At 65.9% G+C, this 47059-nt stretch carries 37 protein-coding genes; 18 read left to right on the top strand and 19 right to left on the bottom strand.

Features of this window, described 5'->3' with window-relative positions:
- The 7 genes from QF819_07670 to QF819_07640 form a co-directional block, all read right to left on the bottom strand.
- Window positions 1–350: 2Fe-2S iron-sulfur cluster-binding protein (locus QF819_07670; protein ID MDP6803037.1), on the bottom strand; the 350-nt coding region annotated here is incomplete at its 3' end.
- Window positions 350–2263, bottom strand: coding sequence for a fumarate reductase/succinate dehydrogenase flavoprotein subunit (locus tag QF819_07665; protein ID MDP6803036.1), 1914 nt, complete (start codon window positions 2261–2263; stop codon window positions 350–352). The genes QF819_07665 and QF819_07670, both read right to left, overlap by 1 nt.
- Window position 2264: 1 nt before the next feature.
- Complete coding sequence (locus QF819_07660) at window positions 2265–2957, bottom strand: succinate dehydrogenase cytochrome b subunit (GenBank protein MDP6803035.1); 693 nt, start codon at window positions 2955–2957, stop codon at window positions 2265–2267.
- A gap of 171 nt (window positions 2958–3128) precedes the next feature.
- Window positions 3129–4130 (bottom strand): DUF4340 domain-containing protein, encoded by a 1002-nt coding sequence (locus QF819_07655; GenBank protein ID MDP6803034.1) that lies wholly within the window; start codon window positions 4128–4130, stop codon window positions 3129–3131.
- 1 nt (window position 4131) lies between these two features.
- Window positions 4132–5886: a GldG family protein gene (locus tag QF819_07650; GenBank protein MDP6803033.1), complete on the bottom strand. Its 1755-nt coding sequence runs from the start codon at window positions 5884–5886 to the stop codon at window positions 4132–4134.
- A 9-nt stretch (window positions 5887–5895) separates the two neighbouring features.
- Window positions 5896–6621 (bottom strand): ABC transporter permease, encoded by a 726-nt coding sequence (locus QF819_07645; protein ID MDP6803032.1) that lies wholly within the window; start codon window positions 6619–6621, stop codon window positions 5896–5898.
- The gene (locus QF819_07640) at window positions 6621–7559 is read right to left on the bottom strand and encodes an ATP-binding cassette domain-containing protein (protein MDP6803031.1); all 939 of its coding nucleotides are present in this window, start codon (window positions 7557–7559) and stop codon (window positions 6621–6623) included. The genes QF819_07645 and QF819_07640 overlap by 1 nt, the downstream gene beginning before the upstream one ends.
- A 265-nt stretch (window positions 7560–7824) precedes the next feature.
- Here QF819_07640 and QF819_07635 point away from each other — a divergent pair, with 265 nt between their 5' ends.
- Together QF819_07635 and arsM are read left to right on the top strand one after the other, a co-directional pair.
- Complete coding sequence (locus tag QF819_07635) at window positions 7825–10008, top strand: thioredoxin domain-containing protein (GenBank protein ID MDP6803030.1); 2184 nt, start codon at window positions 7825–7827, stop codon at window positions 10006–10008.
- Between the two features lie 23 nt (window positions 10009–10031).
- Window positions 10032–10808, top strand: a complete 777-nt coding sequence (gene arsM / locus QF819_07630) for an arsenite methyltransferase (protein ID MDP6803029.1) — start codon at window positions 10032–10034, stop codon at window positions 10806–10808.
- An 80-nt stretch (window positions 10809–10888) separates the two neighbouring features.
- On the opposite strand, the gene QF819_07625 is transcribed toward arsM, so the two are convergent.
- Window positions 10889–11818: a hypothetical protein gene (locus QF819_07625; GenBank protein MDP6803028.1), complete on the bottom strand. Its 930-nt coding sequence runs from the start codon at window positions 11816–11818 to the stop codon at window positions 10889–10891.
- Window positions 11819–12277: 459 nt separating this feature from the next.
- Here QF819_07625 and QF819_07620 point away from each other — a divergent pair, with 459 nt between their 5' ends.
- Genes QF819_07620 through QF819_07610 form a run of 3 tightly spaced genes read left to right on the top strand, consistent with a single transcriptional unit; the run spans window position 12278 to window position 16544 of the window.
- On the top strand, window positions 12278–14458 hold the full coding sequence (locus QF819_07620; GenBank protein MDP6803027.1) for a M1 family aminopeptidase: 2181 nt from the start codon (window positions 12278–12280) through the stop codon (window positions 14456–14458).
- A 2-nt stretch (window positions 14459–14460) separates the two neighbouring features.
- Window positions 14461–15684 carry a M20/M25/M40 family metallo-hydrolase gene (locus tag QF819_07615; GenBank protein MDP6803026.1) on the top strand — a complete coding sequence of 408 codons (1224 nt, stop codon included), beginning with the start codon at window positions 14461–14463 and terminating at the stop codon, window positions 15682–15684.
- Window positions 15681–16544, top strand: coding sequence for a GNAT family N-acetyltransferase (locus QF819_07610; GenBank protein MDP6803025.1), 864 nt, complete (start codon window positions 15681–15683; stop codon window positions 16542–16544). The genes QF819_07615 and QF819_07610 overlap by 4 nt, the downstream gene beginning before the upstream one ends.
- 112 nt (window positions 16545–16656) lie before the next feature.
- On the opposite strand, the gene QF819_07605 is transcribed toward QF819_07610, so the two are convergent.
- The 3 genes from QF819_07605 to QF819_07595 are packed head-to-tail and all read right to left on the bottom strand — an operon-like array spanning window position 16657 to window position 20817.
- Entirely contained in the window at window positions 16657–18078 is a 1422-nt protein-coding gene (locus tag QF819_07605; protein ID MDP6803024.1) for an MATE family efflux transporter, read from the bottom strand.
- Entirely contained in the window at window positions 18075–20003 is a 1929-nt protein-coding gene (gene rnr / locus QF819_07600) for a ribonuclease R (GenBank protein MDP6803023.1), read from the bottom strand. Before rnr ends, QF819_07605 begins: the two co-directional genes overlap by 4 nt.
- A gap of 34 nt (window positions 20004–20037) precedes the next feature.
- The gene (locus QF819_07595; GenBank protein ID MDP6803022.1) at window positions 20038–20817 is read right to left on the bottom strand and encodes a hypothetical protein; all 780 of its coding nucleotides are present in this window, start codon (window positions 20815–20817) and stop codon (window positions 20038–20040) included.
- A 139-nt stretch (window positions 20818–20956) separates the two neighbouring features.
- Here QF819_07595 and QF819_07590 point away from each other — a divergent pair, with 139 nt between their 5' ends.
- Window positions 20957–21439, top strand: coding sequence for a hypothetical protein (locus tag QF819_07590; protein ID MDP6803021.1), 483 nt, complete (start codon window positions 20957–20959; stop codon window positions 21437–21439).
- Window positions 21440–21637: 198 nt separating this feature from the next.
- On the top strand, window positions 21638–22768 hold the full coding sequence (locus QF819_07585) for an aminotransferase class IV (protein ID MDP6803020.1): 1131 nt from the start codon (window positions 21638–21640) through the stop codon (window positions 22766–22768).
- Window positions 22769–22789: 21 nt separating this feature from the next.
- Here the strand turns inward: QF819_07585 and QF819_07580 are convergent, their stop codons facing one another.
- A complete protein-coding gene (locus tag QF819_07580; protein ID MDP6803019.1) occupies window positions 22790–23503 on the bottom strand; it encodes a hypothetical protein in 714 nt (237 codons plus the stop codon).
- Window positions 23504–23659: 156 nt separating this feature from the next.
- Here QF819_07580 and QF819_07575 point away from each other — a divergent pair, with 156 nt between their 5' ends.
- Window positions 23660–24202: a hypothetical protein gene (locus QF819_07575; protein MDP6803018.1), complete on the top strand. Its 543-nt coding sequence runs from the start codon at window positions 23660–23662 to the stop codon at window positions 24200–24202.
- 121 nt (window positions 24203–24323) lie between these two features.
- On the opposite strand, the gene QF819_07570 is transcribed toward QF819_07575, so the two are convergent.
- The gene (locus QF819_07570; GenBank protein ID MDP6803017.1) at window positions 24324–25172 is read right to left on the bottom strand and encodes an MBL fold metallo-hydrolase; all 849 of its coding nucleotides are present in this window, start codon (window positions 25170–25172) and stop codon (window positions 24324–24326) included.
- 74 nt (window positions 25173–25246) lie between these two features.
- Here QF819_07570 and QF819_07565 point away from each other — a divergent pair, with 74 nt between their 5' ends.
- Window positions 25247–26167, top strand: a complete 921-nt coding sequence (locus tag QF819_07565) for a hypothetical protein (protein MDP6803016.1) — start codon at window positions 25247–25249, stop codon at window positions 26165–26167.
- Here the strand turns inward: QF819_07565 and QF819_07560 are convergent.
- Window positions 26164–26775, bottom strand: coding sequence for a thiamine phosphate synthase (locus tag QF819_07560; GenBank protein MDP6803015.1), 612 nt, complete (start codon window positions 26773–26775; stop codon window positions 26164–26166). The genes QF819_07565 and QF819_07560 overlap by 4 nt on opposite strands.
- A 115-nt stretch (window positions 26776–26890) precedes the next feature.
- Here QF819_07560 and QF819_07555 point away from each other — a divergent pair, with 115 nt between their 5' ends.
- From QF819_07555 to thiS, 3 genes are read left to right on the top strand one after another with little or no spacing between them, the layout of a single operon-like run.
- Entirely contained in the window at window positions 26891–27670 is a 780-nt protein-coding gene (locus QF819_07555; protein ID MDP6803014.1) for a thiazole synthase, read from the top strand.
- Window positions 27667–28776, top strand: a complete 1110-nt coding sequence (gene thiH / locus QF819_07550; protein ID MDP6803013.1) for a 2-iminoacetate synthase ThiH — start codon at window positions 27667–27669, stop codon at window positions 28774–28776. Before QF819_07555 ends, thiH begins: the two co-directional genes overlap by 4 nt.
- Window positions 28769–28972, top strand: coding sequence for a sulfur carrier protein ThiS (gene thiS / locus QF819_07545; protein ID MDP6803012.1), 204 nt, complete (start codon window positions 28769–28771; stop codon window positions 28970–28972). The genes thiH and thiS overlap by 8 nt, the downstream gene beginning before the upstream one ends.
- 7 nt (window positions 28973–28979) lie before the next feature.
- Here thiS and QF819_07540 read toward each other — a convergent pair whose 3' ends face one another.
- Window positions 28980–30857 (bottom strand): sulfatase-like hydrolase/transferase, encoded by a 1878-nt coding sequence (locus tag QF819_07540; protein MDP6803011.1) that lies wholly within the window; start codon window positions 30855–30857, stop codon window positions 28980–28982.
- 157 nt (window positions 30858–31014) lie between these two features.
- Between QF819_07540 and QF819_07535 the strand changes: the two genes are divergently transcribed.
- Together QF819_07535 and QF819_07530 are read left to right on the top strand one after the other, a co-directional pair.
- Entirely contained in the window at window positions 31015–31998 is a 984-nt protein-coding gene (locus QF819_07535) for an aldo/keto reductase (GenBank protein MDP6803010.1), read from the top strand.
- A 6-nt stretch (window positions 31999–32004) separates the two neighbouring features.
- Complete coding sequence (locus QF819_07530) at window positions 32005–33027, top strand: glycosyltransferase (GenBank protein MDP6803009.1); 1023 nt, start codon at window positions 32005–32007, stop codon at window positions 33025–33027.
- Here QF819_07530 and QF819_07525 read toward each other — a convergent pair.
- Window positions 32977–34863, bottom strand: coding sequence for a tetratricopeptide repeat protein (locus QF819_07525; GenBank protein ID MDP6803008.1), 1887 nt, complete (start codon window positions 34861–34863; stop codon window positions 32977–32979). The genes QF819_07530 and QF819_07525 overlap by 51 nt on opposite strands.
- Window positions 34850–36967: a dehydrogenase E1 component subunit alpha/beta gene (locus QF819_07520; protein MDP6803007.1), complete on the bottom strand. Its 2118-nt coding sequence runs from the start codon at window positions 36965–36967 to the stop codon at window positions 34850–34852. Before QF819_07520 ends, QF819_07525 begins: the two co-directional genes overlap by 14 nt.
- A 232-nt stretch (window positions 36968–37199) precedes the next feature.
- On the opposite strand from QF819_07520, the gene QF819_07515 reads away from it, so the two are divergent.
- Together QF819_07515 and QF819_07510 are read left to right on the top strand one after the other, a co-directional pair.
- Window positions 37200–37871 (top strand): hypothetical protein, encoded by a 672-nt coding sequence (locus QF819_07515; GenBank protein ID MDP6803006.1) that lies wholly within the window; start codon window positions 37200–37202, stop codon window positions 37869–37871.
- A gap of 63 nt (window positions 37872–37934) precedes the next feature.
- Complete coding sequence (locus tag QF819_07510) at window positions 37935–39092, top strand: aminopeptidase (protein MDP6803005.1); 1158 nt, start codon at window positions 37935–37937, stop codon at window positions 39090–39092.
- A gap of 76 nt (window positions 39093–39168) precedes the next feature.
- Here QF819_07510 and QF819_07505 read toward each other — a convergent pair whose 3' ends face one another.
- A complete protein-coding gene (locus QF819_07505) occupies window positions 39169–40968 on the bottom strand; it encodes a FlgD immunoglobulin-like domain containing protein (protein ID MDP6803004.1) in 1800 nt (599 codons plus the stop codon).
- A gap of 250 nt (window positions 40969–41218) precedes the next feature.
- On the opposite strand from QF819_07505, the gene QF819_07500 reads away from it, so the two are divergent.
- Together QF819_07500 and QF819_07495 are read left to right on the top strand one after the other, a co-directional pair.
- Complete coding sequence (locus QF819_07500) at window positions 41219–43093, top strand: M3 family metallopeptidase (protein MDP6803003.1); 1875 nt, start codon at window positions 41219–41221, stop codon at window positions 43091–43093.
- 24 nt (window positions 43094–43117) lie between these two features.
- Complete coding sequence (locus QF819_07495; GenBank protein ID MDP6803002.1) at window positions 43118–44416, top strand: MFS transporter; 1299 nt, start codon at window positions 43118–43120, stop codon at window positions 44414–44416.
- Window positions 44417–44434: 18 nt separating this feature from the next.
- On the opposite strand, the gene QF819_07490 is transcribed toward QF819_07495, so the two are convergent.
- Window positions 44435–47026, bottom strand: coding sequence for a hypothetical protein (locus tag QF819_07490; protein MDP6803001.1), 2592 nt, complete (start codon window positions 47024–47026; stop codon window positions 44435–44437).
- Window positions 47027–47059: the final 33 nt, after the last annotated feature.

The following is a 47059-nucleotide window of genomic DNA, read 5'->3' as shown; positions in this document are numbered from 1 at the left end:
CGGTCGGTGATGAGATCCCGAAGCACCGGGAACCCCCGGGCGCGGAACGGCTCAATCGTGATGGTGTCGCCGTCGGTGAAAGAACGCATGTGGAGCTGGCAGACGGTGGTTCCGCGCTCCGGCCCGTGCGGCACGCCGTTGATCACCAGCGAACACATCCCGCAGATTCCTTCGCGGCAGTCGTGATCGAACGCAATCGGATCTCCCCCGGAGGTGGCCAGTTGTTCGTTGACCACATCGAGCATCTCCAGAAAAGACATGTGGGAACTTGCGTCCGGGACGGTGTACTTCTCAAACGAGCCATTCTCGCTCGCGCTCCGCTGGCGCCAGACCTTGAGAGTGAGTTTCATTACTTGTAGCTCCTCTGGCTCAACTCGACATGCTCGAAGACGAGCGGTTCCCGGTGATGCACCGGCGTCTCTCCGGCACCGCGATGCTCCCAGACGGATGCGTGGCAGAAGTTCTCGTCGTCGCGAGCGGCTTCGCCCTCTTCCGTCTGGCTTTCCTCGCGGAAGTGCCCCCCGCACGACTCCGTGCGTGCGCGGGCGTCCGTGACCATGAGTTCCGCGAACTCCAGGAAGTCCGCGACGCGGCCCGCCGCCTCCAGGTTCATGTTGAGTTCGTTCCCCGTTCCGCATACGAGGAGGTTCTCGCGGAACTCCTCACGGAGCGCGGGGATTGCCGCCTGCGCCTTGGCAAGCCCGGCATCGTTGCGCGCCATGCCGCAGTGCTCCCAGACGATCTGTCCCAGCCGACGGTGGAAGGAGTCCGGCGTTTCCTTCCCGCCGGTACCGAGCAGCGCATCGATGCGGGCGGTGGCCTCTTCGACGGCGCCACGGCACTCCGCATGATCCGTCGTGACCTCCGTCCGTTCCATTCGGGCGAAGTAGTTCCCGATGGTGTACGGAAGAACGAAGTAGCCGTCCGCAAGGCCCTGCATGAGCGCGCTCGCGCCGAGTCGGTTCGCGCCGTGGTCGGAGAAGTTCGCTTCGCCGATGACGAACAGCCCGTCGATGGTGCTCATGAGGTTGTAGTCCACCCACAGGCCGCCCATCGTGTAGTGGGACGCAGGGTAGATGCGCATGGGCGTTTCGTACGGATTCTCACCGGTGATCTTTCGGTACATGTGGAAGAGGTTGCCGTAGCGAGCTCGAATCGTGTCCTCGCCGAGGCGTCCGATGGCGTCCCGGAAGTCCAGATATACGCCGAGCCCGGTCGAGCCGATGCCACGCCCATCGTCGCAGGCTTCCTTTGCACTGCGGGAGGAGATGTCGCGCGGGGCGAGGTTTCCGAAGCTCGGGTACTTTCGCTCCAGGTAGTAGTCGCGCTCTTCCTCCGGGATGTCCCCCGGGGCTCGGGAATCGTCTGCGGAGGCCGGGACCCAGATGCGGCCGTCGTTTCGGAGCGACTCCGACATGAGCGTCAGCTTTGACTGATAATCTCCGGAGACAGGAATGCAGGTCGGGTGGATTTGCGTGTAGCAGGGATTTGCGAAGCCCGCGCCGCGACGATGCGCCCGCCAGGCGGCAGTCACATTGCAGCCCTTCGCGTTGGTGGAGAGGTAGAACACATTCCCGTACCCGCCGGTCCCGAGGACGACTGCGTCCGCCACATGGGACTCGATGCGTCCGCTCACGAGATTTCGGGTGACGATTCCGCGCGCGCGTCCGTCGATCACGATCAGGTCCAGCATTTCGGTTCGCGGATGCATCCGTACGGCCCCCGCGCCAATCTGCCGCGACAGAGCGGAATAGGCCCCGAGCAGTAGTTGCTGGCCGGTCTGCCCTCTGGCGTAGAATGTCCGGGAGACCTGTGCGCCTCCGAATGACCGGTTGTCGAGATGCCCGCCGTACTCCCGCGCAAAGGGCACCCCCTGCGCGACGCACTGGTCGATGATGTGTTCGCTGACCTGCGCAAGCCGGTAAACATTGGCTTCGCGAGAGCGGAAGTCGCCGCCCTTGACGGTGTCGTAGAAGAGCCGGAAGACGCTGTCGCCGTCGTTCTGATAGTTCTTGGAGGCGTTGATTCCGCCCTGTGCGGCAATGCTGTGCGCGCGGCGGGGACTGTCCTGGAAGCAGAAGCAGTCCACTCCGTAGCCGAGTTCCGCCATCGTTGCGGCGGCCGAAGCTCCGGCGAGTCCGCTTCCCACGACGATCACCCGGTACTTTCGTTTGTTCGCGGGATTCACAAGCTTCATTTCAAAGCGGTGGCGGTCCCACTTCTCCGCGAGAGGTCCGGACGGGGTTTGCGAATCGAGTCTCATGTCACTGCCCTCCTGCGGGAAGGCCGAGGAAGCCGCTCAGCACCGCGAGGGGAATGGAGAGATTGCCCGCCGCGATCAGGAAGGCGAGCACGGGACCGACCCGGGCCATCGTGGTGCGATAGCCGGGGTGGGAGAGACCCAGCGTCTGCGCGAGGCTGGCGATGGCGTGATGCAGATGAAAGCCGAGAAGAACCATGGCGACGATGTACGCAATGGCCACCGGAGTGTTCTGGAATCCGAGGATGACCATGGAGTACACATCGCGGTGGCCGTGGCCGTCGTCCACCATGATGGACGGGTCTGTCGTGCCGATCGTGAAGTGCAGGATGTGGTAGATGAGAAACGCCATCACGACAAACCCGCTGTAGATCAGCGTCCGTGAGGCAATCCCCGCTTCCAGCGCCTGCTGCGTGTCGTAACGCACCGGCCTGGCTGCGCGGTTTCGGAGCGTGAGCCGGATGGCAGACGCGACATGCAGCGCGAAGATTGCGAGCAGACCGCCGCGCATCACCCAGAGGATCCCGCCGAGGCTGGCGAGCTTCTTTGCGTAGGCGTTGATGGCATCGGGTCCCAGATAGATCTGAAGATTCCCGAGTAAGTGGATGAGAACGAAAAGCAGGAGTGCCAGTCCGGTCAGGGCCATGATGGTCTTGGCCCCGATGGATGAACTCCAGGTACTCGACCACCGGTTCATTTCGGTCCCCCCGGCCCCGGTTTGCAGGGGGACGGGAAGAGGGGCCGTCCCTTCCCATCCCGACCGCGGATGCTATCCCCAGCGGAGTGGGATTGGCAAGGACGAGAGCGTCAGCAGAGGCGGGAGGCGGCGAAGCCGGCCTCCGCGTCGGCCGTCGTGCGGTGAGCGGCGCTACTCCTTCGGGGTCAGCGACTCGCGGTCAGGGAAGAGGCGGTCGGCCGTGCCCTTGTGCAGCGTGGCGGGATTGCCGTCCGGGCCGACCCGCATATAGCAGGATTGCCCGTCCTCCGTCTCCGCGCCGAAGCGGATCTCCCGCGTGGTCCCGTCCGCCATCGTGAGCGTCGCGATGCGTGACCCTTCGCCCAGTCCATAGCGGTCGATCCCGGCAGGGTCGGCGACATTCTGCGCGTAGAGCGAACACAGGCTTCCGACGATTCCATCCGCGGCGGCCTTGTCGAACCCGCCGTGCGCGTCCGCCTTCCATGTCCAGGAAGATCGGTCCACGACGGAGTCCGGTCCCGCAGGGGCGGGGAGTACCTTGGTCAACACGATCCGGTCGTCTCCCTGAAGAACGACCTGATCGACCTCGTTTCGATCCGCCTTGTGGATGGAGAGGTCGACCCACCGCTTGGCGTCCGGCGCTTCCGGCGAATCTCCCCAGATGCCGAAGGTCGATCTCAGCGAAGCGCGAACCAGGTACACCGCGGGCGAGTCGGCAAGGCGCGTGAAGGACCCTCCGCGTGAGGCCGTCTTCCCCGCGATGACATGGAACCGCTCTGTTCCGCCGAGTCCCATTGCCACCACATGAAGCCCGGACTCCTCGTCGAGGTCGTAGTCGGCCAGGATGTCTTCCGTGGACGAGCGAATCTCGCCGCGGAGGTCGTTCAGGCTGTTCATGAACTGGTCCACCTGCGTCTGCTTCGCGGGCCAGTTCCATCGGGAGGAGACTTCCCATCCGTCTCCCGATCGGCGGACTTCCAGCACGCTGTCGGGCGAAGACCCCAGCCAGGCGCGAATGGAGCCGATCTCCGCCGTGTCGAGGCCGGTAATCAGAGGAACGATTCCGCCGCCCTCAGTGGTGGCGTTCCGGCGCTTTCCCGTGAGCTGGGAAAGAACCACCAGCACGAGGAAGAGGCCGACGAGAACCCAGAGTGTTCGGTTTCTGCCGGTCATTTCAGGATCCTCCGTGAGAGGCCGCATAGCGTGCGGCGTACTCGTCCGACTGGCGACGCCTCATGGTTCTGCGCGTGAGTGCGAAGGCCACGGCAAGTATGGGGATCAGCGCCACATTGATCATACGGAATGCGAGCTTCTTCCCGTCGGAGACTTCCCCGAAAGTGCGTCGATCAAAACGCTTGGCGCGAATGCTGATCAGGTCTTCGCCGAGCGTCAGAGCGTCCACGGAGTTGAGCAGGAAGAGCGCGTGGGCTGACTGCTCAAGAAGCATGTTCTCGAACATCTTGGCGCACCCCGTCACCAGGAGCTTCCCGGGGGCGGGTGGAAGTTCCGCTCCGGCCGGTTCCATCTCCTCCGGGGCTTCGTCTTCCGCTGCGGCGCCCTCTGGCCACTCCGGCACCGGCTTTTCCGCCCAGGGGTCGGGGAAGGTCCCTTCCACCAGTACGGCCAGCGGCGGGGAGGGGACGGGCTCATGTCCGGTGGGGTTTACATCGGCCGGTTCGATCAGCCCCGCGCTCCGATTCAGCAGCCACGACTCGGCGCTTCCGGAGAGAACGGTCGTGGAGGAGAGCTCCATGGCGTTCTGGGCCTCTTCGTCCAGGGTCACCCGCGTGCCCCACAGGTACAGGAGTTCGGGGACACCGGCGGTGAGCGGCAGGTCGTCGCTCAAGCCATCGCCCAGCACGCGAATCTGCATGGGAGCCTGCACCGGTTCCGTCACCTGAAACCGGAGCCCGCCGAGATTGGTTGTTCGCGGAATGGCGAGCGTGGCCATCTGCGCGTCCATCAGAATGCGATCATCCACGCGGACGCCGTATTCCGAAAGGAGGTCGTTTGCGGAGGACGCCTGCGCTCGCGCGGAGATGCTGAATCCCCCGCGGCTCCCGGGCGCGTAATCGTACAGGAGAGCCTGAGCAGAGAGGATCACGCGTCCGCCGTGGCGAAGGAACTGCGCGATCTCATACCGCTGGCGCTCTCCGAGTTCCTGCACGCCGAGCAGGAGGAGCGTCGCGGCCTCCTCGGGGATGGGACTGGCCTCGGTGAGGTCCACCGGGCGGACATCGTATCCGTTTCCGGTCAGGACTTCCCGCGCGGCGGTGAAGTTGTCCGGGGGTTCCGGAGGGGCCTGCCCCATTTGCATGTACATCTGCATGAGTTGCGGGTCCGGCCGCTCCCGGGTGGAGTAGACGGCGATCACGGGATCCATGTCGCGAGTCGTCCTGACGATTGCCGTGAGGATCTCGTACTCCAGATTGGCGAGCGTCTCGGGAAGAACTTGCGGGAGGATCTCCTCCGCTTTGTCCTTGTAGCCGATGGAGAGCGCGCTGTAGACGAGCTTCAGGGCCAGCGCGTCCCGATCCACGCTTTGCACCTGGAAGGGACGGATTCCCTTCGCCGCGAGGTCCTCTTCCAGTTCGGGAGTTTCCTTCGGGTTCACCAGCTGGAACTCCAGATTTCCGCCCGAGGTGATCGCCAGTTCCTGGAGTTTGTCGCGGACATCCTGCTGAAGCGTGGTGAGCCCGGCCGGCATCTCTTCCGCGGGCGTGACAAAGTACTTCACCTGCACCGGCACTTCCAGACGACCGAGGATGTTCTTCGCGCCCTCGGAGACGGTGTAGATCTGGTTTTCGGTCAGGTCGAAACGCCCGAGCGCCAGATTCGACACCGTGCGATTGAGGAACACGGCGATCCCGAGAAGGAGGACCGCGCCCACCACGAGCCCGGTTTCAAAGCCGATTCTCTTGGAAAACACGACAGCCTCCTAGTACTTGCGGCCTTCGAGTGAATGCGTATTGAGCAGCAGGAAGGCCGCTGAGAACGAGACGAAGAACACGATATTATCCACGCCGATCACTCCGCGCTGGATGCCGTCGAAGTGTCGGGCCAGCCCGAACGCTTCCTGCAGGAAGGAGCCTGCCCCGGGAATCCACCCGTCCAGAAGCGCCGCCACAAACGGCGTCCCGGAGAGGAAAAAGAAAAAGCACGCGAGCAGCGTGAGGACGAACGCGGCGATCTGGTCCTTGAAGAGCCCCGACACGAAGATGCCGATGGAGAGATACAGGCCACCCAGCAGGAATGCCCCGAGGTATCCGCAGAAGATGGCTCCGGGATCCGGGGATCCGATCCACGCGAGGGTGAGAGGAATGGTGAGCGTGCAGCCCAGCGCAATGGCGTAGAAGAGAAGGGCCGCGAGGTATTTCCCCAGCACGATGTGAAACGGCTTCATGGGGAGCGTCATGAGCAGTTCGAATGTTCCGAGGCGCTGTTCTTCCGCCCAGAGCCGCATGGTCAGAGCCGGAATGAAGAAAATGAGGAACAGCGGAAGGCTGCTGAAGAAGTCCCGCATGTCCACGACTCCGGCCAGGAAGAACCCGTTGGCGTAGAAGCCGCTCGTCAGGAAGAGGAACACGATGATGAAGATGCTGGCGATGGGGGAGTTGAAGTACGCTCCGAACTCCCTGCGGAAGATGACGGTGATGTCGCGCATCAGGCGTCCACCTCCTTTCCCGTAAGCCGGATGAAGGCGCGCTCCAGCGTGGGCGTTTCCGGCCGCAGTTCCAGAAGATCCCATCCGCGGGCGCGGGCGAGCGCGTTGATCCCGGTGCGGAGGTCCGTATCCAGCGGGCTGGTGACGACCCATGCTCCCTCGGCTTCATCGGGTGCGGGTTCCACGGACTGGACCCCTTCCACTTCGGCAAGTGCTGTTCGCGCCACCTCCCCGGCATCCGGGAAGCGGACGATGCAGCGCGTTTCTTTCATCGCGGAGCGTCTCAGTTCTTCTACTAGCCCATCCGCCACAATCCGGCCTTCGTTGATGATCACGATGCGTTCGGTCACGGCATCGATCTCCGCCAGAATGTGCGAAGAGAAGATGACGGTCTTCGTCTTCGCAAGGGAGGCGATGAGATTCCGGATGTCGATGATCTGCCGCGGATCGAGTCCGGATGTGGGCTCGTCGAGAATCAGGATGTCCGGATCGTGAAGAAGCGCCTGGGCCAGTCCCACGCGCTGCCTGAACCCCTTGGAGAGTTCGTGGACATTCTTGAAGAGGACGCTCTCGATGCTTGCGGCATCGTAGACCCAGTCCAGCCGACCCAGGAGGCGCGCTCCGTCCAGTCCGCGCGCCCGGGCGACGAACTCCAGGTAGTCCACGGTGCGCATGTCGTCATAGAGCGGGGCCGTCTCCGGCAGATAGCCGATCCGGTTTCTGACCGCCAGCGGATCTTCCGCGACATCCACGCCGCCCACCGTCACCCGGCCCTCATCCGCGGCCAGGTAGGTGGTGATAATCTTCATCGCCGTGCTCTTGCCAGCGCCGTTCGGTCCGAGGAAACCCAGAATCTGGTTCTCCGCGACCGAGAAGCTGACGCGGTCCAGCGCAAGCGTGGACCCGTAAGACTTGGAGACATTCTTGACATCAATCATGGGATTGGTTCGGTCCGTGTTGGGTGTTTGCCGACGGGATGGCTCTCGCGAAACGGGAAGGAAGATTACTCGAATCGGCTGTTTTCAGGCAACGGGAAAATCCGGGCCCTTGCGGCGTTTGACCCGCGCGTCGCACGGCACTATGCTCCCCGTTCGAAGCCCGCGCGAGCCGGTGGGCACGCGGTGCCCATGGAGCTGCGGAGCGGGCTCCGTGTCGAGGGATCGCCCAGTTACCGGGGGGGATGGAATCATCGGAGTTTCACGAGTGTTTCCGGCAGTTGTGCTCTGCGTCTTGTGCGTGATCGGATGCCGTGCCGGGGGTGGCCCGGAAGGAGAGGAGGCCGTGCAGACTTCACCGACGGAGATGAACCGACTGGCTCATGAAACGAGCCCGTATCTCCTTCAGCACGCGGACAATCCGGTGGACTGGTATCCCTGGGGAGAAGAGGCCTTCGCGGCCGCCGCCGAGAGCGGGAAGCCGGTGCTTGTGTCCATCGGGTATTCATCATGCCACTGGTGCCATGTGATGGAGCACGAGTGCTTCGAGGATGCGGAGATTGCCGCGCTCATGAATGAGCTTTTCATCTGCATCAAGGTGGACCGCGAGGAGCGGCCGGATGTGGACGAAATCTACATGACCGCCGTCCAGATGATGGGGTTGAGCACGGGGTGGCCCCTGAATGTCTTCCTCACGGCACAGGGGAGGCCCTTCTATGGCGGCACCTACTTCCCGCCGGTTCGTGCGTATCAGCAGCCCGGGTGGCCGGATGTGCTGCGCGACATCGCAAGGACCTACCGCGACGAGGGAGAGAAGATCGCCGGCCAGGCGCAGCAGATTGCCGACGCGCTGGAGCGGATCTCGCGGAGCACGGCCAGCACCGGCCTTCCTGGGGACGAGATCGCCGGGAAGGTCGTGGAAGAGTCGATCTCATCCTTCGACGCGGAGAACGGCGGCTTCGGAGGCGCCCCGAAGTTCCCGCCTCATCAGGGCATTCGGTTCCTTCTCCGCGCATACCATCGGACCGGGAACACGCAGGCTCTGGAGATGGCGGACGCCACACTCCGCAAGATGGCGGCCGGGGGGATCAGGGACCATCTGGGCGGCGGATTCCATCGCTATTCGGTCGACGAGAAGTGGCTCGTCCCGCATTTCGAGAAGATGCTCTACGACAATGCGCAGCTTGCCCGCGAGTACACCGAGGCCTTTCAGGTCACCGGCGACCCGTTCCATGCGGACATTGCGCGGGAGATTCTGGATTATGTGCTTCGCGAAATGACGGAGGAGTCCGGCGGCTTCCGCAGCGCGACGGATGCGGACTCCGAGGGCCGGGAGGGCGTCTTCTTCCTGTGGAAGCGGTCCGAGATCGAGGCGTTGCTCGGGGCGGACGCGGAGTGGTTCTGCCGTGCCTATGGCGTGACGCGGGAGGGGAACTTCCGCGACCCTCACCACCCCGTCGCCGAGGGCGAGGAGGGACTGACCGTCCTGCACGAAGCCGTGTCGGTGGCGGATCTCGCGCGGGACAGCGGGCGCGGCGAAGCGGAGATCGCGGAGACGCTGGCGCGAGGCCGCTCGGTGCTTTTCGAGGCGCGAAAATCCCGCATCTACCCCGGGCTTGACGACAAGGTTCTGGCGGCATGGAACGGCCTCATGATCTCGTCGATGGCTTGCGCGGGGCGTGTCCTGGACGAGCCGCGATATGTGGAAGCGGCCGAGCGCGCCGCACACTTCGTGCTGACCGAAATGCGCACGGAAAGCGGGCGCCTTCTGCGGACGCATCGCGGCGGAGATTCACGAATCCCCGCATTCCTGAAGGACCACGCGTTCTTCGCCGAGGCGTTGCTGGACCTGTACGAGACCACTTTCGACCCGCGCTGGCTCATCGAAGCGAAGCGCACCGCGGACGATATGGAGCGTTTGTTCGGAGATGCCGAGGCCGGGGGATGGTTCCACACCGCCTCGGACGGCGAAACGCTCATTGCGCGGATGAAGAGCCCTTCTGACGGAGCGGTGCCCGGCGGAAACGGCGCGGCGGTGCGTGTGTTCCTGCGGCTGTCCGTACTGCTGGGAGATTCCTCTTACGCGGAGAGGGCGGACGCCGCCTTCCGTCTCTTCCGTGAGTCGATAGAACGGCGGCCGGGCGGGACCATGGGGCTCGTTCTGGGACTGGACATGCGTTTGCACGAAGACGGGGAGATTGCGGTCGTCGGAGACCTGGACGCTCCGGAGACGCGCGCGCTCCTTCGCACGATTCACCACCGGTTCCTTCCCGGGACGGCGCTGGCGCATTGTGCGCCGGGCGGAGAGGGGGAGTCGGAAGGACTCACGCCACTCCTCACGGGGAAGACGCTGGTGGAGGGGAAGCCTGCGGCTTTCGTCTGTCGGAACTACGCATGCCGCGTGCCTGCAACCACAGTGGAAGATCTGGAAGAACAACTCGCGGGGATCTGATTCCCCGGGGAAAGGAGATCACGATGGAGTCCGGCAAGCAGACGAAGCACCAGAAGAAGATCCGCGACGGTTACGGGAGGATCGCCCGTGATCCGGGGAGCTGTCTCCCCGGCGGGTCGTGCTGCGGAGAGTCCACGAACGCCGCAGTGGAGAAGTCCGTGGAGATCGGATACGAGGCGGGGGATCTCTCCGCGATTCCCTCCGACGCCATTCTGGGACTCGGCTGCGGGAATCCGCTTCTGGAGGCCACCCCGGCCCAAGGGGAGATCGTGCTGGATCTGGGGTCGGGCGGCGGGATCGATGCGTTCCTTGCGGCCCGCGCGGTCGGTCCCGAGGGCCGGATCATCGGCGTGGACATGACTTCGGAGATGCTGGAGCGGGCGCGTGCGAACGCCGAACGGATCGGTGCGTCGAATGTGGAGTTTCGCGAGGGAACCATCGAGCAGCTTCCCGTCACGGACGAAGAGGTGGACCTCGTCGTCTCCAACTGCGTGATCAACCTCTCCGAGGACAAGGATGCGGTCTTCAGGGAGGCGTTTCGCGTGTTGAAGCCGGGGGGGCGGATCAGCGTCTCCGACATCATCTGCGATGACGAACTCGACGACGAGTTCCGGGCGAATGTGGGGAACCATGTGGCCTGTCTCGCGGGAGCCGTGACGGAGGGGGCGTACACGGGCGCGATCCGGTCGGCGGGCTTCGTCGAGGTTCGCGTCACGCGTTCCGCCGCATGGAGCGGCCCGGAGACGAAGGGGCACTCCTTCCGAAGCCTCTCCGTCGTGGCGGAGAAGGCATCGGGCTGACTTCCTGTCCGCCCCCCGCTATAAAGACGGCCCGCCCGGAGTGATCCAGGCGGGCCGAGTCCTGTGCGAACGGTCAGGCTCTACCGGTACTGCGCCTTGACCGTGCCCCAGTTGGAACCCTCGATGGCGACCGCGCCGTCAAAGGTGCCGTCCACCTGGAAGGGGCCGTAGTTGCTGGAGCCGTACCCGGAGACGATCAGGTAGTACCGCATCGTCGCGCCGGAATGCGTGTACGAGAAGCTCGAGCCGTCGGGGTAATCGTCCGCGCCGGCCACGCAACTGTTGTGCGGGTCCGCGCAGTCGGTGATGAGGCGGATCGAGTCATCCCAGCCGCAGGTCATGGTGACGCTGATAGTGGAACCGTCCGTCATGTCCACGAAGTAGACGGCGTCCGGTCCACTGGACGAGTACCCGGTGCAGGAGGAGTAGCTCAGCGGGTAATCCGTGGCATACGCCGACGTGTCTCCGGTCAGCGGGAACGAGGTCGGGGTGATGGCGTAGCCATTGGCCTCGGCACCGGCACAGGTGTCGTTCTCCGGCGGCGGAGGAGGAGGAGCCAGGTAGCCGACCTGGACATCGTCCACATGGGTATCGGCACCGTCGGTTCCGACATAGCTGTAGCGGACATGGAGCATGCCGCCCGCATAAGCGGAGACATCGATCACGGCCTGCGTCCACGTCCAGCTGGCCGGGTAGTCCACCGCCATGCTCCAGACCTCGGTGTAGTTCACACCGTCGGAGGAGATGTTGATGGTGGTGTTGGCGTTGCCGGACCAGTAGGCGCTCCCGTTGTGCCAGCTGCTGAGGACGAGGTCGGTCGCGCCGGCCCCGGTGAGATCCACCGAGACATCCATGTGCTCATCCTGCGTGTACGACGCAGTCCAGCCGACATGAGCGTCGGAGCTGCCGGAGTACGGGCCCGCTCCCTGGTACCAGGTATAGGGGCTCGGTGCGCTGGCCGTCAGCGCCCAGCCCGCGGGCGGAAACGCGCCTTCAAAGCCTTCACTCATGTACTCGCCCTCACGGACATTGCTGAAAGAGATATAGCCGTCGGGGGCGCTGCGCGCCTTGTCGACAGGCTTCTCGGCGAACGCCGGGACAGCAAGCAGGGCAATGCAGAAAACGATCAGGAAGGTCCGCATCGGAAATCCTCCAAAGAAAAATGTCAGTTCCTGTGCCGAGTTTCCACCGGCGGTCCCGGGGGGGAGGGCGCTTGAACGCCCGAAGCCCGAAGCCCGACCAGCATCGTCCCGACCTCGGGTCGACAGGCCCCCGGTGAAATGCACAGGTACTGTGATCGGCTCACAGCCATCGCAGCATAACAGGAATCTTCAGCGAATCCACGAGTTTTCATTACTAACTCACAGCAGCTCTTGGAGAGGAGAGGGTCGGCTGGATCCGGTCCGATCCTGCGTGGCTTCAGGTCGGTTTTTGGTGGATTTCAGCTGGAAATCGGGCATGATTGGCACATGATTGCGAGAACTGTGGTCCTTCCGCCGAGAGCGAAGCCTCTCCTTCTGACGGCTGTGGTGCTGCTGATTGCCGGCAGTCGGCCGTCCTCCGCTGCCCCGGCCGCGCCCGTGGAGCGCCATGTGGTGCGTGCCACCCTCGATGTTCCCACCCACTGGATTCACGTGCGGGATGAGGCGCATCTTGCCTCCGTCCCCTCCGGGGAGGCCCCGTGGCGCTTTCTGCTTCACCGGGATCTGGAGATCCTCGCCGTTCGCCACGCGGGAGAGGAATTGGAGTGGGATTCGACGAACGGGTGGAATCCGCGCCACTTCTGGCGGCGTCCGCCGTACTCGGAGCTGTCCGGGTACGAGGTGGCCCGCGAGGTGGAGGTTGCGCCCCCGCCCTCCGGATGGGAGGAGCCCGTCGTTCTGGAGGTGGAGTACGAGGGGGTCATTGCGGACAGCCTCGTCGCGCCGGAACGGGCGTATGGACGAAGCTTCAAGAAAACCTCAGGCCGGATTGTGGACCAGGGGGCCTTTCTGGCGGGGTCGACTTTCTGGGTGCCCTGGTCGGGAGAGGGGTTGTTCACCTTTGAGGTCTCCGTGACCGGCCCGGCCGACTGGCGGACCGTATCCCAGGGGGATCTGATCGAGTACGGGCCGACGGCTGACGGCTACCGCATGCAGTGGTCGTGCCCGCATCCGATGGAGGAGATCTATCTCATCGCGGGACCGTATGAGGTCCGGGAGCGGATGCATCGCGGGATCCGGGTCATGTCCTTCTGCTACGGGAATACCGGAGAAGACATCACCGACCGGTATCTGGACGGCACCGGTGCGTACCTTGATCTCTACGGAGAGATGTTCGGCGACTACCCCTTCTCCAAGTTCGCGCTGGTGGAGAACTACTGGCAGACCGGCTATGGAATGCCGAGCTTCACATTCCTGGGAGACCGTGTCATCCGGCTCCCCTTCATTCTGGACACGAGCTACGGGCACGAGATCCTCCACAACTGGTGGGGGAACGGGGTGTTCGTGGATGTGCGGGGCGGGAACTGGTGCGAGGGTCTCACGACCTACTTCGCGGACTACCTGTACAAGGAGGTCACCGGCGGCTCGGCGGGACGCGACTACCGTCGTGACAAACTGCTCGGCTATCGGGATTTTGCGTCAGGTGGCGGGAGGGACTTCCCGCTCTCCGAGTTCCGCCAACGGGACAGCGCGGCGACGCAGGCCGTCGGCTACGGGAAGACGATGATGGTGTTCCACATGCTCCGCACACGCCTCGGGGAGGATGTCTTCCTTGCGGGGCTGCGTGCCGTGTATCGCGATCACCTCTTTCAGGAAGCGTCGTGGGATGATCTGCGCCTCTCTTTTGAAGCCGTATCCGGAGAGGATCTCGCGGGGTGGTTCGATCAGTGGATCTCGCGACCCGGAGCCATTCGCCTGAGCGTGGAGGGCGTGGCCGTGCAGGCGCGGGGAGATTCCACCGTTGTCTCCGCCACACTCGTGCAGGAGGAGCCCTGCCTGGAGACGCTCGTCCCCGTCCGCGTGGATGCGGCCGGAGGTGAGGTGGCCCGCGCACTCATCCCGATGACGGGGACGCGGACCGCGTTTGAGGTTGCGGTGCACGGGAGTGCCGAAGTGCTGGCGGTGGATCCCGAGTTCGACATTTTCCGGATTCTCCACGGGGAGGAGATTGCTCCCACGCTGAGCGGCGTCCTGGGCGCGGACTCCACGAGGATCGTGATCGGGAAGGATGTCCGGCCCGACATTCGGGAAGCGCTGGTAGCGGTCGCCGGGGAGTGGGCGGCCGACTCCACCATCTCGTGGGTGGAGGAAGGAACGGGAACGGTGGAACCGGACCGGGGAGGCGCCCTCTTCTTCTTCGGCACAGGAGACGCCGCGCGGGACATTCTGAGCGGGATCTCCGAGGGGGGCGGCCCGGAGTCGGCGGGCCTCGGAGGCGGTTCAGGGCTTCCCCCGGGCCGTTCGCTCGTGGCGTCCTGGCGCGGGAAAGACGGGGGTGCTGTGGCCCTGTTCCTTCCCGGGAGCGCGGACGAGGTCGCCGCCATCGCCCGGAAGATCCCGCACTATTCCAAGTACAGCTACCTCGTCTTCGCCGGGACGAAGAACGAAGCGAAGGGCGTATGGAGCGCGGGAGTCTCACCGTTGACCGTCTCGCTGGCCGGGGAGTGAGCATGAGGCGGCTCTTCACGCTGCTGATGGTACTTCTTGCGCCGCAGACGGTCGCTGCCGGAGACGATGCCGTGGCGAGGGCATCGGCCGTCGTGGAGCGCCTCGCGGGAGAGGAGTTGCGCGGTCGCGGGGCCGGTTCCCCACAACTGGACCATGCGCGGGATCTCGTGGTCGGCTGGATGGAGGAAGCGGGGCTCCAGCCGGGCTTCGGCGATGGCTGGCTGCAGGACTTCTCCGGCCCGGACGGCGTGCGGCTGACCAATGTGGTCGGGCGTCTTCCCGGCTCCGGCTCCGGCGACGGATGGCTTCTCGTGGGAGCGCACTATGACGGCCTGGGGGTGGGCGCGGAGGATTCCGCCTTCCCCGGCGAGATCCACCCCGGAGCCGACGACAACGCATCCGGGGTCGCGGCGCTTCTGGAGGCCGCCCGCGCGGTCGCGGCCGAGGGTCCGCTCCAGCGCACGGTCTACTTCGCGGCATTCTCGGGAGAGGAGATCGGGCGGCTCGGCTCCATCCATCTGGCCGACCATCCGCCGGAGCCGCTGACCTCGGCGATCGCAATGCTCAATCTGGATACCGTCGGCGGCGTGGAGGAGGATCGACTGATCGTCTTCGGCACGGGGACCGCCGAGGAGTTCCCGGATATTCTGCGTGGCGTGAACTACCCGTACGGATTCGACCTCTCGCTTTCGAAGGAAGGGGCCGGGGCGAGCGATCACGCATCCTTCTTCGCGAAGGGGATTCCCGTGCTGCATTTCTTCTCCGGGGCGAAGCCGGGGTATCATCGGCCGGGGGATGTGGTGGACTTTGTGGACCCGGAGGGCGTTGTGCGGGTCGGGGGGCTGGTCGGAGAGTTGGTCATTTATCTGGCGGACTCCGGCGAGGAACTCTCATTCGTCCCGGCCGGGGCGGAGCGGCTGGCGAAGAAAGCGCCGCGCCCCGGCGGCAAGAGGAAGGCGCGGCGCGTGTCCGTCGGAACGATCCCGGACTTCGGCCGCGAGTCAGGAGGGATTCTGCTTTCGGGTGTGTTGCCGGGAAGTCCGGCGGAAGAGGCCGGGCTGCGAAAGGGAGATCTTCTGGTGGCCGCGGACGAAACGGCTCTGGACAACATCTACGACTATCAGGGCGTTCTGTCGGAGCTGAATCCGGGTGACCCCGTGATCTTCCGCATCGTGAGAGACGGGGAGACACGGGAAGTCGAGGTCACGGTCCGGGCCAGAAAATGACGAAAGCCTCGCTGCGTCTTCGCCGCCTGGTGGAAACCGATCGCAGCGATCTGGTGCGATTCCTGGAGCGGGATCCCGTCGCCAATGTTCACCTTCTCTCCCGCATCGCCCACGACGGCGTCGTGAACGAAGTCTCCGGCGAGCATGGTGCGCTTTACGGTCACTACGGTCCGGATGGTCTGGACGGCGTCGCGTTCTTCGGCCTGAGGCGGGAAGTCCTGCTGTCCGGGTCGAATCCGGCGTTTCTGGAGGAGGCGGCCGGTCTGGCGCTGGGCGAAGAAGCCGGTTGGGTCATCCTTCTCGGTCCGCGCGTTGCCGTGGACGCGTTCCTCTCCCACTATCGCTGGCGGGGTGCCCCGATGCGCGTCCATCGGGTGCAGGATCTTCTCGTGCTGGGGAAGCCCGGGCCGCCGGTTCCGCGCGTGAGTCTGCGTCGCGCCGTCCTTGCGGATCTGGACTCGATGACGGATCTTTCCGAGCGGATGCTGCTGGAGGACTTTGACCTCCCGGCGGGATCGCTTTCGAGGGACGGCATTCAGGAGTCGGCGCGGTCGCGGATAGAGAACGGCCGAACCTGGCTGGCGGAGGAGGGCGGGAGGATCGTCTTCAAGGCGGATGTGTCCGCACGCTACGCGGGTGGTGCGCAGATCGAGGGCATCTACACCATTCCGGAAGCCCGCGGGCGCGGGATCGGGAGCGGCGGCGTGTCTGAACTCTCCGGGCGGCTCCTTCGCGGATCCGCGTTTGTGGCGTTGCATGTCGGGCGGGACAATCATGCGGCGCGCCGCGCCTACGAGAAGGCGGGGTTTCATCTGGTGGGGGAACTGGGGCTCGTTCTCCTGGGGAAGACGGAAGCCTGACGACGCCGGCGCCAACCCTGGATCCGCGGCCATGCGGAATGAGACGGCACGAGACGGCGCTTCGCGGCGTGCCGGGGGTCGCCCCTCATTCGACCGGCCCCGCAGGGTGTCGCTAGCCCTCGGGAGAATCCGGGCCGAGGGGTGCGGTATGGACCGGCTCGGCGCCCGGATCCGTGCGCTTCCAGCGTCCCAGCAGGAACCAGCCCGTGACCAGAAGCCCCCGCACGACTCCCGTAGCGGAAATGGTCCACCAGATCCCGGCGGCTCCCATGCCTGCTGGAAACGCCAGCCACCACGCCATGGGAATGCGCGCCACAGAGACGATCACGGAGACCAGCATGGGCGGAATGGTGTTCCCCGCCCCGGTGAAGGCGTGGCCGTAGACGATCTCCCAGCCCATGAAAACCTGGGAGACGGCGACAATCCGCAGGAAGAGCGCGCCCAGTTCCACAACGCCCGGGTCCGGCGTGAACAGCCGCACGATGGGCTCCGCGCTCAAGAGGAAGAGCGCCGTCGTGACGCCGGTCGTGAGCGTGATCCAACGGGCTCCGACATGGGCGGTGCGTGCCGCGCGGTCCGGGCGCTGTGCGCCGAGGTTCTGGCCCACCATCGCGGCGACGCCCATTCCGACGGCCGTGGCCGTGAGATAGTTCAGGCTCTCCAGTCGATTCACGATTCCGAGGGCTGCCAGCGTCGGCGCTCCGAACTCTCCTGCGAATCGCGTGAGAAACATGTAGACGCTTGAGAACAGCGTCCCGACGAGCAGGTGCGGGAGGCCGATCGGGAACATCCGGCGTGCTTCCGCCCACGAAATGGCCGAGCGAATCCCCTTTTCGGGCCGGGGAAGGGGAACGCGATCCCGGAGAACAAGGCTCACATAGACCGCCACGACTCCCGCCTCAGCGATGACCGTCGCCGCGGCCGCTCCCGGGACACCCCACTTCGGGAAGGGACCGATGCCCAGAATCAGGAGCGGATCCAGCACGATATTCACGATGGTTCCCCCGAGCAGAACCTTCATGGGGGTGCGGCTGTCTCCGCACGACCGAAAGACCGCCTCGATGACGAACCCGAGGTAGAGAAGCGGAGCGGCCATCGAGAACAGGCGGAAGTACCGGGTGGCCATCTGCGCGATGGAGTCATTGTCGAAGAGGAATCCGAAGAACGGACCCGATGCGAAGAAGGCCAGGAGTGCGACGACGACCCCGAGCGCAATCGCCATGGCGGCGGCAGTCAGCGCGGCGCGGGTGGCGCGGGCGTCGTCTCCGGCACCGATCGCGCGGGAGACGATGGCCGTCGCCCCGGCCATGGGGATGTCGCCGACGGCGAAGAGCGTCCAGCTTGCGAAGAAGCAGGTGGAGACGGCCGCGATCGCTTCCGGCGACAGGCGCCCGACCCATGCGGTGTCCGCAGTTCCGTAGAGCGTGTGGAGTGCACGCGACACGAAGACAGGCCACGCGAGATGCAGGAGTTGCGGCGAAATCGGCCCGCGCGTGAGACGGCGGGGGGCGGGTGCGCGGGAAGCCGTACTCATCGGCGTCTGCGTCGGGAGCGTGCGAGGAGAGGAGGCGCGAACTCGATCCGCCCGGATTCGCGATGGACCGCCTGCACGGTGATGCGAATGGAGTCTCCGATGGCGAACCGGCGGCGCGATCCACGCCCCAGCAGGACGCGGGATTCAGGGACGAAGCGATAGGGCTCGCCCAGGTCCTCGACGCGCACCATGCCCTCGACAAAGTAGTCGATGAGCTCGACGAAGAACCCCTCCTCGATCACTCCCGACACAATGCCCTCAAAGGACTCGCCGATTCGATCCGCCATGAAGTCCGCGCGGATCACATCCAGCACATCGTACTCGCATCGCCTGGATGCGGTTTCGCGGTCCGTGCAGTGTGCGGCGGATGAAGCCAGCTCGCCCGCGTCATCGGGCGGAGGGTCTCCTCCGAGCGCGGCCTTGACCGCCCGGTGAACAAGGAGGTCCGGGTAGCGGCGAATGGGGCTGGTGAAGTGAAGGTAACGCTCTGACGCCAGTCCGTAGTGACCGAGATTCTCCTCGGCGTATTCCGCCTTCATCATCGTGCGGAGAAGAATGTGGTTCACCGCGCGTTCGGCAGGCTGGCCGGCAATGCCGCGAAGGAACCCGGACACGGCCACCCCCGACGGGAGCGCCCCGAACTCGGGGACATGACCGTAGTTCCGTGCGAACTCCAGAAACTGTCGCATCTTCACGGGGTCGGGCGGCGCATGGACGCGATAGACCGCGGGCCGTCTCCGTTCGGCGAGCCAGTCCGCCACGGCTTCGTTGGCGGCGATCATGAACTCTTCGATGAGCCGGTGCGCGTCATTGCGTTCGGCACGCAGCACATCCTCGGGGCGTCCGGTGGAATCGATCACGATGTCCGGTTCCGGCAGGTCGAAGTCGATGCTCCCGCGCGCGAGCCGACGCCCCCGGAGCCGCTGCATCAACTCCTCCATGCGGAGCACATGATCGCGGTGGGGCGAAATGCCCTCCACCTCCTCTCCCTCCAGAGCCTTCGCCACGCCGGTGTAGGTCCACCGGCCGGAGGAGCGGATGACGCTTTCATAGACGCGGGAGGAGAGTCGTTCGCCGTCGGCATCGAAGGAGGCTTCCAGCGTCAGCGTGAGGCGGTCCTCCCCCGGCACGAGGCTGGCGATCCCGTTCGACAGGCGTTCCGGCAGCATGGGGATCACACGATCGGGGAAGTAGGTACTGGTGCCGCGCTCGAACGCCGCGCGATCGAGCGGTGTGTCCCGCCCCACCCAGTGGCCCACATCCGCAATCGACACGCGCAGGAGGAGGCTTCCGTCGGCTCCCGGCTGGACGGAGACGGCGTCGTCGAAGTCGCGGGCGTCTTCGCCGTCGATGGTGAAGATCTCCTCCAGCCGCAGATCCTCCCGTCGGGCGATCTCTTCCGGAGCGATGGTGTCCGGGAGCGCGTTCGCCTGATTCAGCGCCTCGTCCCCGAATCGGCGCGGGAGTCCATGACGACGCACCACCGTCTTGATGAGCGTTCCCAGTTCACCCGGCGCTCCGAGGATCTCCACGATCCTCCCCACGGCGGGAGAGTTCCCTTTCGGGTAGCGGATCATCTCCACTTCAACGATCTCTCCGTCGACGGGCCGGACCGCCCCCGAAACGAGGTCGATGACCTCTCCGAAAAGTGCGGGGTCCGGCTCGACCCATTCGCCCCGCCGACTTCGGCGGTAGGTTCCGGGGAGCGTGGAGCGGGTGCGCTTCACGATGGACTCAACCCGCCCCGCAAGGCGCCCTCCACGCTTGGGGATCGGGATGGCGCGGACGATGTCGCCGTCCATCACGCCGTCCATTTCCCGACGGGAGAGGTAGAGGTCCTCCTCGTCTTCACGGAGGAGAAAGCCGAATCCACGGGCATTGCGTCGCACCGGTCCCTCGACGAACCTGCGCCGGTCCCTCCTCACGGGCGGCCGAGAGGGGCGGGGGTGCGCGTGGAAGTCATCGGGAGTCCGATTCCACCCGGTAGGGTTCGCCGTTCACTTTCGCCAGTTCGAAGACAAAGGGAGTGCCGCCGATGACGGTTTCCCGACGCAGGCACAACTGCCATTCGTCGAGAGTGTGCCAGTAGCGATCCGGGGGTCCTTCGGACTGCACGATCCGGGACACCATGGTTCGAACCGGCTGACCCCGGTGAAGGATGCGCAGGATTCCCTCGCGGAACTTCTGGCGCGGGGCGTGGCCTCCGGACGCAGGCACCAGGAGCGGAAAGTCCCGCATCATCGGCCCGTCCGCAAGCGACTCGGCGAGGAATGCCCCACAGTAGAGCCCCAGATCAGTGCGGAGAACGCTGGAAGGGATCGTGGCAGACGCTTTCTTCCCGTCCACCAGCGATCGCACAACAATGGTCTCTTCCTTGCGGTTCGCAGTGTGCTCGACCGTTCTCTCCCCGCTGGACGCGGAGACGGCAAACGACTCCAGACCAGTCTTGTCGCAAACGAGGTCGATCTTGCTGTGGTGTTCCTGTGCGCCCAGGAGTTCGATCCCGAACTGAGTGACCGCGTGCACCAGGAGCCGCCGTCCCGAGGGTGTGTCGGTCGGTTCGAATGACACCGCGAAGGTGCCTACAGAATCAACAGTGCTTTCGCCAGCCCGGATCACATACTCCAGCCGAACGGGGTCCCGATCCATCAGGATCTGGCCGGGGGCGGTCCCGGCGGTCATGGCCAGAGCAAAAGGGATGATGGCTCCGGCGTGGAGGATGCGGCCCGGGCTGTGCATGAGGCGGTGTCCTTTCGGTATCGGCGGGTTTCGGCTGCTGCGGGCGGGGATTCTACCCTACCGCGCGCCCGGCGACAATCCCGGCCACGGTTGACGGTCCCGGGGCGGGCCCCTACGCTCTGTCGAAAGGGAGGGTCGCGTGGGGAGTCATCCGGAGGCGGAATCAGTGGTTCTCACGCAGCTGCGCCAGCGGCTTCTGGAGCGATACGGGGGAGACCCCCGGTTTGTCGCGCTTCGCCCGACGAGGGAGAGTCCCGCGGGGGGCACCGTGCTGGAGGTGAACCGGAACACCCGTCTGCGAATCGTCCGGGCAGAGGGAGGTTCCGGCGCGGAAGTGCGTTTTGAGACGCGGGACCTGGCGCTGGCACGGAAGATCGATGACCGCATCTCCCGCGAGGGCGGTTCCGTGCGGGAGTTTCTGGAGTCGCGGATGGGCCGGGTCGGCCTGAATACGGCCGCGTCCCCCGAGCGTCTGAATGGTCCCGGGCTGGGGATTGCCTGTCAGGTGGCAATCCCCGCAGACCGGGCGGAGGTGGGTCCCTTCATCCAGAACGCACTCGACCTTGTGGAAGGGCTGTTTTGCGCTTTCGCACCGGGAGAAGCCGAACAGCCGGGAGACTGAAGGGGGTCCGTTCTGCGCCTCTCGGACCGCCGTGAAGGCCTCTCCCGAGCGCGCTTTTCGAATCCCGCGAAAGACGGTAGATTCGAGTCCGTAGGTTCGGTTCCGAGCCTCCGGACTCCACGGGGTCCGGGCGCCTCTGATCGAACGGGTAGCGGGGGGGGCGTCTCCCCGGCATTGAGCAGCAGGGAGGTGAGTTCCGTGAGAAGTCGCGAAGAAATCGAGAGTGCCGCGCGGACATTGCGGGAGGTCGGGCAGCGTGCGCGGGTCTGGCTCAGTATGCCGGTGGTGGAGGGCGTGACGCCCCGCATCCTGATGGACCCCGCCCGTACCGAAGCCACCGAAGATCCCACGGGAATGGAACGCAGAGACGGGATCTTCGCGCTGGATGAGGCCGCGCTGTCTCCGCTGGACCATGTGGCGCTCTATGGTGACGGCGTTTTCGAGGGAATCCTCATTCGAAACCGGTCCATATTCCTCTACCGGGAACACATCGAGCGTCTGGACCGGTCGCTGGCTCATGTCGGAATCGGGCTACCCATGAGCCGGAAGATGCTGACGGAAAGAGTCCTGGCGACCTGCGCCGAAGTGGACTTCCCGGAGGGGATGGCGGGATACATCCGGCTCGTCGTGACCCGCGGACTCGGGGATCTGGGGATCAACCCGAAGAAGTGTCTCTCGCCGACCTTGTTCTGCATCGTCAGCACCATTCGTCTGTATTCCAGCGACGCGTACGAACGCGGAATCCCGCTGGGGCTGGCCCGGCACATGCGCCGACCCGGACCGGAGACGCTGAACCCGAACATCAAGAGCAACAACTATCTGAACAATGTGCTGGCGTTGGCTGAAGGCACCCGCGGGGAAGGACTCGTGGAGGCGCTCATGCTGAACCGCGACGGCTATGTCGCGGAGGCCACGGTGGACAATGTCTTCTCGATCGTGAAGAGCGAAGGGTGGGAGGCGGATCCGGGTCGCGTGGAAATCCGCACTCCGACCGAGGAGTACTGCCTGGTGGGGATCACGCGGGACACCGTGATGGAACTCGCGCGGCAGCGGGGGTATCGCGTGACCGTGCGGAACGATCTCCTGCCGATCGATTTCGTCGGACCCGGGAAGGAGTGCTTCATGACCGGGACCGGCGCGGGGGTCATGCCCATCACGAGCATCGAGGGCGTGGAGGTCGGAGACGGGAAGCCCGGGGTGGTCAGCAAGGGGTTGATCACCGACATCGAGGCCATGATGGAGGACCGCGCCCACGGGTTGCCGCTGGAGACGCCCGTTGGCGAAATCGACGACTACCTTTCCGGTCGGGCGGTCACCGGCGTTCGGTAGAGGCAGGGCCGAGCGTCCGCTTCAGTGCGCAAGCCCGAGGATGATTGTGTGTCCCTGATCGCGTCGGATGACGACTTCGTCGTCCCGTTCCAGCGGGATGGTGTTCGGGTGGTTGTCGGATGCCACCATGGCGGGGCCGCGGGTGATGCGTACTCGGATGACCGAGGACTCAGGCAACACGATGTGGTCCATCTGTTCGGTGGAGTTGTTGAAGGCCAGCCCGAGCCCGATGCGAAAGATCCCCCCGGTGATCGATCGGTAGTAGCCGGAGGATCCGAACGGGGTGGCCACAACCACTCCGTCTCCCACGATCTCGTCTCCGAACTCCCGGTCGTCCACCCAGACCCGGTAGCGCACTCCGGAGGTCGGGTTGGCGTTGTGGACCATGATGTCATTGAGACTCACGCGGGACTGCCCGAGCGCCTCGGCGCGGATCTTGGAACACTTCGTGCGGGCGAGTTCCCCACAGGCCAGTTTCTCCAGAACCAGCGCGGCCCGGCTTGGTTCACACTTCTTGCCCCGTCGACTTTTCCGAAGAGGCAGCTTGGGGATGCCGGGCCAGTCGCGTTCGCTCCCCAGCAGAAGACCATCGCCACCGTAGGTGATGATGGCTTCGGGGTCTTCTGTGACCACGGAGAGCCCGGCTTCCTTCACGGCAGGAAGGATCTCCGCCGAATCCGGCCCGAGAACCAGAACCCGCTGCACGCAGGGGGTCTTGTTCGATGAAGTGGTCATGCCTCTCTCCTCGATGGCAAGTCACCGACTGAGAATCCGTGTGTCACTGCCGGATGTCAACAGGGGAGCGAATCCCCGGGGAAGGTGGTATGGTGTCCGCATCATGTCCGCTTTGGTGAGCGGATCGTTCATCGTCCGAGGCCCGAGGAGTTCCGCATGAAGAGACTGTCCGTTGCCGCGCTTCTGGCCGCGGCTCTGATCCCGACCCTGACCGCCGGGGCACAGACAATCCCGGTAGTGGCCTCCACCACGGAATACGGGATTGGAATGGCGGCGCTGACTCTCCCCGAAGAGGTCCGTGGCCCGCACAGTCTCCGAATGGATGTTCGGGGGGGGTACTTTGTCGCGGAAGGCCTCCAGATGCAGGCGGAGGCCAGCGTACGGTTCTGGCCGCTGGGGAACCGCGCGCCGCGCGGGTACGGAATGGGAGCCAACGCGCTGTGGTTTCCCGATCTCGGACCGGGGAATCGGAACATGTACCTTCTGCTTGGAGGGGGCGTGGTGCGCCAGAACTACCCGGGGCAGGAAGCAACCATGGACGGACTGGCCCGGGTAGGGTTTGGCGTGAAGCTCCGGTCTCCGGTGCTGCGCTATGTCTGGATGACTCACGCGGCGGTGGAGTTCCGGTCGGAGGCTCACTTCGCGGACGAGGTCGAAACGACCTCCGGCTTTACGGTCGGGGTGTCCCGCTTCCACTAGGTGGCGCTGCGGAGAGCCAGTTCTCCTCAGGCCGGGTCTCCTGATACCTGTATTGTGAGCGGGTTCCCGGCTTCGGGCCGCGTATCCGGCCGCGGAGAGCCAGCCGGGTCGGCGTCCTCCGTCAGCCGAGGATTACTTCGTCTCCGTCCTCCGAGATTCGCATCCCCATTCCCTCCACCGCGCGCCGATCCGGCGAATCCGGATCGAGCACGGGATTCGTATGGTTCATGTGCGTGAACCGGATCTCCGTGTCGATTCCGGCCAGTACCGGCAGCGAATCCGCAATGGCCGGGTGGGGCACGGCGTTGGAGTCGTCGCGGTTCAGTTCGGAGCGCCGGAAGAAGGTCCCGTCGAGGATGGCCACATCCGCCGCCCGAACCTGCGCGATGGTGTCCGGCGTGAGCGCGTCCAGATCCGGCGCGTAAAAGAGGGAACGCTCCGGTCCTTCGATGCGGAATCCCACCGTGTCACCGGCCTCGCTCCGGTGCGGGACGGGAATCGCCTGGATCATGAGGTCGTCCAGCGCGGTGTCCCACCCCGGATGGAGCACTTGCGGCGAGAGGTGCCCTTCCCGGAAGAGGCGCGCGAGCGGTTCCTGCGACTCCAGAAAGTGAAGGTTGGCCTCCGTGGCCCAGAGCGGAGTTCCGGTGGCGGCCCAGGCTTCGCGGCCGAAGAGCGGCAACCCGGCGACATGGCCCGCATGGAGGTGCGTCAGAAGAAGGGCGCGCGGCGGCGTGTCAAAGGACTGGCCCGCGCATCGGGCGAGTTCGCGGAGTTGAGCCGGCAGGTCCGGCGTGGCGTCGATCACGGCCACGCCCCCGCGCGTGATCAGCCCCAGGCACGCAACCCGTCGCGCCCTGCGCGGATCTCCCACGGCGGAGAGGCACGCTTCGCAGGCGCATCCCAGGTGCGGAAAGCCGCCGTCCTGCACAGATCCGAGGACGATGGCGCGAGGGGTCCGGTTCGACACGGGCGTTCTCCAAGGTTGGGAGGATCGCCCGGAGTCTGTACGATGATTCGGGTTCCGGCAAGGAGGCGAAGACCATGCGAATCCTGATTGCGGGAGGTTGCGCCGGGATACGCACCGCGGTCCGCGCGGAGGCCGAGGCCGCGGGTTGCGAGACAGGGGACTTTACGCGGGATGCGGCGGCATCGCTTCATGCGCGGGACGCCGTCGTGGATCTGGGGCTTTCCCCGCAGGAGCGACTCCCGGGCGAGGCGCTGATCCCGGCGGAGAGTGAGCGCGCGGAGGATGTGGCAGGCGGTGTCCCTGAGGGCGTGCGCCTGGTGCGAAGGTCGCTGGTGGGGGCGGCTCCTGACGCACCCGATCCCTGGCGACGCGCCGCGCACGCGGCGGAGCGACCCGCGCTCGAACGCGGCGGGATCATCCTGCGTGCGGGGCTTCTCATGGGGTCGTGCGCCGAGTCGGAGGCGCTGGTCCGTGTCGTGAAGCGTTCTCGGCTGGTGCCTTTGCCCGGTCTTGCCCGGGCGCGGATTGAGCCGCTGGCGGTGGATGATTTCGTGCAGTTTGTCCTTCTTGCGGCGACCGGTCCCGCGCTGCCCGGCCACGAGTACGATCTGGGATGCGGGGAGTTCCTCACGGGAGAGCTGCTCGTGCGGGACCTGGCCGCAGCCCTCGGCATTCGCCGCGCGGGAGTGGCGCTTCCCGGCCTGCTGCGCGGCCCACTCGCCCGGGCATGGGCACAGCCGGGCTTTCCGCGCGCCTCGGCCGATCATCTCCTCCGGGCACTCGCGGGCGGCCTCCTGCCTGTGCGAATGGCCGCGTGGAAGGACTTCGATCACAAACCCCGGGACCTTCGCGAATGCCTGGCCGCGGCCGCCGGAATGACGCTGCCGCCGAGATCCGGTCCGCGTGGAGGACGGTTTGGGTCGTGGGAAGCTCCGAAGGCCCGAGGGCTCCTCGGAAAGAAGTTGCGCGGGCCGAAGAGGCGGGGGCGCGGCTAGCCGCTCTTGATGGCCTGCGCGATCAGGCGTTCCCCGTCGCCCCCCGCGAATCCCCGGATGGCGGCCACCCCGGCGGCTCCGGCCGCGAAGCAGGCGGCGGCGGTGCTTGCGGTCACTCCTCCAAGCGCCACGACCGGTGCCGGCGCAAGGGCTGCCAGGCGTTCGAGTTCAGCCGTCCCCAGCGGGGAGGCGCCGGGCTTCGACTTCGTTGCGAACACGGGGGAGAGCAGAATCCAGTCGGCGCCCTGTGCGCGAGCGAGTTCCGCTTCGCAGTGGCAGCTCATGCCGAGAGCCATCCCGGCGGGGAGAAGCGGGCGAATCTCCCCGGGGGGCGGGCTGTCGGCCGGAAGGTGCAGCCCGTCGGCACGGAGCGCGAGCGCGGCCTCCACGCTTTGATTGACCACAAAGCACGCGCCCGCGCGGTGGGTGGCTTCCCGGAGGCGGGTTCCCGTGCGGATCAGTTCCTCCGCGGAGCGACCCTTCCCGCGGAGCTGAATCGAAGCCAGACCGGCGGTCAGGAGCTCTTCGGCGCGAGAGACCAGTGCGCCCTCCGGCAGGAAGCCGAGCTCGGCAATGAACTGCGTTCGTCCGGGGCATCGGGCGTGCATGGAACCTCCTCCCGGCGTGGCCTTCAGCATACCGCGGATCGAGGGCGATTGACTCCCCCGGACGGCGTGTCTACCCTGCACGCACGCTTCCGGCTGCCAAGGCGAGGAGGACCGCATGGCCGACACGCTCCAGATTGCGGGGCAGGACTTTTCATCCCGGCTCCTTGTGGGGACCGGGAAGTTCGTCTCGCCGGAGATCATGCGATCCGCGATCGACGCCACGGGATCGGAGATTGTGACGGTCGCGCTTCGACGCGTGGATCTTGATTCGCGGGAACCGAACCTGCTGGAGTTCATCAACCGGGAACGCGTTCAGCTTCTGCCCAACACCTCCGGTGCGGTCGACGCGGGCGAAGCGGTTCGCCTGGCCCGGCTTGCAAGGGCGGCGGGTCTCTCCGAATGGGTGAAGCTGGAAGTGACGCCCGACCCGCGCTGGCTGCTTCCCGATCCCGTGGAGACGCTGGCCGCGACGGAGACGCTGGTGAAGGAGGGGTTTGTGGTGCTGCCCTACATCGGCGCGGACCCGGTGCTCGCGAAGCGGCTGGAGGAGGCGGGTGCCGCCACGGTGATGCCGCTGGGATCGCCGATCGGGTCGAATCGCGGGCTGAAGACGCGCGACTCGGTGGCGATCATCGTGGAGCAGGCCGGAGTGCCTGTGGTAGTGGACGCGGGGCTCGGCGCGCCTTCGCACGCGGCGGAAGCCATGGAACTGGGCGCGGACGCGGTGCTGGTGAACACTGCCCTTGCGGTCGCCCGGGATCCCGTGGCGATGGCGCACGCGTTCCGACTGGGTGTGGAAGCCGGGCGCCAGGGCTATCTTGCGGGGACCGCGGCGCCGCGAGCCGGGGCGGAAGCCTCGAGTCCGCTCACCGGGTTTCTGGGCAGCGCGCCTTGAGCTTCGCCGAGGTGTGCGCGGACATTGGCCGGAAGGACCTGTTGCGAGCGTCCGCGTCCGCGTCGGCGGCGGATGTGGATCGCGCGCTGGCGTCGTCCTCGCCGGATCTCTTCGACTTCGCGGTCCTTCTCTCCCCGGCGGCCGATGATCGCCTGGAAGAAATGGCCCGTGCCTCGCATGAGATCACCATGCGCCGGTTCGGGCGGACGGTGCAGCTGTATGCGCCGCTCTATGTGTCCAACGAATGCGTGGAGAGTTGCACCTACTGCAGCTTCGCACGGGAGAATCCGGTTGTGCGTCGTACGCTGACGCTTCCCGAGGTGTGCGAGGAAGCCGAGATGCTCCGCGACGCGGGGTTCCGGCATGTGCTGGTCGTGTCCGGAGAGCACCCGCGTCTGGTGTCGCCCGAGTACATGGCGTCGATACTGCGTGAACTGGCCGGGGACTTCGCGAGCCTGTCGGTGGAAGTGCAGCCGCAGACCACCGAGGTCTACCGGGAATGGACGACTGCGGGCGCGGACGGGCTGATCGTCTATCAGGAGACTTACGACCGCGAAGTCTACGCACGCGTGCATACCGCGGGGAAGAAGCGCGACTACGACTGGCGCCTCCAGACGCCGGAACGCGGTGCGGAAGCGGGGATGCGCCGAATCGGAATCGGGGCGCTTCTGGGGCTTGCGGACTGGCGCGTCGAGGCGCTCCACCTGGCGGCGCACGCGCAGTATCTTCTGCGCGCGTGCTGGAGGACGGCGGTCACGGTTTCGCTGCCGCGACTTCGGCCCGCCGCGTATTCCATTGCCGCGCCGCATCCCGTGTCGGACCGGGACATGGCGCGGATTGTCTGCGCGCTTCGAATCCTCCTTCCGGATGTGGGGATTGTCCTGTCCACGCGGGAGAGCGCGTCCTTCCGGGATGGACTGCTTCCCCTGGGCATCACGCAGATGAGTGCGGGTTCCAAAACCGAACCGGGCGGGTATTCCGGCATGGACACGGAAGAACAGTTCAGCGTGGAGGACGCCCGGTCACCGGCGGAAGTTGCGCAGGCCATTCGCGCGCGCGGCTTCGACCCGGTGTGGAAGGACTGGGAGGCGGTCCTGCATGGGTGAGTTCCTGCTGAACGGCAAGTCCCATCCGACAGCACCGGGCATGACCGTCTCGGACCTTCTCCGAGGGCTGAAACTCGACCCGCGCTGGGTGGTGGCGGAAGTGAACGGACAGGCGACAGGGCGCGAACTCTTCGACCGGACCCGGATCAGCCCGGGCGACCGCGTGGAACTGGTTCGGCCGATGGCGGGGGGGTAGGCCGCCGTCACCCTCCCTGACGATAGGCTGCGAGCGCCTCCGCTTCGGATGGCGTTCCGAGTCTGGGGCGATAGTAGGCGGCCAGCTTTCGCGCGTCATGGGATTGCGGCGCGTCCCGAAGAATGCGATCAAGCTCCGCGGTGGCCTCGTCGGTATTGCCCATTTCCGCCAGCGCGATTCCCCGATGGAAACGCACTCTCCATGACCGGGGCCACTCTTCCAAGATGCGCCCTCCCTCACGAACGGCGGCCTCCTCGTCTCTCGCGAGATTCAGCGCGAAGATCAGACTCCATCGTGCGGCGTCGTAGGTCGGATCCGTTTCGCAGGCAAGCCGATACTCCTTTGCCGCCGCGGCGTAGTCCTTTCGGACCATCCAGATCTTCGCGTAGTTCTGATGCGCGGCAGCCCACAGGCGTGTCATCTGTCGATCATCCCGCGGGGTGGGGGCGGTGCGGAAGAAGCGGCGGAGTTTCCTCTCTCCGCTGTCGAAAAAGCCGTTCTGGATTTCGCGGGCGGCCATGGAGACATCGACAAGATCCTTGGGGTCATAGCCCGTCAGGTGCATTTCCTCCTCCGTGGTGCCGGGTCGTGCGGTCCCGCCGCTCCCCCCCAGATAGCCCAGGCTGGCGAGCGCTTCCAGCGTCTCGGCGTCCGGGTTCGCCGCTTCCACCGTGGCTTCCCCGGCGGAGAGGATGGCGGCCACCTGTGTCGCAAGGAACCGGCGCATCCGGTCGGCGTCGTCGGGCAGCGACCGGGTTTCGCCCGGATCGCGCGCGAGATCGTAGAGTTCGGGCCGTGGCGCCCAGACGAACTTGGCGTTGCGCGTTCGGATGGCCTTCAGTCCCGATCCCCCGTAGAAGAGCTTCGTCTTGATCGACTCGCAGTAGGCCACACTGTCCGGGGCCGGGCCGATTCCCCGCATCAGCGGGACCAGCGACCCCCCCAGCCCGAGCGAAGGCTCCGCCGCGCCCGCAAGTTCCAGCACGGTGGCCGCGACATCCATCGTGCGCACCTGATCCGGAATGACCCGTCCTGCGCAGTCGGCCCCGGGCGCGTGGATCACGAGCGGTACGCGAATGGTGTCGTCGTACAGGAAGATGCCGTGTCCGTCCTCGCGATGCTGATCGAGCCCCTCTCCATGGTCGGCGGTCACCACGATCACGGTTTCTTCCGACAGCGCGGACGCGGCCAGTCGCTTCATCAGACGGCCCAACTGGTGATCCGTATATTCGATCTCGGCCAGATACAGATCCGCCGTGCGAGCACTCCACGGCGGGGGTGGGTCGAAGGGGAAGTGCGGGTCGTAGATGTGCGTCCACAGGAAGAACGGCCGGGGCGCCCCGGCAAGCCACGCGATGGAACGGTCGACCGCTTCCGCCGCGCGCCGGTCCGCCTTGGGGAGCCAGTGCGTCTGATCGGGGTAGAGCGACTCGTCGTGCTTCACATACCCCGGCGTGAGGTCGTCGTCGTAGTGGTCGAATCCCTGCGCGATCCCGAACTTCGAATCCAGCACCAGCGCGGAGATGACGGCCCCGGTCGCATACCCGGCATCCCGGAGCTTCTCCGCGAGAGTGACGGCGCTTTCGGCCACCTTGAAGTCCGCGTTGTAGCGCACGCCATGTCCGAGCGCGGGGATGCCGGTCATGAGCGTGGTATGGCTGGGAAGCGTGACGGGGACATCCGCGATCCCCAGTTCAAAGAGCGTTCCGGAGCGGGCGAGCGCGTCAAGGTGGGGCGTGTGCGCATCGGGGTGTCCGTATGCGCCGATGCGGTCGGGGCGCGTCGTGTCCAGCGTCACGAGGAGCACGCCGGGGCCTTCCGGCGGGGTGGAGCAGCCGGGGGCCAGTACGCCCGCCAGCAGCGCCACCATGGTGGCGGTCGCCAATCGAGAACGGTCGGGTCTGCATCGGTTCATGACGCTTTCGCCTTCGCATTGCCCGGCCCGTGCCGGGACACGCAGGCTACCAGACGCCCGGAGAGGTGGCCACCGGGAGCGGCACGCGGCTTGCCTCGGCACGGGAATGCGCCTACAGTCGCGCCCCATGAGATACCGTTCCCTGGGGGAGCACCCCATCGAGGTGTCCGAAGTCGGGCTCGGCACATGGCAGGCGGGGGGGTCCATCCTCCTCGGCGGTGCGCCGACCGGATACGGCGCCGTACCCCGAAGTGAAGCGAAGCGCGGGATCGAGCGTGCGCTGGATGCCGGTGTGAACTTCTTCGATACAGCGGACTCCTACGGTCTGGGCCGCGCCGAACGCATTCTGGGAGAGGTGGTCGGGCCGCGTCGCGGACAGGTGGTGCTGGCGACCAAGTGCGGCTGGGTTCCTGATGGTATCGAGCGATGGACGAAGGACCTCTCACGCGAACACATTCACGCGGCGGCACGACGCTCGGCGACCCGGCTTCGCGTAGACACGCTGGACCTTCTGCAGCTTCACGCGATCCCGGACGAGGGTGCGGAAACGGATCGCGCGCTCGATGCGCTTGATGAGTTGAAGGCGTCCGGCCTCATCCGGCTTGGCGGCGTGAGCGTCGGCACGGACTACGAAGCCGGTGTCCGACTGCTTGGCTCCGGCCGGGTGGATGTTGTGCAGGCCACCTTCAATCTGCTGCAGCAGGGCGCGCTCACGGAGCTGCTGCCTGCGGCTCTGGAACACCGGGTGGCGGTCATCGCCTCCATTCCGCTGGCCTACGGATTTCTCTCGGGGCGGTACACCCGAAAGACCGAGTTCCCGCCCGACGACTGGCGAAGCAGCCTCACGCGGGAAGAGGTGGAAGCGCGCGTCGCCCGTGCCGAGGAGTTTCGTTTCCTTTCGACTGACGGCGGTCGCACCCTGATGGAAGCGGCGCTGCTCTTCACACTGTCGCACCCGGCGGTGGCGGCCACGATCCCCGGCTTTCGCAGCCCCGAGCAGGTGGACGGACTGGTCGGGAGTCTCCGCACGCCTGCGCTGACGGACATCGAGATCGCGCGGGCGCGGGAACTCGGCCGGAGCCGTACGGCGGGGGCCCCCGTGCCCGGATAGCGCGCCATGTCCACTGTCGACATACTGCTGCCCGTGCGCGATTCGGTTGCGACGCTGCCCGATGCACTCGAAGGAATCCGAACCCAGACACTGCCTGACTTCCGCTGCCTCATCCTGGACGATGGGTCGCGAGACGCATCCGCGGAAGTGGGGGAGCGTTACGCCGCGGAGGACGGTCGCTTTGAGATCGTGCGCGGGGAGCGACGCGGACTGGTCCCGACTCTCAATGACGGACTGGCCCGCGTGCGTGCGCCGCTCGTAGCCCGCATGGACGCCGACGACGAAATGATGCCGGAGCGCCTTGCGGAACAGGTCGCGTTCCTTCGCGCGGATCCGGAGGGGACCGTGGTGTCGTCGCTGGTGGAGTTCTTTGGCGAGAGCGTGTCGGAGGGGCTTCGCGGTTATGAGCGATGGCTGAACTCGCTGGTGACGCATCGCGCGGTGACCCGTGACCTTCTGGTCGAGTCCCCGCTTCCGCATCCATCGGTCATGGTGCGCACGGATGCGTTGCGCGCCGTGAACGGATACTCCGACGGGCCTTTCCCGGAAGACTATGACCTCTGGCTGCGCGGCTGGCGGGCCGGGTGGCGGTTTGGAAAAGTACCCAAAGTGCTGACGCGTATTCGCGAACACAGGAGAAGGCTCACCTGGACGGATTCGCGGTATTCGCCCCGGGCTTTTCTGGAGTGCAAGGCGGAGCACCTGGCCGGGACTCTTCGGGAGCGAGAGCATGCGACCGGCGACGGAGAGGTCCACGCGATCGTCTGGGGCGCGGGACGCGACGGGAAGCGCATGGCGAAGGCGCTGCGGAAGGGCGGGGTGGCTCTCCGGCACTTTGTGGACATCGCGCCGACAAAGGTCGGCCGCCGCACGATGGGCGTGCCCATTCTCCCGGCTGAAACGCTGGTCGAGCGGCCGGATTGCGTGGTGCTGGCGTGCGTGGGAACGAAAGGCGCGCGCGCCCAGATCCGCGAGCGGCTAGCGCGGTGGGGATACGCCGAGGGCCGGGACTTCTTCTGCCTGGCCTGACGCGGGAGTTTCGCTCCACGCCTCGCCCTCCACCAGTCGCACCCGCGGCGCCCACGGATCGACCCGCGTCTGGTTCCCGTCGACGACGAAGCGGTACCGCGCCCCACCGTCTGTGGCCGGAATGTGGGCCGTCCAGGTTCCGCGAGTCCGCGTCATGGGGACGCGGCCGAGCGGCGTCTCGACTTCCATCAGGAACTCTCCGCGATCGCGCGCCGTAATGCGAAGGCCGGTCTTCGGATGTGCGCCTGGCTTCCGTGCGATGGCGCGCCGGACGATCCCCTGCTCCGCGTCGATCCGCGCTCGTGCGTCATCGGGGGCGTCACGGCGGGCGGCCTCCAGCGCGTGCGCGGCCTCTTCGAGCCGCCCCATTCGGAAGAGGGCCCGGGCGCGTGTCTCCTGCAGGAGCGCCCGGACTTCCCGCGACGGGCGAACGCTCGATGCCTCCGCACGGTCGAGTGCCACCAGAGCACCTTCCTCGTCCCCGGCCGCCATCCGCGCCTTCGCCAGATTCATGACGATCGCGAACAGCAGGGTTCGGCGTTCCCGCGTGAGATCCTGCGTGGTCGCCCGCGCGCGCGCTTCGATGGAGTCGAGGGAGTCGGGGCTGTGCTCACCGGTGTGGAGGACGATGCGTGCCACTTCCGCCAGTTCCTCCAACGCTTCCGCCGCGGCGTGGTCTCTCCCGGCGTCCAGTCGGACCTGTGCGCGGTCGGACACCGTATCGGAGGCGTCGGCGTCGCGGGCCTGTCGCCAGCGGCGGAGCGCGTCGTCGTGCCTCCCGAGGAAGTCCAGCGCCTGTCCGAGGCGGAGGTAGCCCCATGCGTTGATTCGGCGGCTTCCGGCGCCGCGCCCGTCGAGGAGCGCCCCGAGCTCTGCGGCCGCGCCCGCGAAGTCGCCGCCGTAGAGCTTCGTCCGGGCAAGCCGGTAGTCCAGGAAGCCGCGAAGCGACCGCCGGTTCGCCTTGTCCCGAAGCCAGAGCCACTCGGGGAGGGCGAGTTCGGAGAGGTGCAGCTCGTCGAGGATGCGGCCATTCAGCCAGCGGAAGAGTTCGTTTTCCGGATAAGTGTCCCGGAGATCGCGGGAGTAGCCCAGTGCGGTCCAGTGCTCGTCTTCGAAGGAAGTCTGAAGCTCCGCCAGGAAGAACCGCGCTTCCACCGACACGAGTGTGCCGTGGATGGCGGCCTCCTTCAGTTCGGCCATTCCCTTTTCGCGATCCCCGTGCAACCCGAGGAATCCGCTGAAGAACTTGAGGACGCTCGGCAGGACATCGGCGTAGTAGTGATAGATGCCGAGGCCGAGCTTCGCGTCACCGAGGTCCGGCGCGTGTTCGGCAACCCACTCCAGATGCTTGACGCCGCGCCGTCCGGTGCGATACGCGGACCACCAGTCCTCGCGCAGCGCCAGGTAGCGCGCCTTGTAGCCGTAGGCGCCGCCCAGGAAAAAGCGCGCGGCGACATCGTCGGGATCCCGGTCGGCGGCGGCCTCTCCGAGTTCGATCGCGGCGTCCATTCTCGCGAAGAACTGTTTCTCCGCGCTGCTTCCGCTGCCGGTGCCTTCCAGTCCCGTCGCCACGCGATGCCACTCGATGCCTCCGTGGAGAAAGTCCGCGGCGGGGCTTTGCGGATGGCGCTCCCGGATGCGTTCAAATCGGCGGGCCGCGTGTTGCATGCGTCCGTGGTAGAGGTGGTCGAGACCGGCCAGCGCGTCCGCCTCGGATTCTTCATCCAGGAGGCGCGTCTGCGTCCGGGCGTGCGCGGAAGTTGCGGGAAGAGAGAGCGAGAGGGCGGCCGCAAGGATGGCCGCGCCGAGGACGAAGCGGGTCTCAGTAGGTCGCAACCTGCCGGGCCCCTTCGATGACATCCTGAACTTGCGGCAGGATCATGTCCTCCAGCGCGGGGGAGTAGGCAACGGGTGTGTCCATTCCCGCGACGCGCCGGACGGGCGCGTCGAGCCACGGGAACAGGTCGTCCGCGACGCGTGCGGCCACCTCCGCCCCGAACCCGCAGGTGACATGGTCTTCGTGAACGACGAGGCACCGGTTCGTTCGCTTCACGGACTCCGCGACCGATTCGAAGTCCCAGGGCGCGATCGTTCGGAGGTCCAGGATCTCCACTTCGATTCCTTCTTCCGAGAGCCGGGCGGCGGCCATCTCCGAGCGGCGCACGAGCGCACCCCAGGTGACGAGCGTCAGGTCGGTCCCGGGCCGGTGGGTTCGGGCTCGCCCGAAAGGAATGCAGTGGTCCGAATCCGGGAGCGGGCCCTTCGCGTAGGGCTGCCGGTAGATGTGCTTGTGCTCCAGAAAGAGTACGGGGTCCTCGCACCGGATGGCGGTCCGCAGAAGGCCGCTGGCGTCGAGCGCGTTCGACGGGAACGCGACACGAAGGCCCGGACAGTGCGCGAAGATCGATTCTCCCGACTGCGAATGATAGACGGCGCCACCCTGCAGGTAGCCGCCGATGGGAATGCGGATGACCACGGGGCAGGCGAACTCGCCGCCGCTGCGCCATCGCATCATGGCGAGTTCGTTCCGGATCTGCATCATGGCGGGCCACACATAGTCGAAGAACTGGATCTCGACGACCGGCTTGATTCCCCGCACGGCCATCCCCACTGCACGGCCGACGATGTTCGCCTCTGCCAGCGGCGAGTTGAACACGCGGTCTCCTCCGAAGCGCGTCTGGAGTCCGTGGGTCACCTTGAAGACGCCCCCCTTGCCGGGGATGTCGGAAAGGAGGTGCTCACGGGACGCGTCCGCGACATCTTCTCCGAAGACGACCATGCCCGGATTGCGTTCCATTTCCTCAGCAAGGCAGCGGTTCACCAGCCCCACGATGGACTCCGGCTCTCCCTCCCGGGAAGGCGGAGAGTCGAAGTCCGGCCCCGTGGGATCCACCGCGGGAGAGTAGAGGTGGGCGGCGGCCTCTTCCCGGGAGCGCTTTGGCTTGGGAGCTTCCTGTGCGCGGGCCGAGGCTTCCTCTACGGTGGCGGTCGCTTCGGCGCGGATCTCGTCCAGTTCCTGCTGCGTGGCGGTTCCGTCGTCGATGAGCCTGCGGGAGAAGGTGGCGATGCAGTCTCGCGCAGCCTCCTGCTCCAGTTCCCCGGCGTCGCGGTAGGCGCGATGATCGTCGGAGAGGGAGTGGGAGTACGGGCGCGTCACCTGGCTGTGCAGGAGCCCGGGGCCTTCGCCCGCGCGGATGTGCGCGAGAAGTTCTTTCGCCTTGCGGTGGCTCTCCACGGGGTCGGTTCCGTCGCACTGCTCCACACGGAGGCCGGGATAACTCGCGAGGACGGCGGATATGCTGCCGCCGGGAGTCTGGTGCTCCACGGGAGTGGAAATGGCGTAACCGTTGTCCTCCACATGAAAGAGAACCGGGAGCTTCCCCACCGACGCGGTGTTCAGGCCTTCCCAGAACTCACCCTGACTGGTCGTTCCGTCTCCGAGAGACGCATAGGACACTTCGCCTCCGTGGAAGCGGTCTTCGCGGTTCTCGATTCCCGGGAGCCGCTCAAAGAGCGAACCCGCTTCCGCACACCCCACCGCGTGGAGTACCTGGGAGCCGGTCGGGCTGGACTGCGAGACGATATTCAGGCGGCGGTGCCCCCAGTGGCTCGGCATCTGGCGGCCGTGTGAGTTGGGATCCGTGCTGGCGGCGACGGCGCTCTGGAGCATCTCCTCGGGCGTCATCCCGAGCATCAGGCACAGCGCACGGTCCCGGTAGTACGGGAAGAACCAGTCCGAACCCGGGCGCATCAGATGCCCGATGGCGGTGAGCACGGCTTCGTGGCCCGCGCCGGAGATCTGGAAGAAGATGAGATTCTTCCGCTTGAGACGGATCTCCTCGTCGTCGACGGCGCGTGAGAGCACCATATTCCGGAAGAACAGGAGCAGGTCATCGCGGGAGAGAACGGCGTCAGGGTTGGGATGCTGTCGGACGGTCATGCTCCTCTCCGGCTGATTCTACAGGGGGAAACAGGCCGGGGGACCGTATCACGGGTGCCGGGAGCGGGCAACGCTCCGTACGAACGGGGGCTTCCCCGGCTTGCCGGGCTTTCTGGCGAGTGGTAAAGTGTCCGCGCCCGATTCGGCATCGCCGACGGGTTGCTCGTGTGGTTCGGCTCGCGAGGGGTCGGACGCCGCGCTCTTGAGGGAAGTCCGGACGCCGGAGGAAAGCATGAATCGCACCGACTGCCGTGTGTCCGCCCTTCTGGGCATGGTGCTCGCGGGGCTAGTCACATTCGCTCCCCGTCCCGCGCCCGCTGCGGCCTGGGAGGCTGTCGAAGGGGATGTGGGCCGGAATCCCTCTCGGATCGTTCTCTATGGCCGCGGCGGCTACGGGCATGTGTTCGGCACCGAACTCAAGGGCGTGGACGCCGGTCCCGTTGCGGGGGGTGGCATGGCCGCCCGCCTCTTCGGCAGCTTCAGTCTCGATGTGGGCGCCTCCATGTGGCGCGGGGGCTTCGACAACCAGATGGTCCACCTGCTCGATGTGCCCTTCCGCGATGACGGGCGTTCCGGGCATGCGGCGGGACAGGTGGAGGTGCTCTCGATTCGGGCGGGCCTGCGTCTGGACGGGGTCTCGGAGCGCGACTGGCGCGCGGTGCCTTATGCCGCGCTGTTCGCCGCCTATCACACTACCACCGTCACCGTCGACTCGGTGGACGGCGTTGCCCGGGGAGATTCCTTTGAAGCGTCCCACCCGGGAGGAACGGCACGCGCCGGGCTTCTCGTGGCGGTGGCTCCCGGACTCCTGCTGGACCTGGGCGCAGACTACGAAGTTCTTGAAATGCAGTTCGGGACAGCATCGGCTGTCCACTTCGGCGCGGGGCTCGCATACCGGTTCTAGGCCGGAATCTCACCCGGTTCATCGCGAGGCACCGCCCACAGGTCATCGGAAGGGAGTACCCTCATGGTGGATCCGCGCAACACCCGGCTTGCTGAAAGTCTCGTCCAGTACTCCATGGAGATCGCGCCGGGGGACAATGTCCTCCTGGACTTTCGAGGCACGGAGACGATCGACCTCATGAAGGAGGTCGTGACCGCTGTCACGGAAGCGGGTGGCACTCCGCACTGCCTCCTGGGCGATGACTCCATCAACCGCCGGTTTCTTCGGTCCGCGAACGAGTCGCAGGTCGAGGCGGCGGGTGCCGTACTTGAGAAGATGATGCGGGAGATGCAGGCGTACATCCGCGTCAACGGGACGCACAACCCGTTCGACCTGTCCGACATCCCGGAGGACGCCCTCAAGTGGGATCGGGAACAGATCATGGAGCGCGTGCATCTGAAGATTCGGGTTCCGGGAACGAAGTGGGTCGTGTTGCGCTTCCCCGGGAACGCCATGGCGCAGATGGCGAAGATGAGCCGCGAGGCCTTCGCGGACCTCTACTACAATGTCTGCACGCTGGACTACGGGCGCATGAGCCGGGCGATGGATCCGCTGGTGGCGCTCATGGAGCGCACGGACAAGGTACGCCTGACCGCGAAGGACACGGATGTCACGCTGTCGATCAAGGATATCGGCGTGGTGAAGTGCGACGGGCGACGGAACATCCCGGATGGCGAAGTCTTCACCGCTCCCGTGCGGGATTCGGTGGATGGGGTCGTGACCTACAACGCCGGTGCGCTCTATTCGGGAACCAGTTGGGACTGGATTCGCCTCACCTTTGAGAAGGGACGGATTGCGGGCATCGATGCCTCAAACGATGTGGAGAAACTTCGCAAGATCTTCTCCACGGACGAAGGCGCCTCGTTCGTGGGTGAGTTCGCCTTCGGCCTCAATCCCTATCTGGATCTGGCCATCAAGGACACCCTCTTCGACGAAAAGATCTACGGGTCGTTCCATACCGCTCTCGGTCAATGCTACGACACCACGGAAAACGGAAACCGGTCGTCCATCCATTGGGATCTCGTTTGTATCCAGACGCCGGAGTATGGCGGCGGATCCGTCTGGTTTGATGGCGAACTGGTTCGGGAAGACGGGGAGTGGGTGCATCCGGACCTGAAGGCCACGCTCTCGCGGGAAGCGCTGACCGGGGAAGAGACACCGAGTCCGGAACCGGTCGGGTAGACGCACCGGCCCTGGCAAATGACGCCCCCCCGGTCATCGACCGGAGGGGCGTTTCCACGACAGGGATGCGCGACTCTCAACGCACCAGGGTCACTCTCCGGGCTGCCGTGGAGCCGTCATCCGTGTGCAGGCGAATCCAGTACACCCCCGCGGGAGTGCGGCGGCCGGAGTGGTCGGTGCCGTCCCAGCGCGCCTCGCCGTGGCCGGCGGAAAGGGGCCCGTGGTGGAGCGCGCGCACCAGACGACCGTGGACATCGAACACGCCCATCTCCGCGTGCGAAGCATCCGCGGGGAGCGAGAACGACAGCGTCGTCACGCCGGAGGTGGGGTTGGGAGCCGCCGGGTGGAGTCGAAGGCCCGCGTCCGCGGTCACGAGTTCACCGATCCCGGTCGATCCCGTGGCATCCTCCACGGTGTACGAGTAGGACGCTTCGGACCCCGTGCGCTTCGTGTTCGTCACGAGCACGGCGACATACAGAAGCGACTGGAACGGAGTGGGGACCGTGTAGTCAAAGTCCTGGTTTGCGTCGACCGCGGGCTGGACGATCGTGAACGATCCGTCCGGCTTTTCCGCGATGACCGACACGGTGAAGTTCGTGTGCGCGTCGTCCCCGTTGAAGAGGATGCGCGGGTGGTCGGTTGCTGAACCGGGGTTGTAGCGTCGCGGGTGCGTGGCGAGGTGAGCGACATTGTCCGACACATTGGCCGGATAGGTTGAAACATTGCCCGTGCGCGTTCGCATTCGGAGGTAGTCCGGGGATTCCCCGAAGCCATACGGCAGTTCGGCGCGGGAACCCGTGAACCAGCACCACTCCATGAACTCGGGATAGGCCTCGTTCCAGCTGGACCCGTAGGTGGTCAGGATCTCGCTATAGCTCTTGCGCATCGTCCAGCCGCTGTTGGCCGCGCGAAGATCCCAGAAGTCGGTGATGATCTGCACGCCGTGCTTCTCGGACATGTACAGCTGCCAGAGGCAATCCTCGTAGCTGCCCGATCCGCCCTCGTCGAGGCTCTGCTCCGGGTTGGAGAGCTGGCTCCCGCCGTTCAGCGCGTTGAAGTAGTTGTAGAGGTCGTTTGTGTCATCGTAGACGATGTCTTCCATCCATGTGGCGTCCAGTTCCACCCAGCCGCCTTCCGACCAACTGCTGTTCGTGTACTGCGAGGCGTGCTTGAACTCGTGCGCGATGGTGACCTTGGCGCGTCCCAGCTGGGGTCCGTCCGGGTCTGTGTTCGGCGGGAAGAAACCGGTGAATGTGTTGTGCAGAACGATGCGCGTCTTTCCCGCGCCGGTGGGCGTGGTGTACCCGTATGCGCCCATGCTCTCGTAGGACATCTCATACACGCCGGCGGTGAGCGTGGGGGCTTTGAAGGCCAGCGTGTCGACTTCGGTGACCCAGGTGTAGTCCGCATACTCCGCAGACCTCTCCACGAGGTCGGGGATTCCGTTGGCCGGGTCCACATCGGAAGGGTCGACCGCATTCGCTCCGGTCGTCTGGTAGGCGAACTCGAAGATCCCGCTCGGGCTCATGTAGATGGCGCGAGGCTGTGCGCCCGATGGCGTCAGGTAACCATCCATCTCCGCGACCGCCGCTGGTTGCAGGGAATCCCGAAGACGGTGGAACTCGGCGATACGGGGAGTCATGCATCGAATGAGTGTGCGGTTGGCGGGAAGGTAGCGGGGGGAGACGGCCTCCGGCGCGAACACATACCGGAAGCTCTCGAGGAGCCAGGTCTCGGCGGAGATGCGTCCGGCGTTTCGATCCTGATCCAGGAGCTCCATGGCGGCCGCGCCATCCACCGGAGCGGCGGTGACGGGAGCGGCGGCGACGAGAGCCAGCGCGATCATCGCAAGGACGGGTTGAATCCTGAAGTTCATGTCGAGAGGACTCCTTTTCAAAATGTTTGGGGCTACCACGACGGATCCATTCTACACCAAACTCCCGTCCAGACGCAAAAGAGCGGCCGCGCACCTGACAGGCGTTTGCGGATGGTGGTGCTTTCTGGCTTCATAGGACGCGATTCGTGCGGCGCACTCCCGGAGAAAGAGCATTTGCCGATTTCCCACCCGCGGATACACTGGACTCTCAGAGAGTGCCTTGGAATCCGCTTTCCCCGAAGGGTGAACCATGCAGGAGACCCGGACTTGCCACGCAGCGTTCCTCAACGACCTTACCGATCAGTACCTGAAGTTCCACCGCGCCAAGGAAGGGGCCTTCTGGGAGACGCGGATGGGTCTGGCCGATCGCCACGACACACTGTCGAAAGCGGATGTTCAGCTCCAGGAGTTCCTGTCGGATGCGGACACGCTGGCGGAGCTTCGTCGCCGCAGAGAGGCGGAGGGCCTTTCGGTGGATCAGGAGACGATCCTCGACGGCTGGATTCTCATGTTCTCCCGGAATCAGGTGGAGAACCCGGACGCGCGGGTCCTCCGAAAGGAGTCCGTGGAGTTCGAGAACGCTCTTCAGCGCGCTCGCGGAGAAATGAAGCTGGGCTACACCGATCCCCGGAGCGGGGAGTTTGTGCCTGCGTCGTCCGTGGCGCTGGCCAACGGACTGCGGTCCGGAAAGGACGCCGCGTTCCGCAAGGCGTGCTTCGAGGGGCTGCGCTCCATCGAGACCTTCGTGCTGGATCAGGATTACTGCCGGGTCGTTCGTGACCGGAACCGTTTCGCACGGATGCTGGGGTTTGAGGACTACTACGACTACAAGGTTCTCTGGGCAGAGGGCTTCGACAAGAAAACGCTCTTCGGCTACCTGGACGATCTGGAGGAGCGCACCCGGGAGAAGGCGGCTCATGAGCGGAAGGCGCTGGCCTCCCGCGAGGGTGAGGACGCGCTGGAGCCGTGGAACTTCCCCTACCATACCTGGGGATCGATTCAGACGGAGCGGGACGCGTACTTCCGCTTCGAGGATTCCATCGACCGATGGGCGCGGAGTTTTGCGGCACTCGGCATTCGGTATCGGGATGCGCGGATCACGCTGGACCTTGTGGATCGCAAGGGAAAGTACGAGAACGGGTTCATGCACGGGCCGTCTCCGGCCTTCTTCCGTGGGGAAGACTGGCAGCCCGCGGAGATCAACTTCACGGCGAACGCGCTGCCCGACAAACCGGGCAGTGGTTTCCGCGCGTTGCAGACGCTCTTCCACGAAGGTGGCCACGCGGCGCACTTCTCCAACATCCTGATGGGGGCTCCCTGTTTCTCGCAGGAGTACGCGCCGACTTCGGTCGCGTTTGCGGAGACGCAGTCCATGTTTCTCGACAGCATTCTGGAAGACGCGGACTGGCAGGTTCGGTATGCGCTGGATGAGTCGGGGCGGCCAATGTCGGCGGATCTGGTGGAGAAGGGCGTACGCATTACGCACCCGTTCCTTGCGCAGAACATTCGCAACATGCTGGTGGTGTGTTATGCGGAGAAGGAACTCTACGAAATGGCGGAGGAAGACCTCACGCCGGAGAATGTGCTCTCGATGCTTCGGGATGTGGAGCGTCGGCTGGTCGGCCTGCCGGGCGGTTGCCCACGCCCGACGCTGGCTGTGCCGCATCTCCTCTCGGCGGAGGCGTCGTGCTACTACCATGGCTATGTGCTGGCTCAGATGGCGGTGTACCAGACGCGCGACTACTTCCTTCAGCGGTACGGGCACATCGTGGACAACCCCGCCGTGGGCGAAGAACTGGCTCGCGTCTACTGGGCGCCCGGCAACAGCCGCGGGTTTCTGGAACTGGTGGAGGAACTCACCGGGGGTCGGTTCTCCGCGGATGCGCTGGTGGCGCACGCCTCCCTCTCCACGGACGAAGCCGTGCGCATCCAGCGCGAGAGGATGGACCGCGTGGCGGCCCCGGACGCCCCCGCGGAAGAGGTGGACCTGGGTCTGCGCCTGCGCGTGATCCACGGGAAGGAGACGATCGTGGAAGAGGGCGGCTCCGTTCAGGAGGCCGCCGCGCGCTTCCGCGACTGGATCTTCAAGAACTGGCCACGGGACGGAGCCTCCATCACCGGGTGACCCCGGGCGGAAAGGCGGGGTCGGGTGGGGCGAACCGGATACGGGGCACTCCTGGCGCGGAACCGGAACTTCCGGTTTCTCTGGGCTGCGGAAATTGTCAGCTTTCTGGGCGACTGGTTCAACACGATCGCGCTGTACACCATTGTGTTCGAACTCGCGGGCAGCGGGCGCGCGCTGGCCGTAGTGATGGTCGCGAAGATGCTCCCCGTGTTCCTCGTAATGCCGGTGGCCGGGCCGCTCGTGGATCGGTTCGATCGGCGAACTCTGCTGATTGCGTCGGATCTGGCACGCATGGTGCTGGCGCTCGGGCTGATCCTCGCCCACCGGGCGGAGAGCCTCCCCGCGCTCTACGCTTGCATCGTGGCCATGGTGACCATGACCGGTGTTTTCTTCCCCGCGCGGCAGGCCGCCATTCCGCAGATTGTCGGGGAGAAGGACCTGGCTACGGCGAATGCGCTGTCGGGCGGGACATGGTCGGTCATGCTGGCGATTGGCGCCGCCGCGGGAGGATGGGTTACGGCAGCGGCAGGGGTGGATGTGGCGCTTGTTCTGGACTCGGCGACCTTTCTGCTTTCCGCGGGACTTCTGGTCACGCTCCCGGCGCTTCCGGCACCCGCCGCCCGTCGCGGCGCCAGCGTGACATTCGTCGACGGGCTTCGTCATCTGCGCAGGCACCCCTACCAGATGGCGCTGGCCTGCCTGAAGCCGATGATGGCTCTCGGCGGCGGGACGCTCATTCTCATCCCGGTATTGGGGTCGGGGTTCTTTCCCGCGACATCGGGGCCGCTCTGGGTGGGAATCCTCTACAGCAGCCGGGGGTTGGGAGCGCTGATCGGCTCCATCGGGATGTTCCGGGTCTTTGGCGAATCAAGTCGCACGCTTCGCCGCATGATCCTCTGCGCGTACCCGCTGGCCGGGTTGGCCTATCTCGCGCTCGGTCGCGTCACGACATTCGCGGGGGCCGCGGCTTGCCTCTTCGTGGCGGCCGTGGGAAGCGGGATGAACTGGGTCATGGTGGGTACCCTCCTTCAGCGCGATGTGGACCGACACTATCTGGGCCGCGTTTCCGCGTTGGAGTTCGGCGTCATGACGCTGGTGTTCTCGGGAATGAGCTGGATCGCGGGAGGGTTTCTGGATTCCGGAGTGCCCCCGAGTTCCGTGGCGACTCGCTTCGGGTTCCTGCTGTTCGTGCCGTTCGTGGCGTGGGGCGTGGCGTTGGTCCTGTTTCGGGAGCGGCGGCTCCGGGATGCAACCGGCGACGCCGTGCTGACCGCCGGAACCACACCGGAGGCCTTCGACGCGATCCCCCCCGCTGAAGACTGAGCGCGACGCGCACTTTCGTCAGGACAGAACCCGCAGGAGCGTCGCGCCGCCCCCCGCCAGCAGAAGAACCGCCCCGGCCGCTGCGATCCAGCGGAGCTTGCGAAGCGCACGCGTCTTCTGGGGAACGAACTGTTCCGGCTCGCCGAAAGGACCGGTCGTCAGGCCCTGCGGTCGGTGCACATCCGGGTGCAGCCTCCACCACGGGTGCATGAGGCCGTTCTTCATCAGGAGAATCACGGGGCGTGCATACCCGCGGGTCGGGAAGGAGTCCACCGACTCCACCGCGCTTCGGAAGAAGAAACGCGCCCGTTCGACAAACGACTCACGCTCCGCATCGTTCGCATGGAGTGCCGCATAGCAGAATACATCGGACTTGCGGATGTCCTGGGCGGGCCAGGTTTCGTTCGGGTACTCCAGCTGCCCGGGTTTGTCCAGGATGGGGTGTTCGTGCGCCGCCATCCAGCGTGCGTACGCGAGGAGGCTCTCGCGCGCGTAGGTGTAGGCGCTGTCGAGCTGTCCGGTCTCCGCCTTCGCATCCAGGTACTTGCCCAGTGCCTGCAGGTAGACGGTGTAGGACCAGCGGTTCTCGGCGTTGAGGAGGTCTCGCGCCTCCATGTTGTCCTCGGGGTGGATGGAACGGCGGATCAGCGTTTCACAGCGGGCGAGGAGATCCGGATCCCCGCCGAGGCGCCACCCGTCAACAAGCGCATTGATCGAGTTCCCCGCCCCCCGTCCCGGGCCGTGGTAGCCGAAATCGCGCGTCTTCGTCGCCAGCCCGGTGTCCCCACGATCCAGAACCCGCAGCATGGTCTTTGCCCCGTCGTCGGCATCCACCACCCACTGCGCACTTCCCAGCACCGCCTCGCGGGCGAGTTCGTCCCCCGTGAGCAGGTGGTAGTGCAGGAGGCCGGTCGTGTAGTTGTGTTCGTTGTCCGGTCCGCCGCCCGCTGACCCCACGCTCGGGTACGATCGGTGCGTGCTCTTCCCGGCATCGACATAGTGGACGGTATGCCAGAAGAGCCCGTGGTTGTAAGCGGAGCGATCACGATCCGTGTGGTAGAGGTCGATGTCCATCACATGGCGTGCCAGTTCTTCCATGATCCGGAACCAGCGTATGTCTCCGCTTCCGGCGAATCGAAGGAACGCGCCGTCCACCGCATCGTACTGATTGTTGTAGTGGGAGACGAAGGTCTCATCGCCCTTGTGGAAGTGGGCTTCGTGATCAGCCGGGATCTCTCCAAAGTGACGCCAGCCGAACTCGTCCGCCGCTTCGCGCTTGGCTTCAAACGATGAGTCTCCTTCGATGGCCTGATCTACCAGACGCAGACAATCCGCATCCGTGTCTTCGGCACGCGTTGTGAGGTAGGGGATGGCCTCCGTGGAGGCATACCACTTCGGGTCCGCATGGACGAAGAGCGGCGCGCGTGCCGCGTCATTCGCGGGGGCCAGCGCTTCCTCGCCGAAGAACAGCCGGACTTCGTGGCGCTTTCGCTCTCCGCCCTGGATCTCGTGGAAGGCACCCGGTCGTTCCGGGAAGAGACCGATGCGAAGCGTGCCGTCGGCCTCGGCCCGCATGTCCTTTGGGAACTCCTGCCAGAAGTATCGCATCGATGCCGAGACGCCCGCGCTTCCGTCATGCACAGCCAGTCGGGGAGATGCGCGCAGCCCTTCGCGCGCTTCGGACCCCATGCGCACCCGATACCCTTCCAGTCCGACGGGGATTCGGCCTTCGTGGTCCTGGTGCACACGGCTTCGCCGGTTCTTGCCTCCACTTCCGTCCTGCAGGATGCCGACACTTCCACCCGGCACTTCCGAAAGGGGAGCGCCGCAGTCCGCCGACCAGGAAGCGCGGCCCGCCTTTCGGGAGGCGATGCAAAGGGAGAGTTCGCGAAGGAACACGGACCCCGGGTCTCCCAGTTCCCAGTGACCGCCCGGGTGGGCCGCACGGCGTGGATTGGTGACGGCGATCTCCAGTTTGGCGGCGGCGCGACCGGCGTGGAGCGTGATTCGGGCGGTAAAGTGGAGAAGCGGGTCGCCGGGGCCCCAGAACTCCCCGTCCACACGAACCGTCGTGCGGAGAGGTCCCGCCGTCTCCAGGGCGACCCGGGTCGCCACCGGATTCCACGAGTGCCCGGCCCGGTCGACGCAGACCCAGCCGGTCCCCGCGGGGTCCAGCATCTCGACGCCGTCGGCCCGTACGGACCGGAAGGGGTCAAACGGTCCTCTTGCCATGAGAAATGCGGCGGCGCCCGTGTCCACAAAGAGGCCGTCGCCCGTCTTGTTCGCTTTGATCTCCGGGCTGTCGGGCGCGGGCGGACCGTCGTCCACCGTAAGGAAGAACTCCGCTTCCCCCCGCGACGGCGCACCCGCCGCGAAATCGAGAAGCACCCACCGGATGCTCCCGTCGCTCCAATGGTCCTGCGCCTTCACCTGGAGCGGGATGGCGTCTCCCTCCGTGGACCGCAACCGGAGGTGGCCTGCCTCCCGCACCCGCCCCCGGGGAAGGGGGACCCCGATGGTGACCGGTTCGGCGATCCTCGCGAATCCGGCGGTTTCCCGGGCAATCAGGCGGACGGACAGGGGCGCGTGTCGATCGACGGCGGGGTCCACGGTTCCTCCGAGTCTGCGGCGTGTGGACAAAGA

Source organism: Gemmatimonadota bacterium, from assembly GCA_030747075.1.
In the GTDB taxonomy this organism is placed as follows: domain Bacteria; phylum ARS69; class ARS69; order ARS69; family ARS69; genus ARS69.
This window is presented reverse-complemented; position numbering and strand designations above follow the sequence as displayed.

Excerpts from the sequence above, each read along its gene's own strand:
- arsM (MDP6803029.1), top strand. The coding sequence starts at position 10,032 with ATGGAGTCCGGCAAGCAGACGAAGCACCAGAAGAAGATCCGCGACGGT.
- QF819_07640 (MDP6803031.1), bottom strand. The coding sequence starts at position 7,559 with ATGATTGATGTCAAGAATGTCTCCAAGTCTTACGGGTCCACGCTTGCG.
- QF819_07535 (MDP6803010.1), top strand. The coding sequence starts at position 31,015 with ATGAGATACCGTTCCCTGGGGGAGCACCCCATCGAGGTGTCCGAAGTC.
- QF819_07655 (MDP6803034.1), bottom strand. The coding sequence starts at position 4,130 with ATGACCGGCAGAAACCGAACACTCTGGGTTCTCGTCGGCCTCTTCCTC.
- QF819_07625 (MDP6803028.1), bottom strand. The coding sequence starts at position 11,818 with ATGAGTGAAGGCTTTGAAGGCGCGTTTCCGCCCGCGGGCTGGGCGCTG.
- QF819_07580 (MDP6803019.1), bottom strand. The coding sequence starts at position 23,503 with ATGACCACTTCATCGAACAAGACCCCCTGCGTGCAGCGGGTTCTGGTT.
- thiS (MDP6803012.1), top strand. The coding sequence starts at position 28,769 with ATGGGTGAGTTCCTGCTGAACGGCAAGTCCCATCCGACAGCACCGGGC.
- QF819_07520 (MDP6803007.1), bottom strand. The coding sequence starts at position 36,967 with ATGACCGTCCGACAGCATCCCAACCCTGACGCCGTTCTCTCCCGCGAT.
- QF819_07645 (MDP6803032.1), bottom strand. The coding sequence starts at position 6,621 with ATGCGCGACATCACCGTCATCTTCCGCAGGGAGTTCGGAGCGTACTTC.
- QF819_07610 (MDP6803025.1), top strand. The coding sequence starts at position 15,681 with ATGACGAAAGCCTCGCTGCGTCTTCGCCGCCTGGTGGAAACCGATCGC.
- QF819_07565 (MDP6803016.1), top strand. The coding sequence starts at position 25,247 with ATGCGAATCCTGATTGCGGGAGGTTGCGCCGGGATACGCACCGCGGTC.
- QF819_07505 (MDP6803004.1), bottom strand. The coding sequence starts at position 40,968 with ATGAACTTCAGGATTCAACCCGTCCTTGCGATGATCGCGCTGGCTCTC.
- QF819_07595 (MDP6803022.1), bottom strand. The coding sequence starts at position 20,817 with ATGCACAGCCCGGGCCGCATCCTCCACGCCGGAGCCATCATCCCTTTT.
- QF819_07660 (MDP6803035.1), bottom strand. The coding sequence starts at position 2,957 with ATGAACCGGTGGTCGAGTACCTGGAGTTCATCCATCGGGGCCAAGACC.
- QF819_07615 (MDP6803026.1), top strand. The coding sequence starts at position 14,461 with ATGAGGCGGCTCTTCACGCTGCTGATGGTACTTCTTGCGCCGCAGACG.
- QF819_07530 (MDP6803009.1), top strand. The coding sequence starts at position 32,005 with ATGTCCACTGTCGACATACTGCTGCCCGTGCGCGATTCGGTTGCGACG.
- QF819_07575 (MDP6803018.1), top strand. The coding sequence starts at position 23,660 with ATGAAGAGACTGTCCGTTGCCGCGCTTCTGGCCGCGGCTCTGATCCCG.
- QF819_07500 (MDP6803003.1), top strand. The coding sequence starts at position 41,219 with ATGCAGGAGACCCGGACTTGCCACGCAGCGTTCCTCAACGACCTTACC.
- QF819_07665 (MDP6803036.1), bottom strand. The coding sequence starts at position 2,263 with ATGAGACTCGATTCGCAAACCCCGTCCGGACCTCTCGCGGAGAAGTGG.
- QF819_07620 (MDP6803027.1), top strand. The coding sequence starts at position 12,278 with ATGATTGCGAGAACTGTGGTCCTTCCGCCGAGAGCGAAGCCTCTCCTT.
- QF819_07605 (MDP6803024.1), bottom strand. The coding sequence starts at position 18,078 with ATGAGTACGGCTTCCCGCGCACCCGCCCCCCGCCGTCTCACGCGCGGG.
- QF819_07555 (MDP6803014.1), top strand. The coding sequence starts at position 26,891 with ATGGCCGACACGCTCCAGATTGCGGGGCAGGACTTTTCATCCCGGCTC.
- QF819_07560 (MDP6803015.1), bottom strand. The coding sequence starts at position 26,775 with ATGCACGCCCGATGCCCCGGACGAACGCAGTTCATTGCCGAGCTCGGC.
- QF819_07515 (MDP6803006.1), top strand. The coding sequence starts at position 37,200 with ATGAATCGCACCGACTGCCGTGTGTCCGCCCTTCTGGGCATGGTGCTC.
- QF819_07510 (MDP6803005.1), top strand. The coding sequence starts at position 37,935 with ATGGTGGATCCGCGCAACACCCGGCTTGCTGAAAGTCTCGTCCAGTAC.